The following is a 57,671-nucleotide window of genomic DNA, read 5'->3' as shown; positions in this document are numbered from 1 at the left end:
GCTCGCTGGCTTCTCGAACGAGTTCGGGCTTTGCGGCGCGGGCGGCCGCTGCGGACTCGGCGAATTCCCCGAGGTCACGAGCGATTTTCGCAAATCCGCTCACACCCGGTTCATCCAGACGCGCCAGCACGCCGCTCGCAAAGAAGTGCGTGCCGTCCTTGCGCTGATGCCAGCGCTCCTCCTCGGTGCGCCCATTCAGTCGGGCCTCCGCGAATTCGCGCCGGGCAACGTTATTGACACGGTCCTCCTCGGTTGAAAGGATATCGGCGGACTGCCCGATCATTTCCGCTTCCGTGTACCCGAAGATCCGCTTCGCACCGGCATTCCAGCTCGTGATGAGGCCGTCGTCGTCGAACGTGATGATCGCGTAGTCCTTGGTGCCCTCGGCCACGATACGCATGCGCCGTTCGCCTTCGCGCAGCCGGTCTTCCGCGTGACGACGGTCCGTGATGTCGACGAACGACAGCACCGCGCCGTCGATACGATCTTCCGTCGTCCGGTAGGGAACGAAGCGCGCGAGATACCAGCGCCCATCGTTGCTCTTCAGCTCCCGCTCGATCACGCGCAGCGAATCGAACGCCTCCGCTGCATCGTCGGCGAGCTTCGGGTATTCGAGCCGATGCGTGATATCCAGCAACGATCGGCCGATATCGGAAGGAATGATGCTGAAGACATCGGTCGCACGCGGCGTGTAACGCTTGATGCAGATATTGCGATCGACGAAGATCGTGCCGATGTCGTTCGCGGCAATCAGGTTGTGCAAGTCGTCGTTGATCTTGCCGGTTTCCTCCACCTTCGATTTCAGCTCGGCATTGACGGTGGTCAATTCCTCGTTGATCGACTGAAGCTCTTCCTTGCTGGTTTCGAGCTCCTCTGTCGCCGAACGCAGTTCTTCATTGATGGCCTGAAGTTCTTCGTTGGAGGCCTTCAGCTCTTCCGTCGACGTTTCCGACTGCTCGATGGTCGACTGAAGCTGCTCTTTCGTGCGCTGCAACTCGCGCTCGAGCTGGTCGATGATCGGGTCTTTTTGCGCGTCGGCCGTCGACGTTTCCGATCCGCTCATGCTGTCTTCGACTTCATCGAACAACACCAGCACGAAATCCGCATTGGCCTCGGGATCGTGCACGGGACGCGCCGTCATGTTGACGAAATACGAACGTGCCTCGCGCTCTATCCTCACACGTCGCGCTTCCACACTGCGATTCGTGTGCAACGCCTGGTAGATCGCGGTGCGCAGTTCGAGCCGCAGCTCGGGGCGCACCACCGCGATGATGTTGTGAGACGGTTCGCCCCCCGAGTACTGCAGGAAGCGCCCTGCGCGGTCGGACAAGTGAACGATTTCGGAATCGCGGCTGACGAGCACGCTGGGCGGTGCATGTTGCTCGACGAGACGCTGATGCAAGTCGCCAAAGGAGAGGCGGCGGCGTCCCGGCGGCTGCACCGTCGAAACGATCGGCCGTGCGCTCAGGGTGCTGGAAATCGACGCCGGCACGAGCGTATCGCCGCGCACCGCCACGTTCGCACGGTAGATGCGGTTGCGCTTGTCGATGACGGTGAACATTGAACTGACGCTGTCGGCCGATTCGGAGCTGCCGAGAAACAGCACGCCGCCCGGACGCAGCGCGAAATGAAACATCTTCAGAATTTCAATCTGGGCTTCCCGATCCAGATAAATCAGCAAGTTACGGCAGCAAATCAGATCGAGCCGCGAGAACGGTGGATCGCTCAACACGTTGTGATGCGCAAACAGCATGTGCTCGCGCAGTTCTTTCTTGACCCGATAGTGCGCGGTATCTCTTGTAAAGAACTGGCGTACGCGGCCCGGCGTCACGTCGGCGAGAATCGAATCGGGATAGAGGCCGGCACGCGCGAAGGAGATTGCCCGCTCGTCGATATCGGTCGCGAAGACCTGGAACGAATTGCCCTCGGGCGACTTCAGCGATCGATCCTGCAGCAGCATCGCCAGCGAATAGGCTTCTTCGCCGGTGGCGCATCCGACCGACCATACGCGGACGGTCCTGCTCGTCTCGCCCATCGAAGATGCCGGGCAGGACATCCCGCTCCAGCACGTCGAACGCCTCCTTGTCGCGGAAGAAGTTCGTGACGCTGATCAGCATGTCCTGCAGCAGCGCCTGGGTTTCCTCCGGGTGCAGGTGGAGGTGGTCGCGGTACGCCTGCAGATCGGTGATGCCGTTGACCTGCATGCGGCGCTCGATCCGTCGCAGAACGGTCGCCCGCTTGTAATGACGAAAATCGTGCGCGGTGCGCGTGCGCAGGATGATCATGATCTCGCGCAGCGCCCGTTCTGCCGCCTCGTTGCCCAGATCGTAGAGGTGTTCCTCGTTTTCGACCGCCGGCAGATGTATTTCCTTTGCAGTCAGCCACAGGTCCATTAGCCGCTGCGGCATCTCCGCCGCGGTGGCCACGAAGTCGACCATGCCGGTGGCAATCGCGCTGCACGGCATGCTGTCGTATTCCGCCTCCGCCGGGTCCTGGGCAAGCGTGATGCCGCCCATCTCCTTGACTCTCGACAGTCCGACGGACCCGTCCGAGCCGGCGCCGGACAGCACGATTCCGATTGCGCGTTCGCGGTGGGCTTCAGCCAGTGTCCGGAAAAACAGATCGATCGCGGCCTTGCGCCCCCCTTCTTCAGGCTGATTGGGGGCGACGCGCAAATAGTCGTCGACCATCGTCAGCGCGAGCGACGGTGCGATCAGATAGACGTGATCCGGCTGAATGGGCGTGGCGCTCGTCACCTGGAGCACGGGCATGCTGGTTGCCTTCTGCAGCAGCGAAGCCATGTTGCTTTCGTGATCGGGCGCCAAATGCACGACCACGACAAACGCCATCGACGTGTGCGCCGGCAGCGCTTCGAAAAATTCAAGGAGCGCACTCAACCCGCCCGCCGATGCGCCGACACCGACGATCGGATGATTTGCCTGGCTCGGGAGAGTGTGACCGCGTCTTTTCGACATCGCTACTGATCCTTCGGAAGAATAGGTATTCGCGGCCAGGGTCAGGCAGGCTCCTGGCCCGCTTGCACCAAGATGCACAGTAAACTTCCATTATCCTTCGAGAAGCAGCGACTGCAAGATTTTTGCCGCATGCCGCCATGCCGCGCGCCCCGGGCCGCCGCCCGCCTCTTCCCCCTGCCGCGACGCAGGGTCGCCGCACCGCCCCGCCGAGTATTTTTTTTCCGCGGTACGCCCAACACATCGATCGTCATACATCTCACATAACCGAAACTGCTGCGCAGACAGTTGCCGAAACTGAATCTCCGATGCGCGGGATATCGCAACGAAAATCGGTCATGAATGTGCCTGATGGAAACGTATCCATTGGATTCGGGCTTCGCACATCCACGTCGTTGGCGACAACAGGGAGCACGCGCAGTTTTCGCGCCGCACGCTCAGTGCGCAATCTCGCCGACCATTGGGTCGCGACAAGGTGCCGGCCCCGCCGCGTCTCTACTGGTCCGCTATCGACAACGCGAAGGCGTCGCATTCTCACGCTCGAACGTATCCACGAGCGAGAAATCGCTCTTGCCTGCAGTCGGCGCGGCTGTCCGTAATGCTCAACATACGGACATGTTTACGTCGTGTACTGGCGACCGTCCCTAGCCTATGCTACGTACGGTCTCATCCCGGCTCGGACGAGCCCCCTTACAGGGAAATCGCGATGGTTGTTCAAAGGCTTTCGATTCGTGCTGACTTCGGCAAGCTGAAGGTCATCGCGGTCTGGCAATGCCTCGCAAAAAGCGGAATGAAAGTGTGTCGTTGGAGAATTGAAGTCGATCGGACGACCCGCATGGAATCGATGACGGTCGACGTTATCGGCGCCCATCCGATGCGCATCGCCGACCTCGCCGCCATGCTCGGCGACCCGCATCTCGAAATGCGAGTCGCGCCGTTTCATTTGACGGTGATCGCGAATCCCGGAGCCGAGCCTGCTTCGGGGACGGGCGGCGCACGCGACGCGGCCGGTCCATTCGCACGCGTACGCTCAGGTCCGCGGCTGACGCTGGCCGGAGATGTCACGGATCACGTCACGTGCTCCAGGCGAAAATGATCGCGCCAAAGCGCGAGACGTAGTCCCGGTTTGCGGTCGTCACGACCGACACTCAGTGGATCGGTAAACACGCCTATTTCAAATTCCAGGAGACAAAAATGCTGAGCCCTCACGAATTGGCGGCGCTCATGCTGATCAAGTCGTCGCCAGACCAGATCGACATGGAACGCGAGGAACTCGATACGCTGCTCGAGCAGCAACTCGTCATACTCGAGCGGCTCGCTTCCGGCGTGCGGCGTCCCTCGGTGACGGATGACGGCGAATTACTGCTTCGTGCAGTGATGCGGGCACATTGACAGCCTTCGCTGACCGACCGGGTCATGGCGGCCGGGCGCGACAGGCGAAAAGCCGTGACGTGGCCAACGTCCGCGCGCCGAGCAGGTGAACATCCACGGTAGTTCATTCAATTCAGGAGATTGTTGATCATGCAAACCCATGAATTGGTTTCCGGCGCGCAGCGCGCCAATCTCGACACTTTTTTCGATCTGGCCGGCACGATGGTCGATGGTGTCGGGAAACTGGCTGAACTCAACGCGCGCTTCACGCGGTCGACGCTGAAGAGCGCGCTGGAGATCGGACAGAACGCGATCGTCAAGCCGCAAGACTGGTTGGCGATCCAGAGTGCGACCGTCGCGCCGATGGCCGAGAACGTTCAGTCCTACAGCAGCGAGTTCTGGGGAATCGTGTCGTCCGCTCAGACGTCGATGCTCAAGGCCGCGCAGGAGCGAAGCGACACGTATGTTCGTCGTGTCCAGACCTTCGTGGAAAACGCGACGAAACACGCGCCGAGCGGCTCCGAGGCGGCTGTGGCTGCCTTGAACTCCGCGATCGATGCCGCCAACGAGTTTTATCTGACGCTAGGGAAAACCGGGCAGCAGGCGGTCGAAGTCGCGCAAAGCACCGTCGATGTGGCGGCGGCCGCGGTGTCGAAGAGCGCCAGGCGCGCGATCGAGCAGGAGCAGCGCGCGGCGAAACGATAATTTGGCCGGCAGTGCCGCAGCCTGTCGCCGCACATCACTCGACCAAGCGGACATTTTCCATCGCGGACCACGCCCGGATCGACTGTGCATTTGCGGGCATCTGCGGAGCTTCACGCGCGCTCGTCGGCGTCGGATTCGATCGAGCGTGCCTGTTCGACTTGTCGATTGTTCCGGTCGAAGAACCACGATCGTCCAACTGCTTTTCCCACTCGGCGAGTGCGAAATCGTCCTGCGGACGGCTCTCCGACTGCAACGCCCGACGCACGGCTTCCGTATCGTCGAAGCCGGCATTCCCGAGCCATCGCACCTCCCTCTTGCCCTCGAACATCAGCCTGTCGGGCCGCGAAACCGGCGGCTCGTGCTTCCAAACCTGAAAACGGTCCCTCGCCGTATCGAATCCACCGCCGCGAACGTTGACTTCGTAGTGGACCGGATGTGTCGGTTCCGGCCAAGTCGTAGCGCCCTCCTGCATTGTCGACGCCGCCGTTGCGGGCATTGCACGGCGTTGCCATGTCGCGGCCCGCAGGCTCGCTCCCCCGCCCGGCCGCGGCGCTGGCGTCGTGATGTGACGGGAGGGGCTGCCGCAAGCGGCATAGCCACGCCGCCGCGGGAACGTCCGTTGCGCTGGCGAACGCGTGCCCCGAAGGGGCATCCGACACGACCAAACCCCACCACGCCGGCGACGACGCGTTGACCCTGGGCCGGCGCGCCGTACATTCGACGCCGCCGCAGGCGTATCACGGCGGCACGCATGCGTATCGTTCTGAGCAGCATGTCGACGATGCGCGACGCGTCCCGCCGATTTGGAAACTCACCCGCGCGAAACGCTGCCCGACAGAGTCGACATTCGCGCCAGCCAGTAGGATCACCATGAACACCACCGACCACCACAGAACCCGCATCATTCGCAAGGAACGTGAAACTGCGCGCGGCCCTGGCCCCGACTTCATGGCCGCCAGTACGCTCGAAGGCGACAAAGTGCTCACCGCGGACGGCGACTACGCCGGCAGGATCAAGGCGATCATGCTCGATGTCGGCTCCGGTCGAGTCGCCTATGCGGTGCTGTCGAGCGGCGGCCTGCTCGGGATTGGCGACAAGCTGCTCGCAATTCCATGGGACGAGCTCACGCTTGACGCTGCACACAAGTGCTTCGTGTTGTCGGTATCAATCGAACAGGTTCGCAGCGCACCGGGATTCGACAAGGACCACTGGCCGGCTCTGGTCGATCCGCAATGGGCGGGACCGATCCGCGACTACTACAGCAGCGTGCCTCACTGGAGCGTCGATGACGAGTTCGGGGCCGATATGCCTGAAGACGAGCTGGCGCCGAATGTTCCTGGGCACGACGGACGCCAGTGCTGACACGCGGCGGTTGCATCGTCGCAGGAGAGCAGCATGGAAACGTGCGCCGTCATCTGGGCCGGATCGTGAGCTGGTCGTGGGCGTGCTGCACGCCATCGACCTGCTTCACCGTATTGACGGCGAGCATGCGCTGCTGCAGGTCCGGCACACTGCCCGTCAGCACGACGTCGCCGTGGCGCGTCTTCACGTGGATATCGCCTGACGACAGGTTCACCTTGCCCACGCGTTGCCATCCAGACAACAACCGTTTGATCTAAAACCGATGTCTATTGGGGCAGTTCGCAAGACCGCATGCGGTCGAGATCGCTCTCATCGGAAAACTGAATGGAAATCAAGGCCACCCTGAAACATACGTCGTCTGCCGCGTTTCCAGTCAGCGTCCGCTTACCGCGTTTCGCTCCGGTGCATCGTCGCCCCCACGGCATTGCGCAGGACCTCCGCGAGTTGCTCGTTCTCATCGATGCGGGCCTGCTCGATTGCAACGTCCTCGGCGTTGCCGCTCTGTCGGGCCCTTTTCTGGCGCTCGAGCGCAAAGATCATTCGTTCGTGAACCGCCCGGATCGCCGCCCATATCGTGTCTTCCGCTTTCTGCGCCTGCGCGTTCTCCAGCGAAAGCACGGAGAACGCGTGCCCGGTATGGCACCGATAGCGCAACGGGCGATCGTCGCTCATGCGCCACAACACGCCGTGGCAACTGGGGCATGTGAGCGCGGAGCGTTCGCCGATCGCATCAAGAAGCTGTGGCGTCACGAGGCCGCGCTCCGCAAGCCGGGCCTCTTCGTCCAGATCGCGCAACTCTGCCATCTTGTCCTTCTCCTCCACAGGTGCACCGTAGACCGCTGCATGAATGGTCCGCGGCAGCTCATCGGCCCGGGCGATCGCATCGGCGCCCGCCGCGGCAAGCGCGCTGCGCGGCATGGAAGGCGCGTCGCATTCATCGGGGTCCTGAACGATCCCGTAGCCGTCGCGGGCCCGGATCGCGGCCAGTCCGGCTGCGCCGTCGTCCAGATCGCCGCTGAGCACCACGCCGACCACCCCGGCGCCGTATTCACGTGCCGCCGATCGAAACAGCGGATCGGCGGCCGGACGGGTGTAGTTTTCGGCAGCGGTATCGAGCAACAAGAAGATCCCGCCGCGTAGGATCATGTGCCGATCCGGCGGCGCGATGTAAATCCTTCCCTGCTGGGGGCGTTCCCCATGCATCGCCTGGCTTGCCAGCAAGGGACCCCATCGCGTCAGCAGCTCCGGCAGGATCGTCCGATGCCGGCCAATGTGCTGCACGATGCAAATCGGCACCGGGAGATCCGCGGCCACACCCGCGACCAGCGTCCTGAGCACCGCGAGGCCACCGCGTGACGAGGCGATGACAACAATGTCTCGGTGGTTCATGGCACCTCCCATGCGGATGGTGCAGCAAGATTGGTGCCCGATACGGGATGCCGCCGAATGAACCACGTACGAGCAGGCGGTACGAAGCGCCGACCGACGCTCGAATAGACGACCTCGACGCGCGGGGACGAATGCATGCAGATGGACGACAGCGGACCGTCGTCCGCTGCTATCCCGTCACACGCGAATTGGACTGGCGCGCGACCTCACTGAAGGTCGGTCAATGCGGCAAGCAGCATCCCGAAATCCAGCGGTTTGGCGAGATGCGCATCGAATCCGGCGTCTGCGGCAGCGTCGACGTCGTCCTGCCGGTTACGGCCGGTCAACGCGACGACCTTCAGGTTCGCCCACCGGGGGTCGGCCTTGACCCGGCGAAGCAACTCGTAGCCGTCCATGTCCGGTAGCCCGATGTCGGACACGATCGCGTCGATCGGTGTCGTCGGCAGGATCTCGAGCGCCGAGGCGGCGGTTTCGGCGATGCTGACCACCGCGCCCGCCAACTCCAGCAGCGCAGTGAGCGACAGCGCCGTCTCCTGGTCATCCTCGACGAGCAGCACGCGCAGGCCGGCGATGCTCCGCTCCGACACGTCACCGCCGGTGGCGGACACCGCGCGCTCGTCCGCCGCGGCCGGCAGCCATACCGTCATCCGCGTGCCTTGCCCCTGACCATCGGAAGCCGCCGAAATCCGGCCGCCGTGCATCTCGACGAGTTGCCGCACGAGCGCCAGACCGATGCCGAGGCCACCGCGAGCCCTGTCGCGCGGGGCCTGCCGAAACATGTCGAATACATGCGGAAGCATCTCGCGATCGATGCCCTGGCCGTTGTCGACGACGTCGACACGCAGCATCCGCCCTTCGTGCGTCAACTGCACCACGATCTGCCCATGCGGCGGCGTGAACTTCAGCGCGTTGGACATCAGGTTCCAGAATATCTGCTCGCATCTCACCGGATCGGCGAGCGCGATGGCCGGACCGGCCGGCAACGCCGTTTTCAGAACCAGCCCGCGCGCGTGCGCGTCGGCCTCGCACGTATCCGCGATCGTGCGCAAGATGGCCGTCAGGTCGACCCGCGATACGTCGAGCGCCAGCTTTCCGGTCTGGATGCGCGACAGGTCGAGCAGGTCGTCGATGATCTGTGCCTGCGCGCGTACGGCCTGGCGGATCGAATCGGCCGCCTCGCGCACGGCGGGAATGTCGCGCGTCTCGGGAAGGCGCGGCAGCATCTCCGACTTGACGCCGATCAGATTGAGCGGATGTCGCAGCTCGTGCGACAGCACCGCGATGAACTCGTCCTTCAGCTGGTTCGAGCTCAGGGCCTGCTCGCGTGCGGCCTGTTCCCGCGCGAGCGCTTCCCGGTTCGCATCCTCGCTCTGCTTGCGCGACGTCAGATCGCGAACGATCTTCGCGAACCCGCTGAACGAGGTGTCCGAAATCGGCGTGACGACGCCGCTGCAGAAGATGCGGCGCCCGTCCTTGGTACGGTGCCAGCGCTCGTCGTCCGCGCGCCCTTCCCGGGTCGCGATGTCGCGCTCGCGCGCCGGCACGAGCGCCTGCCGGTCGTTCGGTTCGTAGATCAGCTCCACGTCCTGACCGATCATCTCGTCCTCCGTATAGCCGAAGATGCGTTCGGCGCCGGCATTCCAGCTGACGATCGATCCGTTGTTGTCCTGGATGATGATCGCGTAGTCCTTGGTCGACTGCGCGACCAGCCGCAGGCGTTGCTCGCCCGCGCGTGCCGCTTCTTCCGCGTGATGCCGGTCGGTGATGTCGATGAGCGTAATGACGGCGCCGTCGATGTGATCGTCCGCGGTGCGATAAGGCAACAGCCGCATCAGGTACCACCGTCCCGTCTCGCTCTCGATTTCGCGTTCGATCAGGCGCAGCGACTGGAACGACTGGCGGACATCGTCCGCGAGCGTCGGATATCGCAGCGCGTGCGTAATATGGAACAGCGACCGGCCGAGGTCCGTATCGATCAGGTTGAAGATCGCCGTCGCGTTCGGCGTGAAGCGCTTGACGCGGATTTCCTTGTCGACGAAGACGGTGGCGATTTCGCTCGACGCGATGATGTTGTGAAGGTCGTCGTTCGCCTTTGCGGTGTCCTCGATGCGCGCCTGCATTTCGGCGTTCGCCGTGGTCAGCTCTTCGTTGACCGACTGCAGTTCTTCCTTGCTGCTTTCGAGCTCCTCGCTCGTCGAGCGCAGTTCCTCGTTGATCGCCTGCAGCTCCTCGTTCGACGCCTTCAGCTCCTCGACCGACGTTTCATACTGCTCGATGATCGTCGCCAGTTGCTCGCGGCTGTGCTGCAACTCCTGTTCGAGCTGCGCGAGCACCGGATCCTGTCCGCTCGCTTCCGCCTGATCCTCCTCGGTCATGCGGCCGGCCACCTCGTCGAACACGATCAGCAGGAATTCCGAATTGGCGACCTTGTCGTGAAACGGCCTGACCGTCATGTTGATCCACGACACGCGGGCCTCGTGCGTCCACTTGACGCGCCGCGCCTCGACGCTCGTGCCCGTTTGCAGCGCGCGGAAAATGGCCGTGCGCAAGTCGAGCCGCAGGTCCGGCAGCACCAGCGTCATGATGTTGCTGGACAGCTCCCCGCCGACATGCCGCAGGAATCGCCCGGCGTTGTCCGACAGGTGAACCACGTTGGATTCCTTGTCGATGATGACGCTCGGTGGTGAATAGGTTTCCAGCGCCCGCTGATGAAGCTCCGAATAGGAGAAGTTGCGCTGGGCCGGGCTGGCCGGAACCCGCATCGGCGGTTGAGGCGCGGAGCGCTCGTCCCCGCCGGATTCGACCTGGAAAAGCGGCGGGAAGCCGGTGACCGGTTTCGCGCGATGCGTGACGACGCGCGCCTGGTAGATCCGCCGCTTCTTGTCGACGACCGTAAACAGATCGTCGGCTGCGTCGGCCGATTCCGCGGTGCCGAGGAACAGATAGCCGTTCGGACGCAACGCGAAATGAAACAACTCGAGGATCTGCCGCTGCACCGCGCGCTCCAGGTAGATCAGTACGTTGCGGCACGAGATCAGGTCGAGGTGCGAGAACGGCGGATCGCGCAGCAGGCTGTGGGCGGCGAACAGGATGCGCTCGCGCACGGCCTTGGCAATCACGTAGTGCGCGCCCTCGCGCGTGAAGTAGCGCTGCAGCAGCGGCGCGGGCACGTCCGTCGCGATCGACAGCGGGTAGGAGCCCGTGCGTGCGCGGACGATCGCGGCTTCGTCGATATCGGTCGCAAATACCTGGATCGCCTGGCTCGACATCGACGCCTCGCGTGCCCGCGCGAGCAGCAGCGAGATCGAGTACGCCTCTTCCCCGGTCGCGCATCCGGCCACCCAGACCCGGACCTGCTCCTCGGCGGAGTCCGGCGCGAACAACTGGGCGATCACCTCGCGTTCGAGGAAGTCGAAGGCCTCGCGATCGCGGAAAAACTGGGTCACGCCGATCAGCATGTCGGCCAGCAGCGCGTTGGCCTCGTCCGGGGCGGTCCGCAGGAAGTCGCGGTACGCGAGCATGTCGCGCTGGCCGTTCACCTGCATGCGCCGCTCGATACGTCGCAGCACCGTCGCCCGCTTGTACAGCCTGAAATCGTGGCCGGTGCGTACCCGCAGGTGCATCAGGATGTCCGACAGCGCCCGTTCGGGATCATTGGCGCCGGGCCGATCGCCGATTTGCTGCATCTGCGTGAGTTCGAGGGTCTGTTGCTCGATGCGCCGCGCATTCGCCCAGAGGTCCAGCAATTTTTGCGGCATCTCGGCTGCCGGCAGCACGATATCGACGCGCGCCGTCGAGATCGCATGCTGCGGCATCTCCGCGTACTCCGCATCGTCCGGCGTCTGGGCGAGCGTGATGCCGCCCGCCTCCTTGATACGGCTCAAGCCCGCCGCGCCGTCCGAGCCGGTACCGGACAGCACGATGCCGATCGCGCGCGAGTCGTGAGCGTCCGCCAGCGTCCGGAAAAAGTGGTCGATCGAGAGCGCGGCACCTTCGGCGGAGCTCAGCGGGCTACAGCGAAGGCAACCGTCGGACATCTCCAGCTGCATGCCGGGCGCGATCACATAGATATGGTTTTTTTCGATCGCTACCGTGGTCGTGACCTGATGCACCGGCATACCCGTCGTGTGCTGCAGGACGTTGTCCATATGGCTGACTTGTGCCGGTGCCAAATGGACGATGACCACGAACGCCATGTCCATGCCCGTCGGCGCGCTCTCGAAGAAGGTCTGCAAGGCCGTCGTGCCGCCAGCGGATGCCCCGATGCCCACAACCGGAAACGGCAGATCGCTCTTCACCGTGGTGGACGAGTGTGGCTGCTCCTGATGGGTCGGCTCTTGCCGTGACAGTGATTTTCTCCTGATGCTGTAGCTGGACGTCGCCTGTCGGGCGCCAATCGTTGGGGCGTCACATGGATCGGGGCGCAGTTCCGCAACGGGCCGGGCCTGTTCGTGGCCATGCACTCTATCAGGTTGGCAGCCGGCTATCGGGAGCGCGCTCGAAGGCGACCGCACGGGCTCGCGATATCGACCGGTGAAGCCGGTTTTGTCCAAGCGCCTGATGGAAATTCGGCAGCCGATTCGTGCTCGCGAGACCTTGCACGGGCGCTCGTGCGTATTGTACGCGGCGATCGAGCCATGAGCCGGCACCCTGGCCCCGAATTCATTCGCCGGTCGTTCCGTTGCGCCGCTGCGCCGCGATACGCTATTGCCGACAGGCGCACCGGCCCGCGCATGGGCATGCGTCTCGATTCGCATCGCGGGAACGTCGAGGCGCCTCCCGTGCTCGAGCGCGCTGCCCATGCCGCCGTACCGCTCGCTGACCGCCGGGTTCTTTGCCTTGTCGAGCAACGCTCTGTGAACAGAATGCGCCTGCGCTTGAAAACAAGCGCTAGAAATTGCGTGCCACGCCGACCATGAACATGTCCTGATCCTTGTCGTTGCCGGTTGCGACGCGATTGAAGCGCAAGCTCGCCGCCCAATCGGGCGTGACCTGATACGTCACCTGTGCGCTGAGCAACGCGTTGAGCCTCGTTGTGCTCGAGGCCTCGTCCCGATCACGCGACAGGTACGGACCTACGCCTGCCGAAAGCGTCCATTTGCTCCTGATCGGCGCGACGTACCAGATTTGCGCTGCCACGCCTCTGCGGCCGGCGACGCCGTTGTTGCCCTCGTAGATGAAGCTCGCCGAATAGGCCCACGCATTGCCGAGCGGCCGCTTGACTTCGACCATGTAGCCCTTTTCGATCGGCACTTGCGGACGGTTCGTCTGCGACGTCCCGGCCCACACGCCGACCTGCGTCTTGCCGTCCGAAAACGCCGGTCCCGGATCGCCGCCAAAATCCGAGCCGATGCCGAAGAGCACCGCGTCGGAGTTGAATCCGCCGATCATCTGCACGTGGTTGTACTGCACTTTGAGGAAGAAGCGGTCGGGAACGACGTAATACCGCACCGCTGCAGACGCACGCACCCCCCATCGCTTGTCGTTGCGCGGCTGATTGTCGACGTGTGTCGTGTCCATGCTGAAATACGGCCCGGCCGACAATTCGAGCGCGAAGCGATTGCCGAGCGGCCAACGAAACGAACCCAGCGCGGCGAAGCCATCGCGGTGGTGATTCAGCGGATGGCCCTCGTTCAGATACGCGAGATAGACGGAGAAGTAGTCGTTCAGGACGTCGCCGAAGCCGACTTCGTACGCACGCCAATGCATGTCGCCACCCTCGGTCGCGCGTCCGTCGCCATACACCGCATAGACGTCGATCTTTCTTTCCGCTGGCTTGAAGCCGGCCGGCGAGCTCGCAGGATTGTCCTCGGCGTGCGCGTGGCCCGCGCCTGCCAGAATGACCAGACCGGCGATCGAGCTGGTGACGACGAAGCGCGCATAGTTGCGACGGCACTGTCCCATTTGGACTCTCCCTGACCTTGGTAACCGCGACCTGGTTCGACACAACGCCATTTGTCGCATCGCCCTTGATGCCGGGCGCTTGAGCATCGGTTCTCCTGCCTGCAGACGATCAAATGAAATCTCCGCCTCGCAGTAGCCACCGTGCAGCGCAGATTTACCCGGTTGCTCGTGATGAAGCAATATCGCTCCGTCTTGCAACGAACAATAGGTGTTTGCCTCCTGCAATACCTGCCGTTTCGCAAAGGCAGGACCGCCCAACAGTACGCGCGTGGAAATCATATCGATATTCGGTCCGATCCCGATGCGTTCGGCGCGCGTTTCCACGCTATCCATTGTGACGATCAGGATGCCCCGTCAACCGTTGCCGATCCGGAACACCTTCGCTTAACGCCGGCCAAGCAACACGGCGACGTTGCGCTCGGCCAATGCGGCGATCGTGCGCGACGGATTCAGCCCGAGCGCACGCGGGATCGTCGCACCGTCCATCACGTAGAGCCCGTCGTAACCGAATACTTTTCCGTCCGCGTTTACCACGCCATCCGCGTGCGTGAGCCCCATGTTGCAACCACCGAGCGGATGCGGGGTGATCAGCCTGTGGAAGTCGCTCCACGTCGGAGGGACGAAGGGTTCGCCGCCCGTGGCGGCCGACAGGCGCCGGTGCGTGTCGACCATCGCATCGACCACCGCCTGCGATCGCGTGTACGACCAGTCGAGCCGCAACACGCGACGCCACGGCGCAAACCAGCAGCGACCGAGACGCATGCGCCCGTCTCCCGGATCGATCGCCTGGCCGAACCAGGGCATCATGTTCTCGACCGGGTCGTCGCAATCGAAATGGCGCGCGAAGGCTCGCCAGAACGTGCGCATCGCCCTGCCGTGCGAACGCTGCAGGTGGCGGCGCACGAAATCATGCGCAAGATTGGGCACGCCGCCATCCTCGACGAACAAGGGCTGACCTTCGTCGGCAGCCCCGTCGAGCAGGTCGATCGCGGCGGAAATGGTGACGCCGTGCGACGGCGAGATCTTCCGGCTGCCGTAGAAGGCCGGCGTCACGAAGTCGCCGTTGAAGGCCCAGCCCCAGCCGAGCCGCGGCGACAGATTCGGCAGCGTGCGATGCGCGTCGCGACAGCGCAGCAGCAGCTCGGTGCTGCCGATCGATCCGGCGCTGACGATCACCCTGGTCGCCGTGACGGATCCGGGCATGAAACTGCCCGCGGCCGGATCGATGACGTTGAAATGCACGCGCCATCCCTGGCCGAGCGGCTCGAGCTTGTGCACGACGTGCAGCGGCAGGATCGTTGCGCCATGGCGCTCGGCCACGGCCAGATAGTTGAGATCGAGCGTGTTCTTCGCCGACACCTGGCATCCGATGTCGCAATTGCCGCAGTGTACGCACGTGCCTTGCGATACCCCGTGCACGTTGACGTGCCTGACGGAATGCCGGTCGTCGCGCGCGTCGGGCAAGGACGGATCGTAAGTCGACGAAAACGACACGGCGAGCGGCAACTTGCGATACCGATCGCCCCAGCCGCAGGCGTCGGCCGCATCGCGCAACAAGCGGGTGCGTTCGCTGATCTGGTTGTCGGGCACCTCCTGGACCGACAGCATCCAGCCCACGCGCTGGTAATAAGGCTCGAGCGCCTCGTACGTGATCTCCGGCGGCCAGCCATGCTCGAAGGCGTCGGGTTTGGCCTCGACCGAGACGTTGGCGTAGATCAGCGACCCGCCGCCGACGCCCGCGGCAGTCACCACCGACATGTCGGAAAAAACACGCAGGTCGGCCCAGCCGTGGAAGCGTTGCGGGTTCTGCTGGTTCCAGAGCCACGGGTCGGTCTCGTCGCGCGGATACGTTTTCGGCGTCCAGCGCCGGCCACGCTCCAGCACCAGCACCCTCCATCCCGCTTCCGCGAGGCGGCAGGCCGCCACCGCGCCACCGAAGCCACTGCCGACCACGACGACATCGTATTCAAGCGCGCTCATGACGACGATCTCCTGACGCAGGTGCGCCACGGTTCCGATACGGACGACCCGCAGCATCCGCGGATTTCCGACGGCATCGCGAGGCCGGACGGAGCGAAGCCGATGCGGGCAGCCAGGCCGCCTTCGTGTTGGATGACGCGAAACAGTTGCCCGGCAAATTGTTTGGCAACACCCGACATCGTCTTTCCTCGAGCTTGCCCGGCGCACGCGGCGAATTATCGGAGGCTGGATGAAATGTCCTTTTTTTTCAGTTGGTTAAGCGCCAATCGCGCAGGCATGATGCGGGCTGGCACGCCCCATGCATTTGTAGCTGCGAGCGCAACGAAAACGTGCTCTCTTCCAAAACCGCAGCAAACTTAGGAGATTTATCATGTCCGCACTGATGATCAGCGACCTGTCCCGCGCCCACGAACTCAGCCGCAAGGAAATGGCTTCCGTCCGCGGTGGTAGCGTGTTCCAGAACTACGGAATCAACAACATCGCAACCGGCGGCGGCTTCTCGTTCGCGAGCCCCAATACCATCACGGCCCCGGTCACCCAGGTCGATGCATCGACCCACCTGGATCTCACCAGCGTGACCAACTCGATCAACAACCTCGGCGGCCTGGTCGTCGGCAAGCTGGGCCTCTAAGCCGCGCCGGATGTCCGCTCAGCGGCAACCGTGTCCGACAGCGTCGACCGAAACGCTCCAGCCCGCCGCGGGGTTGTCCCGCGGCGTTCAAAGCCCGCCAGGCCGTGTTCCTGGCGGGCTTCCTGCATGACAAAAACGAAGCCGGCATGAACGGGCAGACGGGCCGACGCACCGTCGGCAGCACCGCCCGCGTCCATCAGCGGCCGGGCTGATCCCGCCGCGCCTTCGACCTCCCTTCCCTGCACGCGGATCCGCTTCGCCTCGTCGAGGCGGATGGCGCCGCGGCGCCAGTCATGGTGCCGCGTGGTCGCATCGATGCCCCGTTGGCCGTCGGCGCGGCATCCCCGATGCGTTGCGCCATTCCGGATGGTACGCGTTAAATTCAGTGATCCGAAGTACTTCGTGACGATCGTTGCGTCAATACCGGTTGCCGTCGACCGCCGGCGCAGCATCGCGTCAATGGCTTTCGTGCGCGGGCGCGCACACGCTGCGGCTGCCCGTCGATGCCTTCGACGCGAATCGCAAGCGCCACGTCCCGTTCCTGTTGGCCGGGATAGAACAGCAGACGCGGAAACCGTCTGGAAGAACCCGACACCACCGTGCTCCGATCTTGCCCGGCGAACCCGGTGAAATGGCGTCGAGCCAATTGAATTGCGTTTGTTTTCATGAGGTTGGATGTGTTTCCCGCGCGCACGAGCAGAGCCTGGCACGCGCCGTGCATTGGTAGCTGCGAGCGCAACGAAACGTGCTCTTTCCAAACCGCAGCACACTCAAGGAGATTGACCATGTCCGCACTGATGATCAACGATCTGTCCCACGCCCACGAACTCAGCCGCAAGGAAATGGCTTCCGTCAGCGGGGGTAGCGTGTTCCAGAACGCAGGTATCAACAACATCGTGACCGGCGGCGGATTCTCGTTCGCCAGCGCCAATACCATCACGGCGCCGGTGACGCAGGTCGATGCATCGACCCACCAGGATCTCACCAGCGTGACCAACTCGATCAACAACCTCGGCGGCCAGGTCATCGCGAAGCTGGGCTTGTAAGTTTCGGCGATGCTTGCTTGCAGTCGCAGCAGTGTTTCGATTGAGTCGTACCGAAGTTCCTCAGCCCGCCGCGGGTTCGTCCCGCGGCGTTTCAAGCCCGCCAGGTCCCGCTGGCGGGCTTCTTTGCATGGTCGAAAGCGCAACCGGCCTTCATGCCGCATCCACTGCCGCGCAGCGGACTGCGTCGCGCCATCCGAGATCGAGCCCCGCACGCGCGTAACTCCGTGCCAACACGGCTCTGCTGCGCTCGTAGCTGTCTGTCACCCAGTCGCAGTACAGCGCGGCCAGCACGCTTGCCCGACCGGGATGACGCGAAACGTCGACGGCCATTGCACCCGCGCGCAGGCCGGAAGCGATGGCGAAACGCAAACCGTCTCCTGTCGCGGGGTCGAGATAACCCGCCGCATCGCCGCACACGATATAGCCCGGGCCCGCGGTCCGGCGCACGCACTGCCAGCGTCTGCCCTCGCGCCACACCGGTCCGACGGGTGTCGTGTCCGCCGGCCACGCGATCTCGCCATCGCGCAGCGTCGATAGCGACGTCCAGATCCGGAACGTGGACGTCGCCCTCATCCACAGCCAGCCGCCGCGCGCGATGTTCCAGTATGTGCCGGGGTGCGTGCCTGGCCCGCGCGCGTAGCCGCGGCGAAGCCAGAACAGCGAAGAGTCGGTCGTCACCTCGAGCCGCATCGCGCGACGCAGCCACCCGTTGACGCCGGTTGCATCGATCACGGTGCTTGCGCCGACATCGCCGTCGCCGTGCGTGATGCCCATGACCGCGCCGTGTTCGACACGCGCGAGAAGCCCGCCGGCGGGCGCACGTGAATAGCGAACGCCGGCAGCCAGCGCTTCGGCACGCAGGCCGTCGTCGAGCCGGCTGCGGATGACCGCACGTCCCCGCTGCGCATCGGCCACATCATCGAGCCATGTATGCGGTTGCCGGGCGAGACTCGGCGCCAGTCGATCGAGCAGCGCGAGCGCGGCGCCGGACACGCATTCCGGCGCCGCCCGCGAACGCCCGTGGCCCAGCATCCACACGTTGCCGCCCGCTCTTGCTGCCGCGATCGCGGCAGCGCATCCGGCAGGCCCGTCGCCGACCACGAGCACGTCGATCGCATTCATCGCGGTTCCCTTCAGTAAAGCCCGAGCGCGTCCGGCCCCGGTGCGCAGCGCAGCACGGGGCCGATCACGCGGGCCTCGGTTGCATCGCAACGGATCGCCTCATCGTAGCGCACGCGCAGCCGTCCCGGCATGTGCTGCGCCGGCGTCGCATCGGCAGCAGGCAGAACGAAAAGAAGGCGATAGCGCGCGGCAACGCCCGGCGCGTCCGCAGCGTCGGCTTCGCGAAGTGCCCGCGCGGATACCAGCCACAGCTTCGTATGCGACGGCGTTTGCCCGTGGTCGCATGCGGCGACGGCATGGCGCAATGCACCGATGCGCCGGACCAGCTCGGCCGAATCGACATGCTCGAACGCGCCGTACAGCATCTCGCCGTGCAGCGCGTTGGCGACGTAGTCCGAGCGTTCGATGTCCGCGTAATCCACGCTGCCGTCGGGCGTCAGGTACGGGCCGTATTCACCGTCCCATCCGCGCCGCGTGTTCGACTCGTCGCCGCGCGTGACCAGCGGATGACATGGATGCAGGCCGAGTTCATGGTCGAGCATCGGGATCGCGGTCGGCGCGTCGCTCCGGTTGAAGGTTCTGGACGCATCAGGGCTCACGGCGGGCCAGAAGCTGTTGGAGGCCGCGCACAGCTTGATATCTTCGGCGAACGGGCTGCCCAGCCCGAAGGTGGCAAGGAAGATGCCGCGCCGGTTGCCCGCATAGGTGACATCCCAGCCGGGCGCAAACACGCCCGAAGACGCGTCCGACAGAAACGAGGTCATGCGCGGCATCTGCACTTCCCGGTCCCGCCGCCGCGCCGAGCGTGCCGCCCGGCTGAACGCGACGGCGACCGTCTCGTCACGCGGCGAAAACGCCTGCGTATGGCTGAACGGATCGATGTGATGGGGATTGGCCGGCAGGCGCTCGGCGCTGAGCGATATCGGCGAGCCGCTCCTGAACTGCGACTTCGGATCGATCCGACGGTCCTTGAACCAGCGCTGCAATTCCGCCTGGTCGGCATACGGGTAGAAGTCCGGCGCGGCAACGACCGAATAGGCCGGGTGTACCGCGTGTCCCGCCAGTTCGGCGATACGGATCGTCACGACGCCTTCGCTGCAGTGATCCAGAAACAGCTGCGCGCGATAGCCGCCTTTGCCGACTTCCCCGAGGAATGCCTGTCGGTCGACGGGATGCGCGCGCATATCCGTGCAGGAGCCGTCCTCATGCGCCTTGTGCCGGATGTTGATGAACTCCGGTGCATTGCGCGGTTCGGGAAATCGAAGCCAGGCGGGCGCGAAATGCGGAAAATAGTGCTGCCGCACGTCGTCGACGGCGGCCAGCACCAGCTTCCACAGATTCGTGATGATTCTCATCGTCGTGAAGCGCCGGTTGGCGAGCGGGGCCAGCCGCCATCGAGCCGGCACGCCGAAGCCGTGCACGCCGAAGTTGGCGGCGTTCACCGGCTCGATCAGCGGCCGCGCGGCCGGGATCAGGAGCACGGCCGCGCCCGAACGCTTCAGTGCGACTGCCGGGGTGCTCGCGCCGGCAGGCGGTGCCGTGCCGGCGTCCTCGGAGCAGATCGCATACGGTGCGCCGCCCAGATCGCCGGATGGCGACGGCCGCACGCCCCAGCGCGCCTCGACGGCCCGCTTCAGCTTCTCACCGCGATGGCAGTGGCCATATTGCAACGTCAACCGGCGTCCGGGCAGGCATTCATCGGGAAACAGCTTGCGCACCGGTTCGATGAAGGTGCGCCGATCGTCGCCCGCTTGCCTGCCCTCGATCAGCGCGAGCGTGCGGGGGCCGGCGACCCGGCGCACGAGAAACGCGCCATAGCGCGCCGGCATCGCGCGGACATGCTCGATCCCGTCCGGCACGTGCGGCACGAAGCTGCGGGTCTGCTCGTCGTAGCTTGCGTCGACGTCGCCGTTGCGCGCAATGCCGAGTCGCGAAAACACGAGGTCCGCATGCTGCTGATGTCCGGTACGGCGCGCGGGCCGGTACTGGTAAGCCAGCACCGCGACGTCCAGCGTCTGCCAGTCGGGCGGCAACGGCGCCAGCGAATCGATGTAGTTCTCCAGCAAGTCGATTGCCTCGAGGCGCACGCCCGCATCCGGCGCCGGGCACGTGGACAGTGCGAGCATGTGATAGACCAGGCTGCGTGCCGGGTCGCCGGGCTCGATCGCCCGCGTGGTGTCCGGGCAGAGATCGTGAATGCGCGGATCGTCCCAGTCGATCGGCAGCGGCCGGCTCAGTCGCTTCGCCGTCTCCTCGGGCGTGCCCGAATCGGACAGGTCGAGACCGTGACGTTCGAACGCTGCTCGCCATGGCGCCGGCAACCCGAGCAGCAACGCGTGAACCTCATCGACGAGCATCGACGGCCTCCGGCGGTGGTGCGTTCGAAGCGGCCGGCTCGATGCGCTTCGCGTCCGGGAACCCCACGCATGTCGATCCGGTCGCTGCAGGCCGCGTCTTCAGCGCTTGTTTCAAACGAACCTCACATTCAGGTTCTCGGTTGCCGAGATCAGTGACTAATATAGGTGATTGCAGCTGCAATGAAATGTCGGATTGTGTTCGAAACATTGAATGCCGGAGGCGCGTGGCGTGATTCGCCGGCGGCGCCGTGACTCGATCAACACATGTCGGCGGCCACCTCATGTTGACGCGCAGAACCTTCGTGCTGGGCAGTGCGGGCGTGGCGGGCACGCTGGTGATCGGCTGGGCGTGGTGGCGCCGCGACGACCGGCTGGCCATACCCGCGCAGCTGGCGATGTCGCGCGTCGATGTGCCGCTGAACGGCTGGGTGATGATCAGTTCCGCTAACGACGTGACGATCGTCATGAGCAAATCCGAAATGGGCCAGGGGATACATACCGGCGCGGCCATGTTGCTGGCCGAAGAGCTGGATGCGGACTGGTCGCGCGTGCGCATCGTCATGTCCCCGCTCGACACGATCTACAAGGACCGCGAATCACTGGCCGACGGCCTGCCGTTTCGTCCCGATGACGACAGCCTCCTCGCGCGCGGCGCGGCGGCCGTGGTGCGCCACGGCGCACGCTATCTGGGTTCGATGGTGACGGGCGGATCGACGAGCATGATCGATCTGTGGGGGCCCATGCGCGAAGCGGGCGCCACGGCCCGCACCATGTTGCGCAGCGCCGCGGCGCAGCTTTGGCAGGTGCCCGTCGCCGAATGCGAGACGAAAGCCGGCGCGGTGCTGCATCGGTCGGGGCGCTCGGCGACGTACGGCGAACTTGTCGAGCGCGCGCGGGACGTGCCGCGCCCGGCACATGTCGCTCTGAAGGACCCGAAGACGTTCACGCTGGTCGGAAAACGGCTGGGCCGCATCGAGGCGCACGCGAAGCTCGACGGCAGCGCGCGCTATGGCATCGACGTGCTTCCGGACAAGCTCCTGTATGCGAGCGTCACGATGTGCCCGACACTCGGGGGAACGGCGCTGGCGGTCGACCGGTCCAGGGTCGGCGGCCTGAAGGGCGTGACCGGTGTCTTCACGATCGCGCCATACCACGGCGGAACGGGAGGCGTTGCCGTCATTGCCGACAATCCCTTCATCGCCATGCGGACGTTGTGCGGGTTGCCGGTCACATGGGATCACGGGCCGGCTGCGGGCGTGAATACCGCGGACGTCCGCGCGGCGTTGACGCGCGCCCTCGACGGCGACGACGGGCGCCACGTGTTCTACGCCGCCGGCGATGCCGATGCGGCGCTGGGCCACGCGAAGCCGTTCGTCGCGCAGTACGAAGTGCCGTACCTGGCTCACGGGCCGCTGGAACCGATGAATTGCACGGTGCGGGTCGACGACGACGCGGCAACGATCTGGTGCGGCACGCAGGTTCCGATGGTGGCACGCCGGGCAGTCGCGGCGCTGCTGGGCCTGGACGAAGACAAGGTGGTCGTGAACCAGCAATTGATCGGCGGGGCCTTCGGCAGGCGGCTCGAAGTCGACTTCATCACGCAGGCGGCCGCCATCGCGCTTCATGCGAAGGGGCGACCCGTCCAGACGATCTGGTCGCGCCCGCAGGACATGACGCACGACTTCTACCGCCCGGCCTGCGTGGCGAGATACAGCGGCGCCGTCGATGCGAGCGGCAGGCTGGTTGCCTGGAAAGGCGTGTCGGCGAGCCAGTCGATCAGCGCGCAGGCGATGCCGCGCACCTTCGGCATGCCGGGCCTCGCCGCGAAATGGCTGCCCGACGCCACCACGGCGGAAGGCGCATTCGACCTGCCCTATGAATGCGCGAACATTCTCGTCCAGCACAATACGGTGACGCTCCCGGTTCCGGTTGGCTATTGGCGCTCCGTCGGACACTCGCATCAGGCATTCTTCGTCGAGAGCTTCATCGACGAGATGGCGGCGCTGGCTCGCAAGGACCCGATCCAGTTTCGGCTCGACATGCTGAAGCAGCCGGCGCACCAGCGCCACGTGGCCGTGTTGCGGGCGCTCGTCGCGCTATCCGGCTGGCGTTCGCCGCTGGCGTGGCGCGACGAGACCGGCGCGCGGCGCGCACGCGGCGTCGCGATGCACGAATCGTTCGGCAGCGTGGTCGCGCAAGTCGCCGAAGTCCGGCAGGACGGTGACGGCTTTCGCGTGACGCGCGTGTTCTGCGTGATCGACTGCGGGCTGGCCGTGAATCCGAACCTGGTCGAGCAGCAGATGGAGAGCGGGATCATCTTCGGATTGTCGGCCGCGCTCGAGCAGGCGATCACGATCGAGAACGGGCAAGTCGCGCAGCAGTATTTCGACAGCTATCCGCTGGTCAACATGGAGACTTGCCCCGAGATCGTCACGCAAGTCCTGGCCGGCGGGACCGAGCCGCACGGCGTCGGCGAAGCGGGCACGCCGCCGATCGCGGCGGCCGTGGCGAATGCGCTGTATGCGCTCACGGGTGTGCGTCATCGCACCCTGCCGCTCATCAAGCCGAGCCCGCCCGGGCAAGGAGACGACCGATGGTGTCAGTCCGTATCAACGGGGAAACCGCTGACCTCGATACCGAGCCCGACACGCCGCTGCTCTGGGTGATTCGGTGCGAACGGAAGCTGACCGGCACGAAGTTCGGCTGCGGTGTCGGCGTCTGCGGTGCGTGCACGGTGCTCCTGAACGATCAGGCCGTGCCCGCCTGCCAGCTGCCGGTCGGTACGCTGAACGGCGCGCGCATCACCACCATCGAAGGGCTGGACGGCGTCGAAGCGCGGGCGCTGAAGAACGCGTGGATTGCCGTCGACGTCGTGCAATGCGGCTATTGCCAGAGCGCCCAGCTGATTGCCGCCACCGCGCTGCTGATGCGCTGCCCTCGCCCCGACGACCACCAGATCGACGAAGCCATGAAGAACGTCGCATGCCGGTGCGGCACGTTTCCCCGCATCCGCCGCGCCATTCACCAGGCGGCGCAAGCGCTGGGCCGCTGACCGGCGCACCGGCCGCTCAGTGGCCGTTGGCATGCGTCGTGATCTGGATGAAATCGGCGGCAATGCGCCCCTCGCCGTATTTGGCCTCGAACAGCTTCAATTGCCGCTCGATTGCCGCGAGATAGGCGGCGCGCGGCTCGGATGAAGGCCGTAACCCGTCGAACAGCGGCGCGGGCGTGACGAGGAGCACGATCATCTCGGTGCCGAACGGCGGCCCGATCACCCACTCGCCCATGCTGCCGATCGTCGCGGTGTAATTCGGCGGCGCCTGGTTGTCGCGTTCGCGGCTGCTCGGCACGAGATGCACGACGCTCCCGTTCAGCACGTAGTAATCGACGTTCACATACGACTCGTAAGCGGGTGTCGTGATGTCGATGACCAGCGGGCTGCCTTCCGCGAGATGCGCGTCCGGCGCTCGCGTACGGAGCGACGCGGCGTGTGACGATGCCTGATTCGATCGCCAGTACGGGGCCAGCGCGCTCACGACCTCGCAATCGCGGGCGTCGACGGGACGCACGTCGAGCCTGGCTGCCTGCCCGCCCGCCAGACCGCCGAGTGCGCTGCGCACGCGGCCGATGCCGACACCGGCTTCCGTATAACCGCGCACCTGCAGCACGCGATCCTGCACCGATGCAACCAGCGCCGAACACGGTACGCGCGCCAGCGCAGCCGTCACGGCCGCCAGCGAGATCGCCGGTGCGGGCGTCGGTGCCGGTGCTGCCGGCGGCGGCGCGCTGGCAGCAGCGGGCACGGCGTTCGCGGCGGCCGCGGGCGCGCTGCCGGCACCGGCGCTCGCCGTCGCGCCATTCCCGCCGCCCGCAGTCGCGTGCGCAACCGTATCCGTTGCGGAGCGCCCGTCACCGCTGCGCGAAAGCGCCTGGTAGCCGTACCAGAGCACGGCGACCGCCGCCGCCGTGCAAGCGCCCACGGCCACCCCCACACGTACGCCCGATGCCCGGGCGGGTTGCTTGAGCACGCCCATGCCTTCCAGGAACTGGTTGACGCTGGGCGTGCGCGCCGCGCGGTCGAACGACAACGCGGCGCTCAAGGTTCGCCATTGCGTGCGATCGAGACCGGGGTGACGCTCGGGCCGCAAGTGGTCGTGACGCGCCTGGGTGGCCGACAGCCGATTGAACGGATGGTGCCCGGTCAGCAATTCATAGGTGACGCAGGCGAGCGCGTAGACGTCGTCGCGCGGATCCGGCTCGAGATGCTCGAACATCTCCGGGCTCGCATAGGCCGGCGTGATGCCGCCAAGGCTCGCCGGGTCGAACACGGTCACGTCGGGATCCTCGTCGCGGCGCTGGAATGCGCGTGCAATCCCGAAGTCGATCACCTTCACCTCACCGCGGTCGGTCAGGAACACGTTGGCGGGCTTGAAATCGCAGTGAACGAAGCCGCGCTCGTGCGCGTAGGCGAGCGCCTGGCCCATGCCGGCGATGATCGGCAACGCGGCATCGAGCGGCATGCCCTTGAAGTCCGGCGCGCGCAGCACCTTGCTGAGCGGCCGCCCCGACAGATACTCCATCGTCAGGTAGACGAGCGGACCGTCGCGATCGAAGTCGTAGACGGTGACGATGTTGCGATGGGCGAGCGTCTGCGCCTTGCGGGCCTCACGCTGAAGCGCGATCAGCGAGGTCGGCTGGCCGCGAAACTGCACATTGAGCACCTTGATCGCGATGTGCGGCTTGCGATCCGACGCCTCCAGCTTGCGCAGGTCGAGCGCCTTGTACACGGTACCCATGCCGCCGACGCCCAGGCACTCCTCCAGCACGAAGCGCCCGTTGAGCGTATCGCCGATGCCTTTCACGCGCTCGCCGTCGACGGACAGTGCGTCACCCGACGGCCCGGGCGCGATGCTCGGACGCGCGTCCGGCCGAAGCGGGCTCTCCTGGATCCGGGTCGCGTCGCCCGCGGATGCCGTTCTGTCGCGACACCGCTCGAGTCGTTTCAGCACTTCCGCATAGATATCGTCCGACAACGGCTGCGTGGTTTGCGTCTGCTCGAGCACTTCGCGCAACCGCGCGCAATCGACCTGATCGGTCGCCAGCACACGGTCGATCTCCGAGAAGAACGCTTCCTGCGACAGCGTCCCGCTCTGGAATGTCTGAATCAGCTGCGCAAAGCTCATCATTCGTATGCCGTCTACTCAGCTTCAGCTTGCCGACCCGCTTCGGCGTTCCGCGGCGCCGCCAGGGCAAGGACCGTCCACGACGTACCCGTGCAGCGCGACATGTCGTTGATGCACCGGACACCATCGAACCTGCGCACGCTGCCACGTCATCATCAGACGAATTCGGTTGCGCGCCGCACCGGCCGCAGGCCTTCTGACAGGACGTCTAACAAATCATACTAGTCTGCGGTCACGCCCTGTGCAATCGGTGCCGGAACTAGAATTCACGTCGATCGATCGCGAACCGGCTTCAGGTTTTCGCCGTCCACGCGCGCCCGCGCTGCCCGGTCGATTTTCCACCGCGCGCGGTCGTGCGGCGAACCTATACTGGACAGATTCCCGGTACGTCGGCACATCGCACGATGCTGCATGGCTGCCCCTCTTCCATCCGATTTCGCGGAGTCAACCATGGGCGTGCTCGTCATCAACGATCTTCCCGAAAGCGTCGACCTCGACCGCCAGGCGATGGCCGCCATCAGCGGTGGCGCGCGGGTCCGTGCGCATCAGACGATGCTCGCGCCGCAGCCTTTCCCCTATCTGCACACCGACGCCCGCGGGGCTGCACTGAAACATGCACCGGCGGCCGAAGCGGCGGCGTCCCCGGCGCGCCCGACCCTGTTGCGCTGACGGCACACCACCCGGCCGCGCACGCACGGTCAGGCCGCCTGCGACATCATCGCGGGCCGCCGATCGGCCGGCGGGAACACGCACCACGAGCCATCGTCGTGACGAAAGAAGAAGATCGCGATCGTGCCGGCCGGATGCACGGCCTCGACGCAGACGAAGCGCCGCCGTTGCGCCGGCAGGCGGCTGAAGCGCACGATGCGCGCCGGCACGCGCGCGCTTGGCGCGAGCCACTTGTCGACCTGCATGCGCAGCGAGGATTCGGTTCCGTTCATTTGAGCCCCCTGATGACGATGTCGAACGCGCCGGGACGTCGCTCATGCGGCGGCGATGGCGGCCGCGGCGCCTCGTCCGCCCGCGCGCCGCGCCGCGAGCAGCGCGCGGCAGACGGACAGCGCGAACCGGACGGCCGTCCGCGGATGCATGACGCAGGTGCGAACCTGCTCGCTGTGGCCCGTCCCTTCCACGCACCACGTGCAGAAGTGCTCGCAGTTGTTCGTGAGCAGGCGATAGCGGTTTTCGCCCAGACGCGAACGCGCGCGCAGCACCGCGGTGCGTCCCGCATAGGCGGCGTACGGATGCGGCACGACGCGCACCGCGTGACCGGCGGCGAAGCGTTCGAGCGAGACTTCCTCGATCGGGCCGCGATGCAGCGACGTGCACAGCCCCGCGTAGTGGACGACGCGCCCGTCGCCGACGTAGATGCCGTGATGGCTGTAGGCGCCGCGATCGGAAACCAGGTGCGCGCCGAGCGGCAGTGCGTCGACGCCGCCGGACAGCGAAGCTGCCTGCGCGCTTGCGTCCGCAATGCTGTTCACTGGTTGAAGGTCGCGTTCCATGACGGGCTCCGTCTGCAGGTTGGCGGCCGCCCGTGTTGCTCATGGGTCAGCCGGTTGCCAACTAACCTGCATCAAGCGTGCCACTCTTCGCGGCGCCCGCCGTGCAAGGCCTGGCGGGAAGCGCCCGGCGAACCGCGCACCGCGCTGTCGCCGCGCGGCCAACCATTGACCGGGGATTGTGTTGGTGCGACGGCATCAGTTGGCGCGCCCGACCGCCGTCTGCATGTGCCGGAGCACGTGTCGGTTTCGCAGCCACGTTCGTGGCCCCGACTGTTGGCTCGCGTACAACCATTGCGGGACGAGGCCGCGACGCACTAGGATGCAAGCAACGCGTGTCGATCGCGCCTTGCCTTGCCGCGCGTGGCGCCCGGGCGGATCGACGCCCGCGCCCGGGCCACGCACGCGGGTCGTGTCACGCATGGCACGAGGTTTGCACGTATCGGGTACCCGGTTCGTCGGCAAGCCCCATTCGGAGACGCATCATGACCACGCTCGCAATTACCGACCTTCGCATGCAGCGCGACATCGACCGCAAGACGATGTCGTTCATCCGCGGCGCAGGCGCGCCGTGGGTATTCGGCTGGATCCAGCCCTACACGCCGCCGGCGCCTGCGTTCGGGCCCGTCGTCAACCTCTATCAGACGTACAACACGTTCTACGCGAACCAGGTTCTCAACCAGATCCAGAACATCGACGTCGCGAACTCGGCGCCTGGCGCGAACATCGTGGTCGGGGTCGGCGCGGACGGCAGGAACCGGCTCGTCTAGCGCCGGTTTCAAGCCGGCCGGCAACGCGCGTTCACAAGCCCTGATCGGCATGAACCCGCCCTGAACGAAAAGGAATGGCGCGCCGTGAGCGCAGAACTGCAATGGACTTCGGCGTCACGCACCGACGTGGGCCGGGTTCGCGAGATCAACGAAGACGATTGCCTCGCGTTTCCGCACCGTGGCCTGTGGGCCGTTGCGGACGGCATGGGCGGACATTCGGCCGGCGACCTCGCGAGCCGGATGATCGTGCAGGCGCTGGATCGGCTGGCCGCCCCGGCCACGCTGGCGGACTTCATCGCGGCGGCGCGTACCGCGCTCGATGCCGTCAACGCGCAATTGCGCGAATCGGCCGCCCGGCGCGGCGTGCGCATGATCGGCAGCACGGTGGCGGTGCTGCTCGCGAGCGGCCGCCAATGCGGCTGGCTGTGGGCCGGCGACAGCCGGATTTACCTGTACCGCGACGCGCGCCTGACGCAGCTCACGCTCGATCACAGCCACGTCGCGGAACTGCAGGCGCAGGGCCACCTGAGCGCACAGCAGGCGCGCCATCACCCGTCGCAGCACGTGATCACGCGCGCGGTCGGCGCCGCCGAGCAGCTGCATCTCGACGAACGACGCATCGACGTATGCGACGGCGACATGTTTCTGCTGTGCAGCGACGGCCTGAGCAACGAGCTCGACGAAGCCGACATCTCGGCCGCCCTCGCCTGCGGCGATTGCGCGCGCGCAACGGACGAGCTCGTCGCCCTCGCGTTGCGCGCGGGCGGCCGGGACAACGTCACCGCGGTCGTGATCCGCGCGTCCGATCCCGATGCGTCGGACCGGACGCTCGCCAATCCTTCCGTGCAACGCTGAACGATCGCGCGACGCCTACGCGTCCTTGTCGGGCGTCACGGGGTCCTGATGACGGAACGCTTTCGAACGGATGCCGTGCTTCTTGAGCAGCATCTGCAGGTGCGACCGGTTCATCTCGCAACGGCGCGCCAGTTCGGCCACGGTGCCGCCGGTCTCCTGCAACCCGCGTTCGAGAAACGCACGCTCCGCCTCGTCGCTTGCCGCACGCTTCGCGTCGCTGAGCGACATCGGCCTGCCCGACGCGCCGTCGTCGGTCGCGCGAACGGCGGCCGCCCCGGTTTTCGGCCGGATGTCCTCGGGCAGGTGCTCGATATCCGCGACCTCGCCGGCCAGGCACGACAGACGGTAGACGAGGTTGCGCAGTTCGCGGATGTTGCCCGGATACGCGTACGTCAGCAGGAAGTCGCGCAGCTTCGGCGTCGTCTTGAGTGGCCTGCGCTTCAGTGCCCCTGCCGCCTCGTCGCCGAAGTAGGCGAGCAAGAGCGGGATTTCGTCGCGACGCTCGCGCAGCGCGGGCAAGGTCAGATGAATGACGCTCAGGCGATAGAACAGGTCCTCGCGAAAGAGCCCCTGCTCGCTCAACTGCCGCAAGTTCTTGTTGGTGGCCGCGACGATGCGCGTGTCGACGCTGATCGGCTCGTCCGAGCCGACCCGCTGGATCTCGTGCGATTCCAGCACGCGCAGCAGCTTGACCTGGCCCGACAGCGGCAATTCGCCGATTTCGTCGAGGAAGATCGTGCCGGTGTGCGCGCTCTCGAACTTGCCCTTGCGATCGTTCGACGCGCCGGTGAACGCGCCGCGCCGGTGCCCGAACAGCTCGGATTCGAGCAGGTTGTCGGGAATCGCGCCGCAGTTCACCGAGATGTAGGGCCGGTCGGCGCGCGCCCCGTTCGCGTGGATGACTTTCGCCATCAGTTCCTTGCCGGTACCGCTCTCGCCGTCGATCAGCACCGGCAGATCGGTCGGCGCGGCCTTCTCGGCGATTTCGAGCGCGGCGAGCAGCTTCGGGTTGTCGCCGAAAATGCCCTCGAAGATGAAGCTGCGCTCGATCAGCGCCTGCCGCCGTCGTTGCACGGCGGGCGCGGGCGCCTCCGGCGCGTCGGCCGAATCGGCTGCGTCGGGCGCCTGCGGCGCGGCCACGGCGGCCTCGACGAAGCGCTCCTTGCGCGACATCTGCATGACTTCGTCGCGCAGCACGTTTGCCTGATTGAGCAGCTTCTCGATGTCGACACGCTCGAGCTTGGGCGCCCAGCGCAGCATCGAGCGCAGGATCTCGATCTTCTCGAGCAGGCCGGCATACGAGACCGCGGAGTTGCCGAATCCGTGCGGGTCGAAGAGTTTCATGATGCGCCCAGCTGTTTCTGCACGAGCTGGTAATACATGCCCTGAAGGGCGACCAGCTCGTCGTGCGAGCCCTGTTCGACGATCGCGCCTTCGTACAGCACGAGGATCTTGTCGGCCCGCATGATGGTGCTGAGCCGGTGCGCGATGATCACCGCCGTGCGCCCTTGCAGGATCTCGTGCATGTTCGCGAGGATGTTGCTCTCCGACTGCGTGTCGAGCGACGACGTCGCCTCGTCGAACACGAGCAGGCGCGGGTCGTGATACAGCGCGCGCGCGATGCAGAGCCGCTGGATCTGGCCGCCCGACAGGCCCACGCCGCGCTCGCCCACCACCTGCTCGTAGCCGAGCGGCAATTTGCTGATGAAGGCATGCGCGTCGGCCATCCGGGCGACCTCCTCCATGCGGCGCCAGTCGGGGCTCGTGTCGCCGCAGGCGATGTTCTCGGCAATCGAGCCGGAAAACACCAGGTTGGACTGCATCACATAGCCGATCTGCTGGCGGTAGTACGCCTTGTCGATCGCGCTCATGTCGTATCCGTCGACCACGATCTTGCCGTCCGTGGGCGCATAGAATCCCACCAGCAGCTTCGCCAGCGTGGTCTTCCCCGAACCGCTGCGCCCGACGATGGCCACCATCTCGCCGCGCTTGATCGTGCAGTTGATGTTCTCGAGCACGTAAGGCGTTTCGTTGCCGCCGTAGCGGAAATACACGCCCTCGAAGCCGATGTCGCCCTGCAGGTCGGGCAGCAGCACGCGCGAGGCCAGTCCGGACGGCTGCTGTTCGGGTTCGATGTCGAGGACGTCGCCGAGCCGTTCCATTGCCACCGCCGCGTCGTTCATCAGGCTCCACATGCCGACGAGTCCCATCAGCGGCGCCAGCACGCTGCCCATGAACGCATTGAAGGCGATCAGTTGCCCGATGCTGAGTTCATGGGCGAGCACGAGGTTCGCGCCGACCCACAGGATCACGATGGTGGTCGCCGCATTCAGCAGCTGGCTGCCCAGCGCCACCAGGATGTTGAATGCCTGCGCGCGGTACTGGACGTCGAGCGCCTTCGCATACTTGCGCTCCCACTTCAGCCGCACCGAGCGCTCGATGCCCATGCCCTTCACGGTCTCGACGCCGCCGAGCGTCTCCATCAGCAGCGACTTCGCATCGGTGGACGCGGCGAACACCTCGCGCGCATAGCCTTTCAGCTTCGGCGTCGCGAGCGCCGTGAGCGCCATGATCGGGATCACGAACGCGATCAGCACCAGCGTCATCTTCACGTTGTAGAGGAACATGATCGTGAAGTAGATGAAGATCATCAGCAGATTGAGCGCGGTGGTCACGGTGGACTCCGTCAGGAACGCACGGATCGTCTGGTTCTCCTGGAAGCGCGCGAACACGTCCCCGCTCTTGCGGCGCGCGAAGAACGAATACGGCAGCGACATCGTGTGTTTGTAGAACTGCGACATCATCGCGAAGTCGAGGCTGCGCACCATGAAGTTGGAGAGATGCGCGCGGATCGTGGTCATCAATTGCGTGAACACGTGCGAAACGACGAGCCCGGCGATCAGCAGATGCAGCAGGCTCACGTTCTGGTGCACGACGACCCCGTCGAGGATGTTCTGGATGATGAGCGGCGGTATGACGCCCAGCATCTGGATCACGAACGTCGCGAGGAACAGGTGCGCGAGGATCTTCCGGTAAGGGCGCAGATAGCCGATGAAGCGCACCCAGGGCGAGCGTGACTCGACCGGCGCCGCGGCCGGCCCGCTCGCGGTAAACAGCAGGCAGGTGCCGCTCCAGCCGCGCTCGAACGCCTCGACGCTCAGCTTCCTGAAGCCGAGCGCCGGATCGGCGATCCGCACCCACGACTTCGACACGCCGTACACGACGACGTAGTGGTAGCCCTCCCAGTGCACGATGAACGGCAGGTCGAACCCGAGCAGCGCCTCGTACGTGCACTGCACGCCGCGCGTCGCGAAGCCGACCGCCTCGCCGGTGCGCGCGAGGCTGTCGAGCGTCGCGCCCTGGGTCGTCACGTTCGCCAGATCGCGCAGCTTGCCGAGCGTCATCGCGACGCCGTAGTGACGGCAGATCATCGCGAGGCACGCGGCCCCGCAATCCATTTCCTCCGCCTGCTCGACCAGCACGAAACGCTTGATCATGCGCTCGCCGAACGCGGCGTCGGCGCCGATGTCGATCTGCAGCGGATGGCGGCGCCGTTCGGCGAGCTTCTTCTGCCGCTGCAGCTCCTGGTCGACGAAGCGGATGCGCTCCTCGAGCACCTCGCGCAATTTCGGGTTGCGCTCGAGCATGAAGTGCACGGTCTTTTCCGGAATGACGAGCAGGCGCGTATCGGTGACGGCGGTGACGGTCGCCGCCTGCTCCTGCCGCAGCAGGCACGCGCGCTCGCCGAAGATCTCGCCCGCGCCGAGCGTCGCGAGCGGATAGTCGTTGCCGTCCTCGCGGCACGAGACGCTGACCTCGCCCTGGCGCACGACGTACAGCCGCAGGTCGCCGCCCGGGCCCTGCCGGACGATCTCCTTGCCGGCCGGCACGCGCTTCACGCCGACGCTCGACACGTATTCCTCGAGCTCGGCGCGCGTCAGCTTGCCGCGCAGGTCGAACAGCCGCGTCACGAAACCGCCGGCCGAGCTGATCGCGACATAGCTCGTCACGAACGCCTGCGCGGCCGGGTTGTCGCGCACGATCGGCTCGATCGCGCTGCGCGGGATGCACAGCACCTCGGTCTTCGTCGACGCGCGCACCGACACCTCGTGCCAGTACTCGCGCAGCATCGCCATTTCACCGAACACCTCGCGTTCCTTGCGCACGCCGACGCTGGTTTCCTTGCCGCGCTCGTCGGCGATCAGGCGCACGGACCCGCTGCGCAGCACATACAGGCCCTCGGCGAGGTCGCCGCGATTGCAGACGGTGTCGCCGAACCCATAGGTGCGCACCTGCGCATGGGCGGCCATGCGATCGAGTTCGTCGTGCGAGAAGAGCGACAGCGGCTCCACCGACGCGAGAAACGCCGCGAGCGACGGGGTGCTGGCCGGGGCGGGGGCTTGTGCGTCCATCGATGCGGTTCTCCGTGATCAGCGTGCCTCGATGATGTGTTCCTGCGCGCGCTCGGCGAGCCACTCCTCGCGCAGCAGGCGGCGCACCTCCGACGCGACGTCGGCGTCGAGCGCGGCCGGGTGTTTCGCGGTCACCGAGAAGATCTCGAAGAACGCGCCGTCCGGCGCCGCGAACGGCCCGAGCAGGTCGCCCACGTGCGCGTTGAACACCTTGGCCTCGATATCCGTCTTCAGCGAGCCGCGCAGCACCTTGCCGATCACGCCGCCGCGCTCGCTCGTGTCGGCGATCGAATGCTCGCGCGCCATGTCGCCGAAGCAGCTCGGGTCGTCCTCGAGGATCGCCATCATCTCGCGCGCCTTGCCTTCCGAATCGAGCACGATGTGGCTGACCTCGATGCTGTCGAACTTCGGCGAATTGAGCTTGAAGTACGCGTCGACGGCCGCATCGCTGCACACCGTGTCGAGCGTCTTTTCCTGGTACAGCGTATCGGTGATGAATCGCTCGAACTCGTCGAGACTGACGCCGAACACGTCCAGGTAGCGGTTCATGTCCGCGGCGCGGTGCAGCCCGCGCACGCGGCGAAACTGGTCGGCACGCTCCTGGATTTCTTCCGGCGTGACCTGCATGCCCATCTTCCTTGCCGCGATCACCGTCAGCCGGTCGCGAACCTGCTGTTCGACGAGGCCCTCGAACTGCCCGCTGAGCTTCAGCACGCGGATGAAGTCGTCGGTGCCGATCACCTCGTCGTCGATACGCACTATTGCCGTCATCTCGTTCCCCTTGATCCCTGTCAGCGGCGGTTCGCCCTGATGCGCCGCCGGTGCCTCGCCTCACCGCTTGCCTGCGTCCCACTACGCCGTGGCGGCGCCCGTCAGCCCGCGATCTGCCTGAACGGGTCCAGCGCGAACCCGATCAGGCGGCGCTCGCGCACCACGATTTCCGCCGTGGCCGTCATGCCGTAGCGCAGCGGGTAGGTCGTGCCGGCAATCGTGTACGCGTTGCGCACGAGCGCCACCCGGCCCTCGTAGACGGGTTCCTTCGTCTGCGCCTGCGGCTTCGTCGCCGGCGAAATGTATTCGAGCGTGCCGTCGATCACGCCGTAGCGCTGATACGGAAACGCATTGAACTTGAGCTTCACGGGCAGGCCCTCGTGAAGGAACGCGCGGTCCTGCTCCGCGATCGCGACCTTCACCACCGGCCGCGCATCCGACGGCGCGATGCTGCCGAGCGGCGTGTTGGCGAGGATCTTGTCGCCGGGCTGCGTCGTGGTCACATCGGTGATCACGCCGGATACAGGCGCCAGCACGAGCAGGAAATTGTCCTTGTCGATGTTCTCGAAGCGGATCCGCGCGGCGGCATCCGCGGCGAGGCGCGCCGTCTGCACCTGCAGACGCAGCTTCTCTTCGGTGTTCGCGATGTCGCGCACGGTCGCGTCGTACTGGATGCGCAGCCCGGCGAGCGTCTCGCCGCTGCCTTCGAGTTGCGCCTTCGCCTGCGCGAACTCGTGGCTCTGCTGCGCCTCGAGCTGCGTGAGCCGCGCCTGCGCGACGCGGTAGCTGTCCTGGGCCTGCAGGTAGGCGCTGCGCTTCTGTTCCACCTGGCTCTGCGACACGCCACCGCCGCCCGGCAGCGCGAACAGGCGCGCGTACTTGTCCTGTTCGTCCTTCGCGAGATCGAGTGCGTGGCGGGCGTTGTCGATATTGCTGCGCGCTTCGTCGATCTGCGCGTGCTGCGACTGCGCGAGCTTGCTGGTGCCTTCGGCAATGCGGTTCTGGTGCAGGTGCTCCTCGACCTCGATCTGTTGCTTCAGTGCGTCGGCCTTGCGCTCCATCAGCTGCTTCTTGTCCGGAAACTGCTTCCATTCGCGCTCCGCGTCGTCGAGCTTGAGGCGCGCATCGAGCGCGTTGGTCGCCGCCTCGATCGCGCCGCGCGCGTTGATCCGGCCGATCACGTCGTTCTTTTCGACCGGCTGGCCTTCGGCGATGTAGATGTCCACCAGCTCGCCGTCGACGGGCGCGTAGATGCGGCGCACCTCGGACTCCGGCGCGAGCGCGCCCGGCGCAGTCACGATGACGTCGGCGCGGCCGACGAACGACCACAGCAGCGCGCACACGACGAGCCCGACCATCGCGATGATGGTCGCCTGCGTGAGCCGCCACGGCCGCGCCGTCAGGATCGCGATCCCTTCGACGCTGTGATCCTCCAGCGCCTCGCCCAGCGAGCGTGGCGGCTCCGGCGGCGGCGCCTGGCGCGCGCGCTTGAGCAGACTATCGAGCTTCACTGCGCCCTCCCGACGAAGCGAGCCGCTCCAGCGTCGCGACATGGGCGGCGAATTGCGGCGTCGCGAAGCGGAACTGCCTGAGGCGATCCAGTACGGCCGGCCCGTGGCCGGCCCGCGCGTCGCTCTCGAACTGCAGGTACTGCTGCAGGTCGGCCCGCACCGCGTCGAGACCGCCGAGGCGCGGATAGCGCTGCTCGTCGTCGGCGAGCAGCGCCGGGAGACCGTCGAGGCGGTCGTCGTCGAGCGCCGACGCGATCGCGCGCTGCAGCCGCTCGAGCGCGGCCACGTAGACGGAGTTGTCGCTTTGCAGCCGGCGCAGCTGACTGAGCGCGTCGGCATACAGCACGCCGAACGCGGGAACGTATGACGAAATCCGGTCGAGCAGCCGCTGATGCGCACCCGGGTCGTCGTTCCAGCGGCCGGTCAGCGCCTTGATCGGCGCTTCGTCGCGATAGATGCGGATCGGCGCTTCCGCCCCGCCGCGCCCGGCGACGAACGCCTGCAGCTCGCCGATCCACGCGACTTCGTCGACGAGCGGGCGCGCGTCGGCGTTGTGGCGCGCCAGCGTGCGCATGTCCTGCACGACGGCACGGGCGCGGTCGAAGGCGCGCGCGTTTATCGCGGCGATCCAGTCCGGCACTTTCGACCGGACGAGCGCCTCGGTGCCCAGCGCGACGAACGCCGGGTCGTCGGGATGGCTGGCCAGATGGCGGTCGGCGAGTTGCGCCGCCTGTGCGGCGTCGCCGCGCGCCAGCAGCGCGTGCATCTCGCGCAGCGACGCGTCCTGGAAATACAGCGTCGCGACCAGCAGGCCGACCGCCGCGAGCAGTGCGCCGCTCCACCCGCCGAGCCGGCGCAGGTTGACGTGCCCGCTGCCGCCGAACGCCTCGCTCAGCTCCGACAGGAAGACTTCGATCCTGCCGCGCCGGCGGCGCGCGTCATGCGCGGTTTCGGCGGCGCCATGCGCGGCGTGCGGGTTGACCTCGTCGTCCGGCTGAACGGCCGGCACCGTGCAGAAGATGTCGAGGAACGAATGCGCGGTATCGACGAAGGTGGTCCGGTCGGGGTCCGCGACGGCCGCATGCGCGGCGGCGCCGGGCGACGATGCGGCCGTCACGGTGGAGTCCGGCGCCGGCTCGCGCTGCACCCCGACGCGATAGACGAAATGATCGCCGCCGAACGCGAGCAGCGCGCCGTCGCCGAGCGGCACCGCATGCTCGTCGAGGCGCCGGCCGTCGACGAACGTGCCGTTCGTGCTGCCGAGGTCTTCCACGAAGACCTCGCCGTCCTGCACGTAGATGTGCGCATGACGCCGCGACAGATAGTTGACCTGATGCGGATACGCGTTCCGGTAGCAGGCGAACGTGTCGTCGGTCTTGCTCACGAGGAACGGGAAGGCGGTAATGATGACCGGTTGCAGGCCGAGATCGCCGCGCTCCGGCGCCAGCGTGACGACGGCCGGCCGCGCCGCCCGATGCGTCGCGCGCGGCACGAACGCGGCGCGGTACGCGAGCGCGCCGGCGAAGCGCAGTTCGTCGCCGTCGCGCAGCAGGTGCGGCTTGTCGCCGACCTCGACGCCGTTGACCGCCGTACCGTTCTTGCTGCCGAGATCGGCGACGTAGGCCGCGCTGCCTTCGAAGAAGATGCGCGCATGGCGGCGCGACAGGTCGGCCACCAGTTCGGGCCTGGCGGACGCGAACGGCGTGTTGGTCCGCCCGACGGCGAACAGCGCGTGGTCGATCCGGATCTCGCTCAGCTCCGGATGCGAAACCGGCTTGAGCACGATGTCGAACTGCCGGTCGAGCGCGGCGTGTTTCTCGGCAATCGAAGCGGCGTCTGGAACCATGATTCGGCCAACGATCGACATGCGCCCGCCAATGGAGACGCGGCGCAGGCAACGCGACGCGCTTGCGAACCACCTGAGTGAAGCCGCACCGCCAACGCACGTGGCGGCACGATCGTGAAAAAAGTTTAGGCGACGGATGGCGGTAGTCAATCGGCTGGCGCCGATCGCGCGGCTGCGCAGGGCTGGCGTGTTCATTGCAGCGCGTGGCCGGCCGGCTCGCTGCCTGCATTCGAGATTTCGACCGCGCGCCAGCCGCCGCCGATCGCCTTGTAGAGCGTGACCGTGTCGCTCAGAATCTGCTGATGATTGGCGAGCAGCGCGAGTTCCGCGGATGCCACCGAACGCTCCGATTCGAGCACCTCGAGTTGCGAGACGAGCCCTTCCTTGAGCTGCGCCTCGACCTGCGCTGCGACGGTGCGCAGACGCGCGCTCTGCTGCTGAAGCTGTATGCGCTGCTGCTTGTGCGCGTCGAGATCGACGAGTGCATTTTCCACCTCCTTGAACGCGGTAAACACGGTCTGCCGGTACTGCTGCTCGGCGACCTTGGTCTGCGCCTCGGTCGTCTTGATGTGCGCGCGCACGCCCGGGTCGAACATCGGCAGGTTGATGCTCGGCAGGAAGCTGAACGTGAAGGCCTTGAAGAGATCCGACAGCGCGAACGCCGCGGTGCCGCCACGCCCGGTCAGGCTGATCGACGGCAGCTGCGCCAGCTTCGCCGCGCCCACTTCGTCATACGATTCGAGCACGCGATACTGCGCGGCGACGACATCCGGCCGGCGCGCCAGCAGTTGCGCGGGCAGCCCCATCGGCACGTCCGGCAGCTTGACGCGCTGCCGGAGATGGCCGGCAGGCATCCTGAATTCGCCGGCCGGCACGCCGAGCAGCGTCGCGAGCGCGTTCTCGGCCGTGTCGCGCGAGCGGTGCAGTTCGATCAGTTCGTTCGCCAGCCCGTTGATCTCCGCGCTCTGCCGCAGCACTTCGGTCTGCGGCGCGATGCCGTTCGCCAGCATCGACTGGTAGATCGCGAGGATCTTCCGGTTCTTGTCGAGCGTGCGCTGTTCCTGCTCGATCTGGTCGTCGAACTGGAGGATCCGGAAATACGTACTCGACACGTCGGCGACGAGCGTCAGGTAGCCGGCGCGCCAGTCGGCTTCGGTCGCGCGGTATTCGGCCTTCTGCGCCTGCACGCCTTTCTCGACCTTGCCCCAGATGTCGATCTCCCAGTTCACCTGGCTGCCGAGGTTGTAGGACTTCGACAGCGTCTGATGCGTGTTCTTCTCGAAGTCCACGCCCGCGCCGAGATCGGCGCTCGGCAGCGCGCCCGCCTGGACTTCGCCGACCTGCGCACCGGCCACGCCGATGCGCGCCGCCAGCACCTTGATATCGACGTTGCCCGCGATGGCCTTGTCGATGAGCGCGTCGAGCGTCGGATCGTCGAAGCTCTTCCACCACTCGGCGTTGACCGCGTCCGACGCGGATACCGGCCCGTGCGCATGCGCCCAGGTGGTCTTTGCCGGCATCTCGGGGCGCTGGTAGACGGGCACGTTCAGGTCCATGCAGCCGGACAGCAACGCCGCGCATGCGCCGGCGGAACCGGCGATGCGGGCCAGCGAACGCATGAGGCCGCGGCAGTTGCGCGTGGCAGTCGGCGACAGGCAGGTGTTCACGATCGACTCCTTGGGCGGAACGCGGCGACGATGCGGGATCGGCGGAAGTGTTGGTGTCGATGCTGCAGCGTGGCACGCTCGCGTCTCATCTCGCATGGGGCGTGCCAGCCGCTCGCGAGGGCGGCGGCAATCGTGCCGGCAGGCTTGCCGGCGCGGGTCCGGGTCACGAAGACGGGAATTGGAGCGACGTGTGCGCGGCACCCGGATCAACGGTGCGTGATGGGGCGTCGCAGACAGTTCGGGCTCGGGATGTCGGGTGTGCGCCGACACTTGGCGCATCGGCGGCCGCACCGCCGTCCGGCGCCCGCCCGCTCACCTGCTCGCGTGAGCGCGAGCGCGCGTACGTCGGCGATCGCCGATCGGCGTGCGCGACGTCACTTCACGTAGATCGTGATTTTCTTCGAGTAGACGGGGGGATTGTGCGGCACGTGGTTGGCGTCGCCCATCAGGAGCTGCAGCGTGTGCTTGCCCGGCGGAAGCTCCAGCGTTGTCTCGGTCTCGCCCGCGCCGAAATGCAGGTGATTGCGGTCGGACGGAATCGGCTGGTCCATCGGCGGCAGGTCCGTATCGACCAGCAGGTGATGGTGGCCCGTGTTCGGAAACTGCACGTGCGACGGCGCGACACCCATGTCGCGCAAGCCGAACCACACGCGGAACGGACGTCCGGCCGGCATCACCTGGCCATCGTTGGGCCAGCCGATGTAGACGACGGCCTTCGGGGGATGCGTGCCGGTCTCTGCGGTCGCCGCCCCCGTCCATAGCAGCGTCACGGCAACGGCGAAGAGGATGAGCTTGTTCATGGCGGCAATTCCCGGTTCGGGCGGCAGGCGCGGCATGGCGCGCTACTTGACCGTGATCGTGATCTTCTTCGAGTACACCGGCGGATCGTGCGGCACGTGGTCGTGGTCGCCCATCAGCAGCTGCAGCGTGTGCTTGCCGGGTGGCAGCTCGATGCGCGCCTCGGTTTGACCGGCACCGTAATGGAGGTGATTCCGGTCCGACGGTATCGGCTGGTCCAGCGGCGGCAGATCGGTATCGATGAGCAGATGATGGTGGCCCACGTTGGGCCGCTCGATGCCTTTCGGGCAGATGCCCATGTTGCGCAGGCCCATGCGCACCCAGAACTTGCCGCCCGTGATCGTTGCGCCGTCGGACGGCCAGATGATGTAGGCCTCGGCGCCGGGCGGCGAAGTCGTACGCCCGGCGGCGAACGCGATCCTCGGCGCCAGGACGGTGGCGGCCAAAGCCAACAAGGTAGCCCTTCTTCGCATCGTGTTGCTCCTCGCGTGGATGGCGGCGCGCGGCGTCGGACAGTGGAGCGTGTCTAACAGCTTAGGACGTAATCGACAGGAAGGCACATAACGATGTTCCAGGGTAACGGGCCGGCCGCGATGCGCGGATCCGTATGTCCGTTTTTTGCAAGACCCGCGGGTGGATCCGGTGATCGCCGCCAGGCGCACGTGCTATCTTGAATGTGTCCCGGCCGCGCCCGTGCCTGCCGCAAGCCGGCATTGCGCTCGCCGCGACCGAACACCCGGCAATGGCTGCGCTCCGCCTTCGGCATCGGGTCCGACGGCGCACCCTGGGGGGCTCAACATGTGGCGAATACTCCTGCCCGCATGCCTGCTTGCGTCGATCTCGGTGGCATCGAGCACGTGCTCCGGCGAGGACATGCATGTTTTTCCCGCACCGCCGTCGGCGTCCGCGCGCGCCCCGTCAGCCGAACCGCGGCGCGTCGCGCTCGTGATCGGCAACGGCGCCTATCGCGATCATCCGCTCGCCAATCCCGTCCATGACGCCGATGCAATGAGCGACGCGCTGCGCGCGCTCGGCTTCGACGTCATCACGTTGCGCAACGCAACCCGGCAGCAGATGCTCGACGGGCTTGCCGCGTTCGAACGCCACGGCGCGGCCGGCGGCACCGGGCTGGTCTATTTCGCGGGCCACGGCGCCAGCGTCGGCGGAGCGACATGGCTCGCGCCGGTCGATGCCGACGTCGGCGCGCCGGCCAGCCTGTCGCGAACGGGTATCGACCTGCAAACCGTGTTCGATGCGACGTCGCGGCCGCGCGGCGACCGGATTGATCTGATCATTCTGGATTCCTGTCTGATCGCGCCTCCCGGTGCCGGCCACGTGGCGGCCCCCGAGCCGCCGCCGCATACGCTCGTCGCATACGCGGCAGCGCCGGGCGCAGGTGCGGCCGACGGTACGGCGCACGGCGTCTACACGGCAGCGCTGCTGCAGACGCTCGCGGTGCCGGGGCTCGGGATCGCACAGGTCTTCGACCGTGCCGGCGCGATGGTCGAACGCGCCACCGGGCATCGGCAGACGCCGTGGATGGCGTCGTCCCTGTCCGGTGCGGCAGCGACGTTGGCGTTCACCGGGGCGCGTCGCGCTGGAACCGGCGACGCGCATGCCGGCGTCGGCACGGCGCAACGATCCGACGTGCTGGCGGACGTCGGCGTCGTGGCGCTCGATAGCCGCGGCGTGATGCCGAAAGACAGCGCCGAACAGTACGAAATCACCTTCTGGGAGTCGATCAAGGACAGCAAGGAGGCGGGCGACTACGAAGCCTATCTGAAGACCTACCCGAACGGCCGCTTCGCGCAGTTGGCGCAGGCTCGTCTCGCGCGACTGCGCGCGGCCGCGCCCAAGGCGCCAGCGGCGTCCGCGCCCGCGCAGACGGCGAGCGCCGCGCCGGCCCCCGCCGCCGTTTCGGCTCCGGCTCCGGCTCCGGCTCCGGCGCCGGCGCAGCCCGCGCACACGTCCGGCTCGACGCCGAAAGCGCCGCCGCCCGCTGCCGCGGCGGCCCCGCCGGCACCGCCGCAGAAAGGCGGCGCGACGACCGCCAATGAAATCCACGATTGCCCTGCCTGCCCCGCCATGCTGGCGGTCAGTCCGGGGGCTTTCACGATGGGCAGCAATTCGGGCGATCCGTCGGAAAAACCTGCGCATCGCGTGACGCTCGATCACGCCTTTGCGCTGGCGAAGTACGGCGTGACCGTTGCGCAGTGGAACGCGTGCCGCGATGCAGGCGCCTGCCCGCGCCTGCCCAACGACAGCAACACGGCGGCGAACGCGCCGGTGCGCGACCTGAGTTGGGACGATGCGCAACTGTACGTCAAGTGGCTGTCGAAAATCAGCGGCAAGTCTTACCGGCTGCCGACCGAGGCCGAATGGGAATTCGCGGCCCGTGGCGGCACCGCGACGCGCTACTGGTGGGGCAACGAGATGCGCCCGGGCAACGCCAACTGCAAGGACTGCGGTCAGCCTTGGCATGCCGACGCACCGGACAACGTCGGCTCGTTCGCGGCCAATCCGCTCGGCTTCTACGACATGGGCGGCAGCGTATGGGAATGGGTCAGCGACTGCTGGCACAACTCGTACAGGAATGCGCCTGCCGACGGCCGCTCATGGGACGAGCCGAATTGCCAGGTCCGCGTCATCCGCGGCGGCTCGTGGCGGGATGGTGCAGGCTACATGCCCGTTTCGACACGCTTCAAGTACGACAGCAGCGTACGTTATTCGGCAAACGGGTTTCGTGTGGCGCGGGACTTGAAGTAGGCGGATCTCGGTTCGAGAACGGCCGGCCGCCGCGTGCCGGTCATGCAGATCGATTCGGCCGCCCGGGTTCACGAATCGGCGTGCGAGGAACCGATCCGAAACACCGAGACAGTCGCCTCCAGCTGCCCCGCCTGCTCCCTCAGCGACAGCGCGGCCGCCGACGCCTGCTGAACCAGCGCCGCGTTCTGCTGAGTGACCTGATCCATTTGTGTCACCGCCTGATTCACCTGTTCGATGCCCCTGGACTGCTCGTCGGACGCGGCGGCAATCTCGCCCATCAGCACCTGCACCCGTTGCACCGACGTCAGGATCTCCGACATCGTCCCGGTCGCGCGATCGACCTGTCGCGCACCGGTCTCGACGCGTCTCAGCGAATCCGTAATGAGTTCCTTGATCTCCCGCGACGCCGTGGCGCTGCGCTGGGCGAGCGAGCGCACTTCGCCTGCGACGACCGCGAATCCGCGCCCCTGCTCGCCAGCCCGCGCTGCTTCGACCGCCGCATTCAGCGACAGGATGTTGGTCTGGAATGCAATGCCTTCGATGACGGAGATGATTTCGGCGATCTTGCCAGACGCTTCCGACAGGCCGCGCATCGTGTTCACGACTTCCTGCGCCGCCTGATTGCCCTCTTCGGTCAGCTGCGCCGCGCCTTGCACCACCTGATTCGCCTGCTTCGCGTTCTCGGCATTCTGGCGAACCGTCGAAGTCAGTTGTTCCATCGAGGCGGCCGTTTCTTCCAGCGACGCGGCCTGCTCTTCGGTCCGTTGCGACAGGTCCATGTTGCCGGCCGTGATCTCGCGCGCGGCCGTCTCGATCGAGTGCGCGCCATCCTGCACCACGCGAATCGTCTGCAGCAGCTTGTGTTGCATCGCCTGCAGGCCGGTCATCAGTTGCCCCATCTCGTCGGTCGAATGGACGTCGATCCGCGTCGTCAGGTCGCCGCCGGCAATCGAGCTGAAATGATCGAGTGCGTGCGCGAGCGGCGCACCGATCGCGCGCTGAAGCGACCACCACGTGAGTACGGCTGCGCCGAGCGTGACCAGAATGCCGGCGATCGCGATCCCGACGAACCAGTGGAAACGCGCCTGCGCGGCATCGAACGTCACGCGCGAGGCCGTCATCTGGATCCGGCCGAGCGCGTCCATCGCGTCGGAGACGTCGATGAACAGCGACGGCGGAATGTGCCGCCAGACGTCGGGGATTTTCGCGGGATCGTGCGCGGCAATGGCGCTGAACATCGGTTCGAGGCCGTTCTCGACGAGCGCGTTGAACTTCGTGTTCGCGTCGGCCGCGAGGCGTGCTTCTTCCGGGCCGGAGAGCCGCAGCGCGCGATACGCGTCCCACGCCTTTTTCGACGCGGCGAGCAGTTCACGGGACGACGCGGTTTCCTGCGGCACGTCGGGGCCGTCCGGATCGAGCGCGATGCGATACAGCCATAGACGGGTTCTCGACAGCGCGACATTCGCTTGCCCCAGCGCCTCCGATGATGCGAGCCGTTCGGAATAAAGCGTCCTCACGTCGTCGTTGCTGATCGCCACGCCAATCACACCGATGATGCCGCCGATGACGAGCAGTACGCCGAGAAAACCCATCGCCAGCGCCAGCCGGGCGCGAATGCTGAAATTCCTGATCATGATGAGGGAAGCGTTGAGCACGAAGCCGTTGCATGCGACGCATGCGTGTCAAGCCGATCGAAGGCGGCACGTGCGAGACCGATGCCTCGATAACGACCTGAGCGGCGCGTGAATTAGTGCGAAATCGACAAGGAACGCTTCCGGAAACGATGCGTTATGCGCAGAATTTCGGCGTGGTAGGTGAATCGCCGCCCGTCCGGCGTGTGCGGCCGCTTCGTCTGCGAACCGTCGTGAATGAAGCCCCCACCGGCCGCCTGCGAAACCCGCCGCATGGCTTCATGCGAAACCGTGCCGTCACGCCATGCGTACTATCTCGTCGCGCGTCACGAGATGACCGAGGCGCCGCTCGTGACCGCGTTCACGGCGTGGCTGCGCGCGCGCGTCGCGTGATGCGCGCACGTGTTTGCGACGAGGCGGGAAGTCAGGAAACGAGACTCGCGAAATCGTCCCACACCATCACGATGTTCCGCGATCGCCAGATCGGCCCCGCATCGACGTACTCGCCGGCCAGCCGGCCGTTCAACGACGCGTAAAAGGCGATCGCGGCGTCGTTTCCCTTGACGACGCTCAACGCCGCGCCCCGGTACCGCATCGTTTGCAGATGCGTTGCGAGCCGGGCGAGCAGCGTGCGGCCGATGCCGCGACGCTTGAACCCGGGATCGACGGAACTTGATCTCGCCACGGCCGCCGAAGATCGGCTCCGACGGCGCGCCGGCCGCGCCGATGCCGACGATCGTGCCGTCGGTTTCCGCCACGAGCACCAATTGGTCGCGCTCGTTCGACGCCAGCTTTTCCCGCCATGTCCTGCCGCGATGGCGCTCGTCGAGGACGGCGTGCGCCTGCGCCGGCGCGAGATCGCGATAGGTATGCCGCCAGACCTTGACGTGAAAATCGGCGATCGCCTGCGCATCGTCGAGGTGGGCAGACCTGACGGATATTACGGACATGGAAGACTCTCTCGGCTGGCTTGGCACACGCAGGCGCGGCGCACGAGCCGGATTGTCGACGATCGGGGCGACTGTGTCAGCACCCCGCGGGCGTCGCGAATCAGCGCGCAACCGCTTCCGTGTTCCGGACGCTGCCCAGAAACCGCGTCAGCTCCACCGTCTGCGGCCGCTCGAAAATCTCTTCGGCCGTCCCGCTCTCCCACACCCTGCCCTGATGCATGAACACGATCCGGTCGCTCACCGCACGCGCGAAGTTCATCTCGTGCGTGACCATGATCAACGTCATGTCCTCGCGCGCAAGCTGCGCGACGACGCCCAGCACCTCGCCGACGAGCTCGGGATCGAGCGCGGACGTGATTTCGTCGCACAGCAGCACGCTCGGCTTCATCGCGAGCGCACGCGCGATCGCGACGCGTTGCTGCTGGCCGCCCGACAGTTGTTCCGGAAACGCGTCGAACTTGTCGCCGAGGCCGACGCGCTCGAGCATCAGTTCCGCGATCGCGCGCGCCTGCTGGCGATGCGACTTTTTCACGACCGACTGCGCGAGCATCACGTTCTGCCCGGCGCTCAGGTGCGGAAACAGGTTGTACTGCTGGAACACCATGCCGACCTTCAGCCGCAGCGCACGCAGGTCCGCGTGCCGCGCATCGACGCGTTCGCCGTCGATCGAGATCGTGCCCGCGTCGATGCTCTCGAGTCCGTTGAGCGTGCGCAGCAGCGTGCTCTTGCCCGAGCCGCTGCGGCCGATGATCGAGACGACCTGCCCGCGCTCGACGGAGAAATCGATGCCCTTGAGCACATGATGGGTGCCGAAGTTCTTTTCGAGACCACGGGTTTCAACGAGCGGCATGCCATCTCCTTTGCAACGTGCGCGCATAACGGGTAAGCGGATAACAGAGCGCGAAATAGATCAGCGCGACGAGGCCGTACACGACGAACGGCCGGAACGTCGCGTTCGAGATCGCGATGCCGACCTTCGTCAGCTCGGTGAAGCCGATGATCGACACCAGCGCCGTATCCTTCACGGCCTGCACGCCGAAGCCGACCGTCGGTGCGATCGCGATGCGCGCGGCCTGCGGCAGGATCACGTGACGCAACTGCTCGACGTAGCTCATGGCCAGGCTCGCCGACGCCTCCCACTGCCCTTTCGGCACCGCCTCGACGCAGCCGCGCCAGATTTCGGCGAGATACGCGCTGGTGAAGAACGTGAGCCCCGCGGTGGCCGCGATCCACGGCGGCACGTCGAGCCCGACGAGCGGCAGGCCGAAGAACACGATGAACAGTTGCATCAGCAACGGCGTGCCCTGGAATATCTCGATGTACAGCTTCGCGACGCCGCGCAGCAGCGTCGAGCTCGACACGCGCATCACGAGCAGCCCGAGGCCGACGAGGCCGCCGGACAGGAACGACACGATCGACAGCACGATCGTCCAGCGGGCCGCGAGCAGCAGGTTCGCGAGAATCTGCCCGAACGTGAAGTCGATCATCGCGCACCTCGCACACGGCGGGAGAACAGGCGGCGCCCCATCGAGCCCAGCGTGGCACGCAGCAGCAGCGCCATCGCCAGATACGCGAGCGCGATGACGATGTACGTCTCGAACGCACGGAAGTTGCGCGACTGAATGTAGCCGGCCGCATAGGTCAAGTCGGCCACCGAGATCTGCGACACGACCGCCGAGCCGAGCATCGTGATCACGATCTGGCTCGACAGCGCCGGAAACACCTTGGCGAGCGCCTGCGGCAGCACGACGTGGCGCAGCATCTGCGCGCGCGACATCGCAAGCGCGGACGCCGCCTCCAGATGCCCTTTCGGGACGGCGGCGACGCCCGCGCGCACGATCTCGACCGAATACGCGCCGAGATTGAGCGTCATCGCGAGGATCGCGGCCGTGTATTCGTCGATGTGCACGCCGAGCGCGGGCAAGCCGAAGAAGATGAAGAACAGCTGGACGACGAACGGCGTGTTGCGGATCGCCTCGACGTACGCGCCGATCAGCGGGCGCAGCCGCACGGCCGCGCGCGCGTCGGCGCTGTACGCGGCCGCGCCGAGCACGCCGAGCGCCACGCCGAGCACGGTCGCGACCGCAGTGAGCGCGAGCGTGATCGCCGCGCCGCTCGCGAACACGCCGGCGTATTCGGCGAGCTCGCCGAATTGAAGCTGGTAGCTCATGACGATTGAGTAAAGTCGGGTTCGGACAACGACACCCGCCGCGCCGGCGATGCCGGCCGCGGCGATGTATCAGGCGACACTGCGATTCGTCACAGTCCGGCCGGCAACGGCTGGCCGAGCCACTTCTTCGACATCGCGCCCAGCGTGCCGTCCTGCTTCGCATGGGCGATCGTGTCGTCGATCTTCGCGAGCAGGCGCGGTTCGTTCTTGTTGACGCCGACGAAGCACGGCGAATTCTTGATCACGAACTTGACCTCGGGCCGGCGCGGCGGATTCTTCGCGAGAATCGCCGCCGCGACGATGTTGCCGGCCGCGATCAGTTGCACCTGCCCCGACAGGAACGCCTGGATCGTCGCGTTGTTGTCCTCGAAGCGCTTGATCGTCGCGTTCGGCGCGAGCTGCGACAGGGCGATCTCCTCGAGCGCGCCGCGGGTGGCGCCGACCGTCTTGCCGTTCAGGTCGGCGGGCGCGCTCACCTTCACGTCGGCCGGCCCGAACACACCCTGGAAATACGGTGCGTACGCGCTCGAGAAGTCGATGACCTTCTCGCGCTCCGGTGTCCTGCCGAGCGACGAGATCACCATGTCGACCTTGTTGGTCGTCAGGTACGGAATCCGGTTCGCACTGTTTACGGGCACCAGCTTCAGCTTCACGCCGAGCGACTTGGCGAGGAGTTCGGCCATGTCGATGTCGTAGCCCTGCGGCTGCATGTCCGTGCCGACCGAGCCGAACGGCGGATAGTCTTCGGGCACCGCAACGCGCAGCGCGCCGTTTTTCGCGATGGTGTCGAGCGCGTCGGCATGCGCCGGCGCGGCAGCGAACAGCGCCATCACGGGGGCTGCGATCAGCGCAGCCAGCCAGGTGCGTCGGGGGAACGGTCGAGTCGTCGGGCTCACGGTGAATCTTCCTTGTCTGGTATGTCGTCGGGCAGCGCGCAACCGTTGCGCGGCCGCGGGTACTCCAGCAAAAACCGGGCCACCGCCGTGAAACGCTTGCCGTACCGGCACTCGACGGAAATTCCGGCGCACCGCATTCCCCATTTCGGTGCGTGGGCCGGCGCCGGCGCCAGCCGCTGCCCTCGCAGCGCGCGCCGGCGCACCAAATTACCTAACCGGTTCATTCCGCGAAGCGGGGCCGGTGCATGGGGCGCATGCCGGTTCCTGGGCATTGATCCGGGACGCCACGATCGGCGAATCGCAATCGGCACTGCGTCACGCGGCACGCTCCGGGGGCGCCATAAACCAGACGAATCGCCGGCCGTCGAACGTGCACCGCATCGCCGCCGCGACTGATCGAAGACGTCGACGTGACCGCATCCGGCCCTGGGGACCACGAAGACAAACGCGCTTGACGAAAGTCAAACCCGCGGAGACGACAGGTGCAAAAAATTGCGTATGCAGGATCGCCGATTGCCACCGGGAGACATTCATGAGCGCCAGCACTTCAACCTTCCAGGCGGCGCCCGCGCTCCAGCGGGTGCTGATCGCCATCGACGGTTCCACCGCATCCGATCAGGCATTGGCGTATGCCAGGGCGTTCGTTCCACCGAATGCATCGGTACGCATCGTCAGCGTTGCGGATAGTCCGCGCACACTCGTCCCGCGCGGAGCGAGATCGACGGCGTTTCTCGAATCGGCCCGCGACGAATTGCTGCGAGACGCATCCGACGTGCTGTCGCGCGCCCGAAGCGCAATGGCGCGCGACGACATCGCGGTCGATACGGAAGTCGTCGACCTGTCCACGCACGGCGGGGATATCGCGCATGCGCTGGCCGACAGTGCGCAAGCCTGGCAGGCCGAACTCGTGATCGTCGGGGCACGCCAGCATCACGGCCTGCGCGCGTGGATAGAAGGAACGGTTTCCGGCCCGCTCGGCACGCTCGTCGGTTGCCCGCTGCTCATGGTTCCGGAAGGTTTCGGGTCGGTGGCCGAGCGCCTGCCGCGGCGGATGCTGTTCGCCGTCGACGGAAGCCCGATTGCACTTCACGCATTGCGAACGGGATTGAAATTCTCGTGGCCCGACACCGAATTTCGGGCGATATACGTGCTCGATCGCGCCACGCAGCTGGGTGATTTCGTCCCCGTCGAGACGCTGGAAAAGGCGTTGCTTGGCGAAGGCAATCACGCACTGCAAAAAGCCATGGCCCTGCTCGACGGCATCCCCGCCGGGCGCTCGCAGTCGCAGCTGATCGAAACGAATCGAACGGGCGAAGACGTGCCTCACCTGATCGTGCACGACGCGATCGAATGGAATGCGGACTTGATCGTCATGGGTACCCACGGGCGGCGCGGCGCCACGCGCTGGCTGGTCGGCAGCGTGGCCGGACGCGTTGCGCGCATCACGAAAACGCCGGTCCTGCTCGTGAGTGCGCCGCGTGCATGACGCGCTTCGTCGTCACGCATCCGCTCCGACGGCGTGGAACAGTTCCTCCTCCTGAGCGCAATGCAGGCGTACGATCGCTTCCAGCCCGTACAGCAGGCGTTGTATCGCCTGCACCTGCATGGCGTTCGTCCCGTCGCCCGGCAGGTCCGCGACCATCTGCCGGAGCGATCGAACCATCCTGAAGATCTCCCGGTGCGCGCCGCTCATCGCCGCCAGCGGGTCCTCGCCACCGAGCAGCGGCGCGAGGCGCGCGTAGACGTCCCGATCGTCGGCGCGTTCGTGCGGCAGCAGCCGTTCGTCGAGCGAGTCGATCAGGCGGACGAGCTCGCCGGCGATGGCGGCCCCGGACAGGTGCGGCAGGCGATCCGCGAGATCCCTGATCTGGTCCAGCAACGGTGACAATGCCGTGTGCTCGCGCTTGAGTTGCTCGACGTCGACATCCGCGAGCCGGGCGTCCGTCGGCCTCGGGCGAACCAGCAACACGCGCAACGCATTGACGATGACGGCGACGTCGATGACTTCCTGAATCACCGCGCCGGCAATCGGCGGCAGGAATCCGGCCGCCGCAATCGTCATCGCGACGATCGACAGCGACATGCCGGTCACCACGCTCTCGAGCGCGATCCGGCGCGAGCGTCGGGCGATTCGCATCGCATCCACGAGCCGATCGAGCCGATCCACCAGCAGAACCACGTCGGCCGCCTCGGATGACGCGGCCGCGCCCCGCGCGCCCATCGCGATACCGACGTCGGCCGTCGCCAGCGCCGGCGCGTCGTTCACGCCGTCGCCGACCATGATCGTCACGCCTTCCTTGCGCGCGGCCTGGATGGCGGCGAGCTTGTCCGTCGGCGTCTGCTCGGCGCGCACGTCGGTGACGCCCAGCAACTCGCCGACGGCCTGGGCGATGTCGCGCCGGTCGCCGGTCAGCATGACGAGGCGCGCGACGCCTTCGCGTTTCAGCAGCCGCAGCGCCCGCGGCGTTTCCAGCCGCACCTGGTCGGCCATCTGGATCGCGCCGATCATGACACCGTCGACACCGACGAACACGGCAGTCCCGCCCTCGTTGCCGACCCGCTTCAGGAACGCGTCGCTCCACGGGGCGGCCGTCGAGCAGGCGCGGACATACCCGAACTTGCCGATCGCGACGGTCCGGCCGTCGACCCGGCCCGTCACGCCCTCGCCCGCCATTTCCACGACGACCGACGGCGGCGACAGCGTGATCCGGCGCTCCCGCGCGGCGACCGTCAGCGCATCCGAAATGACGTGCCCCGAAGCCTGGGCCAACGACGCGGCGAAATGCAGCACATCGTCCGTGCCGACGTCCGCGCCGCATTCGATCGCAACGATGCGGGCGCGCCCTCCCGTCAGCGTCCCGGTCTTGTCGAAGAACAGGATCGTCGCTTGCGCGAGTCGTTCCAGCGCGCCCCCGCCCTTGACCAGGATGCCGCGTTTCGAACAGCGCGACATGCCGGACACGATGGCGACCGGGACGGCGAGGATCAACGGACACGGCGTGGCCACGACGAGCACGGCGAGCGCGCGTGCGACATCCCCGGCCAGCAGCCAGGCGATGCCCGCGACGAGCAGCGAAGCGAGTACGAAGAACGCGGCATAGCGATCCGCGAGACGCACGGACGGGCTGCGCTCGCGCTGCGCGCGTGCGACCAGGCGGACGATACCGGCAAACGTGCTGTCACCCGCCGTCGTGCGGGCCACCATTTCGAACGGCGCGCCGGCGTTGACCACGCCGCTGCAGGCGCTTTCTCCGGAGCGTCGCCGCTGTGTGCTCGACTCGCCCGTCAACATGGATTCGTCGAGTTCCGCATCGTCGGTCAAGGTGCCGTCGACCGGCACGAATTCGCCGCTTCGCACGAGCAGCCTGTCACCGGGAACGAGCGTTTCCACGCCAACGGAACGCCACTCACCGTTCTCGAACCGGGTTGCCTGCCGAGGGGCACGGCCGAGCAGCGCGGTCATCTCGCGTTGCGCGCGGTCTTGCGCATACCGCTCCAGCGTCCGCCCGCTGGCCAGCATCAACGCAATGACCGCGGCGGTCAGCGTCTCGTCGAGCGCGATCGCCAGGCCGATCGCCAGCCATGCGAGCACATCGATGCCGGCTTGCCGTCTCGCCACGGCCCTGGCAAGCGATACCGTCAACGCGAGCAGGACCGGCAGTGCACCGAGCAGCCAGACGACGCGCGCGAACGAAGGCAGGCCGAACGCAACGCACACGCCTCCTGCGGCGAGCGTGACCGCCGCCAGAACCAGCAACACGAGATCGATCGACCAGCGGATTCGCGACATGACGATTGTTCCGATCGCCGCGCATGGCGGCGTTCGCCGCATCCGGTTCCGGTTGTGGACGGCGTGGCACCAGTCTAGGAAACGCCGCGGCTCGGCCGTTGACATGGGTCAGCACGACGCGCCTCCCGCGACATGCCGGCGCGGCGCGCGGCTTGACGTGAATCAAGCCGTCAGCCACTTTCCTCAGCAAAATTGAATCGTGAAACCGGATGGCCCGGAGTCGATATCGTGCTGACGCTGGCGGTACTCTTTCTGCTGATTCTGCTGCTGAATCTCATGCCGGCATTCGCCCCGCCCACCTGGATGGCGATGTCGTGGGTCGGGTTCAACCTGCCGGACGGCAATCCGTTCATCTTTGCCGTCGTGGCGGCCGGCGCGGCCACGACCGGCCGCGTGATCCTGGCGACCTTCGCACGATCGCTCGTCCGCTCCCGCTGGATACGCGAATCGGATCGCGAGAATATCGACGTCGCCACGCGCTGGCTGCGAAAGCACCGAACGCTCACCGCCGGCGCGTTCTTCTTCTATGCATTGAGCCCGCTTCCGTCGAACTATCTGTTCATCGCGTACGGACTGTCCGGGTTGCCGCTCAGAATCATCGCGGCGGCCTTCTTCATCGGCCGCGCAACCACCTATGCGATCTGGGCGCATCTCGGCCGGTTCGCGTCGACCCGGCTGGACCTGGAATCCGAACTCGAAGGCACTTATCTCGGCGGATACTTCGTCGTCACGCAACTGGTGTTGCTCGGCCTCGTATTCGTGTTGATGAAGCTCGACTGGCGCGCGCTCGTCAACGAACGTCGGTTGACGTTCCGGCGCGGCCATCATCCGCGCAGCTCCGATTGACGTTCGCGTATGCGGCGCCCAGGCCGGGCACGTCGGCTGCCCGGGCCTGTCTGCCCGCCGCGAATGCCTGCCATGACTTCAGCGACGCTTTCCCGCTTGCGCGGATCGACGTGCGTCATCACGTCCGGATTCGGTGTGTCCGGTGGCGAACGCGCGATCCCGGTCGCGATCGCCCGCTTCCGGAACGTCCGGCCGCCCGGCGAACGCGTGCCGTCTGACCGGCGGCGTACATGATCGATCAGCGCGCGGCCGCACCGGATCCATCGGCTGCATCGGCAGGCGGCCACGAAACGGCCACGCGCAGTCCACCGAACGCGGGCGATCGATCCACCTGGATGTCGGCCTCATGCGCGGCTGCGATTCGCCGCACGATCGACCAGCCGAGGCCGCTCCCGCCCGGCCGGGTTCCCGCCGGCCGAAAGAACCGTTCGCCCAGCCTGCGCAGATCGGCGTCGCCGATGCCCGGGCCGCTGTCCTCGACCCGCAGCACGGTGCGCCGGTCTCGTTGGCCGACGGAAACGGTGATGCGCGCCAGCGGCGGGCTGTAGCGAATCGCGTTGTCGACCAGATTGCGCACCATCGCCGCAAGCAAGGCCTCGCTGCCGGCGACGATACATGGCGATGGCGCATCGAACTCCAGCTTCTGCTGCTTCCCGATCGACTGTGGCGCGGCCTCCGCGACCACCGCTTTCGCCAGGACCGAAACATCGACCGGTGCGCGCTCCGCCAGTGCGCCCGCGTCGAGACGGGAAAGCAGCAGGAGCTGGTCGACCAGACGCGCCGCGCGGTCGCACCCTTCGAGCACGCCCCGCAACGCGTGCTGGCGCCGCTCGTCATGGCGCTCCGCCAATGCAACCTGCGCCTGCGCCTTGATGGCCGCGATCGGCGTGCGCAACTCGTGCGCGGCATCGGCGGTGAATCGGCGCTCCGCGTCCATCACGGCACGAATCCGCTCGAACAGGCCGTTCAGCGCATCCAGCATCGGCCGCATCTCGAGCGGCGTCCGGTCCAGCCGGATCGTGTCGAGCGCCTGCGGATTGCGCTTCGCCAGCGTTCGCCCGAAATCGCGCAGCGGTGCCGTGCCGAGACGAACCGCCCAGCCGATGGCCAGCACCAGCAACGGCAACGCAGCCGCCATCGGCCAGAATGCGCTGCGCATGACGGCGCCCAGGATCGCCTTGCGTGATTCGATTCGTTCGCCCACGAATACCTGAACGTCGCCGCGCACGCCGTGCACGACGAATACCCGCCATGCATTCCCGTCGATCACGACGGTCCAGAATCCGGAGGCCCGATCGCGCGCGGTCAGCTCGGGCGCCACCATCGGCCGCGACGGCGCGTTTTCGGAATGCAGGCCGAGCCGGCCTTCATGAAACACCTGAAAGGCGACACGGGGGCCGTATGGATGAAGGATCGGCGCGTCGATCGCATGGTCGTCGTCATCCGGCCCGCGCGCCTGTTGCGCGACGAGCAGTGCCGCCGCCTGCGCGAGGTGGCCGTCGAGCAGCCGGTCGATCTCGCGCCGCGCATCGAGCCAGGTCAGCAGCAGCGTCGACAGCCAGACAGCCAGGACCACGGCCGGCACGAGCGTCAGCAGCCGGCCGTGCAGCGAGCGCGCGGGCAACAAGGCTTTCATGCAGCGTCCCGCATGAGCACGTAACCGACGCCGCGAACCGTCCGGATCAGCTCGCTGCCGAGCTTCGCACGCAGGCGATGGATGTGCACCTCGACGGCGTTGCTTTCCACCTCCTGCCCCCAGCTGTACAGATACTGCTCGATCTGCTCGCGCGACAGGACCCGGCCGGCATTCAGCATCAGGATGTGCAGCAGGTCGAACTCGCGTGTGGACAGCGCAACGGCCACGCCGGCGCGGCGGGCGGTTCGCGACGCGGGCTCCAGCTCGACGTCCCGCGCCTGGAGCCGCTCCGCCGGCCGGCCGTGGGCACGCCGGACCAGCGCTCTCAGGCGCGCGCCGAGTTCGTACAGGTCGACGGGCTTGACCACGTAGTCGTCGGCGCCCCCGTCGAGCGCCCTGATGCGGTCGGGCACGGCATCGCGCGCGGTCAGGATCAGGATCGGCAACGCTATGCCGTCGCGACGAATGCGCTGCAGGACGTCCATGCCGTCCACGAGCGGCAACCCGAGATCGAGGACCGCCGCGGCATGCGCATGCGCGCGCAGTTCGCGCTGGGCCGCGTCGCCGTCGCGTACCCAGTCGACCCGGAACCCTTGCTGGCGCAATCCGGCACGGATCCCGTCACCGAGCAGGACATCGTCTTCCACGAGCAGGATGCGCACGATCGAGCACTCCGCCTGCGGCCGTCAATCGTCGTCCCGGCCCGCCCCGTGGGCGGGGCGGCCGGTGTCCGTCGCGACGGGCCGGCCGGCTTGCACGGGCTGCGGCGCCGCGTGCCATTGCGTCCACCACCAGCCGAGCACCGCCGCCGTCATGACGACGGCAATCCCCCACCCGGCACGCCGGATGCCGTCGATCGGCGCACCGCGCTTGTAGCCCGTCACCATCGCCCGGGCCAGATTCTCCCGATGCACGACGCTGCTGACGAGTACGGCAGCGACGTGTACCGCAACGAGCGCGAGCATCGCGTTCGCCGCGCCTTCATGAAGATCGCCGAACGATGCGCCGCTGCCGGTGTACGCCGCCCAGCCGGCGACTCCGGTGACGACCGTCATCGCCAGCATGGCGACGATCGCGACCGCGCCGGCCGGATTGTGGCCGACATGGTGTTCCGGCCGGCCTTTCGCCAGGCTCAGCGCGTAGCGGAAAACGGCCGCCGGCGAACGGACGAACGACGAGAACCGCGCATGACGCGTGCCGGCCACGCCCCATACGACGCGAAACGCGACGAGCGCCAGCATCGTGTAACCGAACGCGACGTGCATCAGCCGCCACCGCTCGCTCTCTGCGGTCAGCCACGCGCCGGCAAAGGCGACGGCCGTCAGCCAGTGGAATACGCGCAGCGGAGCGTCCCAGACCAGTATCCGCGCGGGACGCGAGCGCTCCGGTTCATCGTGTGCCGGGGATGCGGACGAATCGTTCATCGAAATTTCCTTTGTCTGCCTGCGTATGACATGCGGCGCAATTCGACGGCCGCTTCACGGCGGGGCTGCGCCACACGGACGCGGGAACCTCGTCGTGCGTGGCGGCGAACCATGCCGACCGGGTAATCCGGTCTTCCGGCGGACGGCGCGCCGCGGCACCCGTCGCCGCGTGTGCCGTCAGCCAGGTTTCCAGTTGCGCGATGGTCGCCGGGTCCAGCGTCGCATCGGTGCCGAAGTGGCGATCGAGACCGTTCACGATGCGGCGCCACGACTCGGCGGGCAGCGCCCCGGGCGGATAGGCGACATGGCAGGTCGCGCACTCCTGCTGGTACCTGGGCAGCAACGGAGTCGCGACGCTCCGCATCTCGTCTTCCGCCAGTGCCGCGCGCGGCAGCAGCGACGTAATCAGCATCGCGAGCAGGCTTGCCCGCACGTGTCGCAGCGGGGCGATCCTGCCCGGAACAGTGGTCGAGTCGACGTGGTTCATGATCGTTCGCCGTCAGGGTTTCAGGCTCATGAGCCAGCTCAGGACATCCGCCTTCTCGGCTGCCGAGCATTCGCGCCCGACGACGTCCTTGCAGTTTCTGCGGAACCATTTTTCGGTCCGCGCCTCGTCCGTGAACCGCGCGGGATTGAACGCGGGCGCGAGCGGCTCGATGGTCTTGCCGGTGACGACGTGCCGGCCCGGGCCGGTCGGCGTGCTTCCGTGACAAGTCGCGCAACTCCAGTCGCGCCCATGCCGGGACGTGAAGAACTGCTGTCCCCGCGATGGCGCGGCGCTCGTGCCGGCCTGCGCCGCATAGCCGTCCAGCAGCCGGGCAGGCGTTTCGGCATGGGCGCAAGCCACGACGGCGAACAGCATCGATACGGCAAGGCGCGGGTGACACAGCGTGCGAACGCAACGGGATATCCGCATCGTGATTCTCCTGGGCGATGCGTTCATGTTCGGGCCGGCTCCTTACCGCATTCTTAAGGTTCGGACGCGCGGCTGCCGGCGTGCCATTGCATCAGCGCGACGACATGTGAAGCGACCATGAATCGACCGTGGAGACATCGCGCTCGCGATCAGGATCCCGCCGCCGGCTCGTTCACGCTTGACTCAAATCAAGCCTGTCGGGAAAGCAGGATGCATCGGACCGGTGAATCGGGCGCCCGTCGGCGCGCGGCACGGACTCAGTACAGTAAGAACGCCGCCCGTTCGCGCGCGAACGCGGCATTTTGCGCATCGACGACACGTTCGATCTCGTCGGGCGAGCGCCCCGCCTCCAGCATGTCCGCCACCTCGCGCGAGCCGATCGATGCACGGATCGCATCGATCCGGAACTGCGCCGGATAACGCCGGTGCAGCGCCAGCGCGAGTGCCAGCCCGATCTCGCCTGGCCGTGTCGCGCCGGGCGGCCGTTCGATG

General features: G+C 66.6%; 47 protein-coding genes and 3 pseudogenes (2 of these 50 cut by a window edge). 15 read left to right on the top strand and 35 right to left on the bottom strand.

Features of this window, described 5'->3' with window-relative positions; all coding sequences use genetic code 11:
* Positions 1-2,975 (bottom strand): annotated as a pseudogene (locus DID99_RS05465) (CheR family methyltransferase); it reaches 1,109 nt to the left of the window's first position.
* Positions 2,976-3,678: 703 nt separating this feature from the next.
* On the opposite strand from DID99_RS05465, the gene DID99_RS05460 reads away from it, so the two are divergent.
* The 3 genes from DID99_RS05460 (at position 3,679) to DID99_RS05450 (ending at position 5,048) form a co-directional block, all read left to right on the top strand.
* Positions 3,679-4,068 (top strand): hypothetical protein, encoded by a 390-nt coding sequence (locus tag DID99_RS05460; protein ID WP_124666253.1) that lies wholly within the window; start codon positions 3,679-3,681, stop codon positions 4,066-4,068.
* A 98-nt stretch (positions 4,069-4,166) separates the two neighbouring features.
* The gene (locus tag DID99_RS05455; protein ID WP_044848675.1) at positions 4,167-4,364 is read left to right on the top strand and encodes a hypothetical protein; all 198 of its coding nucleotides are present in this window, start codon (positions 4,167-4,169) and stop codon (positions 4,362-4,364) included.
* 129 nt (positions 4,365-4,493) lie between these two features.
* Positions 4,494-5,048: a phasin family protein gene (locus DID99_RS05450; RefSeq protein ID WP_124666252.1), complete on the top strand. Its 555-nt coding sequence runs from the start codon at positions 4,494-4,496 to the stop codon at positions 5,046-5,048.
* 34 nt (positions 5,049-5,082) lie between these two features.
* Here the strand turns inward: DID99_RS05450 and DID99_RS38445 are convergent, their stop codons facing one another.
* Positions 5,083-5,376: a hypothetical protein gene (locus tag DID99_RS38445; protein WP_409362691.1), complete on the bottom strand. Its 294-nt coding sequence runs from the start codon at positions 5,374-5,376 to the stop codon at positions 5,083-5,085.
* Positions 5,377-5,918: 542 nt separating this feature from the next.
* Here DID99_RS38445 and DID99_RS05440 point away from each other — a divergent pair.
* Positions 5,919-6,410, top strand: coding sequence for a PRC-barrel domain-containing protein (locus DID99_RS05440; RefSeq protein WP_124666251.1), 492 nt, complete (start codon positions 5,919-5,921; stop codon positions 6,408-6,410).
* A gap of 49 nt (positions 6,411-6,459) precedes the next feature.
* Here the strand turns inward: DID99_RS05440 and DID99_RS05435 are convergent.
* From DID99_RS05435 to DID99_RS05410, 5 genes and pseudogenes are all read right to left on the bottom strand, one after another.
* A pseudogene (locus DID99_RS05435) lies at positions 6,460-6,633 on the bottom strand (BON domain-containing protein); the annotation flags it as partial.
* 161 nt (positions 6,634-6,794) lie between these two features.
* Positions 6,795-7,799, bottom strand: coding sequence for a chemotaxis protein CheB (locus tag DID99_RS05430; RefSeq protein WP_124666249.1), 1,005 nt, complete (start codon positions 7,797-7,799; stop codon positions 6,795-6,797).
* A gap of 206 nt (positions 7,800-8,005) precedes the next feature.
* Positions 8,006-12,148, bottom strand: a complete 4,143-nt coding sequence (locus DID99_RS05425) for a CheR family methyltransferase (protein ID WP_124666269.1) — start codon at positions 12,146-12,148, stop codon at positions 8,006-8,008.
* Positions 12,149-12,689: 541 nt separating this feature from the next.
* Positions 12,690-13,703: a hypothetical protein gene (locus tag DID99_RS05420; protein WP_124528811.1), complete on the bottom strand. Its 1,014-nt coding sequence runs from the start codon at positions 13,701-13,703 to the stop codon at positions 12,690-12,692.
* A 384-nt stretch (positions 13,704-14,087) separates the two neighbouring features.
* Entirely contained in the window at positions 14,088-15,683 is a 1,596-nt protein-coding gene (locus DID99_RS05410; RefSeq protein WP_124666268.1) for a GMC oxidoreductase, read from the bottom strand.
* Between the two features lie 370 nt (positions 15,684-16,053).
* Here DID99_RS05410 and DID99_RS05405 point away from each other — a divergent pair, with 370 nt between their 5' ends.
* A complete protein-coding gene (locus DID99_RS05405) occupies positions 16,054-16,314 on the top strand; it encodes a hypothetical protein (RefSeq protein WP_044848681.1) in 261 nt (86 codons plus the stop codon).
* Here the strand turns inward: DID99_RS05405 and DID99_RS05400 are convergent.
* On the bottom strand, positions 16,311-16,766 hold the full coding sequence (locus DID99_RS05400; RefSeq protein ID WP_124666248.1) for a hypothetical protein: 456 nt from the start codon (positions 16,764-16,766) through the stop codon (positions 16,311-16,313). The genes DID99_RS05405 and DID99_RS05400 overlap by 4 nt on opposite strands.
* A gap of 333 nt (positions 16,767-17,099) precedes the next feature.
* On the opposite strand from DID99_RS05400, the gene DID99_RS05395 reads away from it, so the two are divergent.
* Complete coding sequence (locus tag DID99_RS05395; protein WP_044848682.1) at positions 17,100-17,360, top strand: hypothetical protein; 261 nt, start codon at positions 17,100-17,102, stop codon at positions 17,358-17,360.
* A 150-nt stretch (positions 17,361-17,510) separates the two neighbouring features.
* Here the strand turns inward: DID99_RS05395 and DID99_RS05390 are convergent, their stop codons facing one another.
* Genes DID99_RS05390 through DID99_RS37760 form a run of 3 tightly spaced genes read right to left on the bottom strand, consistent with a single transcriptional unit; the run spans position 17,511 to position 21,305 of the window.
* Positions 17,511-18,467, bottom strand: coding sequence for an NAD(P)/FAD-dependent oxidoreductase (locus DID99_RS05390; protein WP_185733731.1), 957 nt, complete (start codon positions 18,465-18,467; stop codon positions 17,511-17,513).
* 26 nt (positions 18,468-18,493) lie between these two features.
* Entirely contained in the window at positions 18,494-20,839 is a 2,346-nt protein-coding gene (locus DID99_RS05385) for a hypothetical protein (protein WP_124666246.1), read from the bottom strand.
* Positions 20,826-21,305 carry a hypothetical protein gene (locus DID99_RS37760; protein ID WP_260444551.1) on the bottom strand — a complete coding sequence of 160 codons (480 nt, stop codon included), beginning with the start codon at positions 21,303-21,305 and terminating at the stop codon, positions 20,826-20,828. The genes DID99_RS05385 and DID99_RS37760 overlap by 14 nt, the downstream gene beginning before the upstream one ends.
* Here DID99_RS37760 and DID99_RS05380 point away from each other — a divergent pair.
* Positions 21,250-23,505: a molybdopterin cofactor-binding domain-containing protein gene (locus DID99_RS05380; RefSeq protein ID WP_260444550.1), complete on the top strand. Its 2,256-nt coding sequence runs from the start codon at positions 21,250-21,252 to the stop codon at positions 23,503-23,505. The genes DID99_RS37760 and DID99_RS05380 overlap by 56 nt on opposite strands.
* A complete protein-coding gene (locus tag DID99_RS05375) occupies positions 23,433-23,891 on the top strand; it encodes a (2Fe-2S)-binding protein (protein WP_124666244.1) in 459 nt (152 codons plus the stop codon). Before DID99_RS05380 ends, DID99_RS05375 begins: the two co-directional genes overlap by 73 nt.
* A 16-nt stretch (positions 23,892-23,907) precedes the next feature.
* On the opposite strand, the gene DID99_RS05370 is transcribed toward DID99_RS05375, so the two are convergent.
* Positions 23,908-26,025 (bottom strand): serine/threonine protein kinase, encoded by a 2,118-nt coding sequence (locus DID99_RS05370; RefSeq protein WP_124666243.1) that lies wholly within the window; start codon positions 26,023-26,025, stop codon positions 23,908-23,910.
* 447 nt (positions 26,026-26,472) lie between these two features.
* Here DID99_RS05370 and DID99_RS05365 point away from each other — a divergent pair, with 447 nt between their 5' ends.
* The gene (locus DID99_RS05365) at positions 26,473-26,691 is read left to right on the top strand and encodes a hypothetical protein (protein ID WP_124645719.1); all 219 of its coding nucleotides are present in this window, start codon (positions 26,473-26,475) and stop codon (positions 26,689-26,691) included.
* A 29-nt stretch (positions 26,692-26,720) separates the two neighbouring features.
* On the opposite strand, the gene DID99_RS05360 is transcribed toward DID99_RS05365, so the two are convergent.
* Positions 26,721-26,963, bottom strand: a complete 243-nt coding sequence (locus tag DID99_RS05360) for a hypothetical protein (protein ID WP_044846567.1) — start codon at positions 26,961-26,963, stop codon at positions 26,721-26,723.
* A 42-nt stretch (positions 26,964-27,005) separates the two neighbouring features.
* On the bottom strand, positions 27,006-27,527 hold the full coding sequence (locus DID99_RS05355; RefSeq protein WP_124519830.1) for a lecithin retinol acyltransferase family protein: 522 nt from the start codon (positions 27,525-27,527) through the stop codon (positions 27,006-27,008).
* 482 nt (positions 27,528-28,009) lie between these two features.
* Between DID99_RS05355 and DID99_RS05350 the strand changes: the two genes are divergently transcribed.
* Positions 28,010-28,294: a hypothetical protein gene (locus DID99_RS05350; RefSeq protein ID WP_124666242.1), complete on the top strand. Its 285-nt coding sequence runs from the start codon at positions 28,010-28,012 to the stop codon at positions 28,292-28,294.
* An 84-nt stretch (positions 28,295-28,378) separates the two neighbouring features.
* Positions 28,379-29,149 carry a PP2C family serine/threonine-protein phosphatase gene (locus DID99_RS05345; RefSeq protein ID WP_124666241.1) on the top strand — a complete coding sequence of 257 codons (771 nt, stop codon included), beginning with the start codon at positions 28,379-28,381 and terminating at the stop codon, positions 29,147-29,149.
* Positions 29,150-29,164: 15 nt separating this feature from the next.
* Here DID99_RS05345 and DID99_RS05340 read toward each other — a convergent pair whose 3' ends face one another.
* The 8 genes from DID99_RS05340 to DID99_RS05305 form a co-directional block, all read right to left on the bottom strand.
* Positions 29,165-30,493 (bottom strand): sigma-54-dependent Fis family transcriptional regulator, encoded by a 1,329-nt coding sequence (locus DID99_RS05340; protein ID WP_124645725.1) that lies wholly within the window; start codon positions 30,491-30,493, stop codon positions 29,165-29,167.
* Positions 30,490-33,561, bottom strand: a complete 3,072-nt coding sequence (locus DID99_RS05335) for a peptidase domain-containing ABC transporter (protein WP_124666240.1) — start codon at positions 33,559-33,561, stop codon at positions 30,490-30,492. Before DID99_RS05335 ends, DID99_RS05340 begins: the two co-directional genes overlap by 4 nt.
* Positions 33,562-33,579: 18 nt before the next feature.
* Entirely contained in the window at positions 33,580-34,332 is a 753-nt protein-coding gene (locus tag DID99_RS05330; RefSeq protein ID WP_044846561.1) for a peptidylprolyl isomerase, read from the bottom strand.
* 101 nt (positions 34,333-34,433) lie between these two features.
* Complete coding sequence (locus DID99_RS05325) at positions 34,434-35,843, bottom strand: HlyD family secretion protein (RefSeq protein ID WP_082088613.1); 1,410 nt, start codon at positions 35,841-35,843, stop codon at positions 34,434-34,436.
* Positions 35,830-37,689: an FHA domain-containing protein gene (locus tag DID99_RS05320; RefSeq protein WP_124666239.1), complete on the bottom strand. Its 1,860-nt coding sequence runs from the start codon at positions 37,687-37,689 to the stop codon at positions 35,830-35,832. Before DID99_RS05320 ends, DID99_RS05325 begins: the two co-directional genes overlap by 14 nt.
* Positions 37,690-37,880: 191 nt before the next feature.
* Positions 37,881-39,308: an efflux transporter outer membrane subunit gene (locus tag DID99_RS05315; protein WP_124570437.1), complete on the bottom strand. Its 1,428-nt coding sequence runs from the start codon at positions 39,306-39,308 to the stop codon at positions 37,881-37,883.
* 422 nt (positions 39,309-39,730) lie between these two features.
* Entirely contained in the window at positions 39,731-40,156 is a 426-nt protein-coding gene (locus tag DID99_RS05310) for a DUF4399 domain-containing protein (protein WP_124485920.1), read from the bottom strand.
* A 42-nt stretch (positions 40,157-40,198) separates the two neighbouring features.
* Positions 40,199-40,627 (bottom strand): DUF4399 domain-containing protein, encoded by a 429-nt coding sequence (locus DID99_RS05305; protein ID WP_124485919.1) that lies wholly within the window; start codon positions 40,625-40,627, stop codon positions 40,199-40,201.
* A 325-nt stretch (positions 40,628-40,952) separates the two neighbouring features.
* Between DID99_RS05305 and DID99_RS38440 the strand changes: the two are divergent.
* Together DID99_RS38440 and DID99_RS38435 are read left to right on the top strand one after the other, a co-directional pair.
* Positions 40,953-41,651, top strand: a pseudogene (locus DID99_RS38440) (caspase domain-containing protein); the annotation flags it as partial.
* A gap of 3 nt (positions 41,652-41,654) precedes the next feature.
* On the top strand, positions 41,655-42,920 hold the full coding sequence (locus tag DID99_RS38435; RefSeq protein WP_409362692.1) for a formylglycine-generating enzyme family protein: 1,266 nt from the start codon (positions 41,655-41,657) through the stop codon (positions 42,918-42,920).
* Between the two features lie 68 nt (positions 42,921-42,988).
* Here DID99_RS38435 and DID99_RS05295 read toward each other — a convergent pair whose 3' ends face one another.
* From DID99_RS05295 to DID99_RS05265, 6 genes are all read right to left on the bottom strand, one after another.
* A complete protein-coding gene (locus DID99_RS05295) occupies positions 42,989-44,554 on the bottom strand; it encodes a methyl-accepting chemotaxis protein (RefSeq protein ID WP_124666238.1) in 1,566 nt (521 codons plus the stop codon).
* Between the two features lie 421 nt (positions 44,555-44,975).
* Positions 44,976-45,464, bottom strand: coding sequence for a GNAT family N-acetyltransferase (locus DID99_RS05285; RefSeq protein ID WP_260444547.1), 489 nt, complete (start codon positions 45,462-45,464; stop codon positions 44,976-44,978).
* Positions 45,465-45,601: 137 nt separating this feature from the next.
* Complete coding sequence (locus DID99_RS05280; RefSeq protein ID WP_044846549.1) at positions 45,602-46,351, bottom strand: amino acid ABC transporter ATP-binding protein; 750 nt, start codon at positions 46,349-46,351, stop codon at positions 45,602-45,604.
* Positions 46,338-46,988, bottom strand: coding sequence for an amino acid ABC transporter permease (locus tag DID99_RS05275; RefSeq protein ID WP_124519822.1), 651 nt, complete (start codon positions 46,986-46,988; stop codon positions 46,338-46,340). Before DID99_RS05275 ends, DID99_RS05280 begins: the two co-directional genes overlap by 14 nt.
* A complete protein-coding gene (locus tag DID99_RS05270; protein WP_124528522.1) occupies positions 46,985-47,671 on the bottom strand; it encodes an amino acid ABC transporter permease in 687 nt (228 codons plus the stop codon). The genes DID99_RS05275 and DID99_RS05270 overlap by 4 nt, the downstream gene beginning before the upstream one ends.
* Positions 47,672-47,760: 89 nt before the next feature.
* Positions 47,761-48,567: a transporter substrate-binding domain-containing protein gene (locus DID99_RS05265; RefSeq protein ID WP_044846546.1), complete on the bottom strand. Its 807-nt coding sequence runs from the start codon at positions 48,565-48,567 to the stop codon at positions 47,761-47,763.
* A 532-nt stretch (positions 48,568-49,099) separates the two neighbouring features.
* On the opposite strand from DID99_RS05265, the gene DID99_RS05260 reads away from it, so the two are divergent.
* Positions 49,100-50,053 carry a universal stress protein gene (locus DID99_RS05260; RefSeq protein WP_124666237.1) on the top strand — a complete coding sequence of 318 codons (954 nt, stop codon included), beginning with the start codon at positions 49,100-49,102 and terminating at the stop codon, positions 50,051-50,053.
* 12 nt (positions 50,054-50,065) lie between these two features.
* Here DID99_RS05260 and DID99_RS05255 read toward each other — a convergent pair whose 3' ends face one another.
* Positions 50,066-52,357: a heavy metal translocating P-type ATPase gene (locus DID99_RS05255; protein ID WP_124666236.1), complete on the bottom strand. Its 2,292-nt coding sequence runs from the start codon at positions 52,355-52,357 to the stop codon at positions 50,066-50,068.
* Positions 52,358-52,585: 228 nt separating this feature from the next.
* On the opposite strand from DID99_RS05255, the gene DID99_RS05245 reads away from it, so the two are divergent.
* Entirely contained in the window at positions 52,586-53,203 is a 618-nt protein-coding gene (locus tag DID99_RS05245) for a VTT domain-containing protein (RefSeq protein WP_124485907.1), read from the top strand.
* Positions 53,204-53,441: 238 nt separating this feature from the next.
* Here the strand turns inward: DID99_RS05245 and DID99_RS05240 are convergent, their stop codons facing one another.
* The 6 genes from DID99_RS05240 to DID99_RS05215 all read right to left on the bottom strand — a co-directional run.
* Positions 53,442-54,839 carry an ATP-binding protein gene (locus DID99_RS05240; protein WP_124666234.1) on the bottom strand — a complete coding sequence of 466 codons (1,398 nt, stop codon included), beginning with the start codon at positions 54,837-54,839 and terminating at the stop codon, positions 53,442-53,444.
* A complete protein-coding gene (locus tag DID99_RS05235; RefSeq protein ID WP_124485905.1) occupies positions 54,836-55,501 on the bottom strand; it encodes a response regulator in 666 nt (221 codons plus the stop codon). The genes DID99_RS05240 and DID99_RS05235 overlap by 4 nt, the downstream gene beginning before the upstream one ends.
* Before the next feature lie 24 nt (positions 55,502-55,525).
* Complete coding sequence (locus tag DID99_RS05230; RefSeq protein ID WP_124666233.1) at positions 55,526-56,263, bottom strand: cytochrome b/b6 domain-containing protein; 738 nt, start codon at positions 56,261-56,263, stop codon at positions 55,526-55,528.
* Positions 56,229-56,750, bottom strand: a complete 522-nt coding sequence (locus tag DID99_RS05225; protein ID WP_124666232.1) for a diheme cytochrome c — start codon at positions 56,748-56,750, stop codon at positions 56,229-56,231. The genes DID99_RS05230 and DID99_RS05225 overlap by 35 nt, the downstream gene beginning before the upstream one ends.
* Positions 56,751-56,762: 12 nt before the next feature.
* Positions 56,763-57,125, bottom strand: a complete 363-nt coding sequence (locus tag DID99_RS05220; RefSeq protein ID WP_260426165.1) for a DUF1924 domain-containing protein — start codon at positions 57,123-57,125, stop codon at positions 56,763-56,765.
* Positions 57,126-57,436: 311 nt separating this feature from the next.
* Positions 57,437-57,671: the 3' portion of a serine hydrolase gene (locus tag DID99_RS05215; protein WP_124666231.1), read on the bottom strand. Its footprint extends 2,144 nt past the window's final position; 235 of the gene's 2,379 nt are visible here — the last part of the coding sequence; its start codon lies beyond the right edge, outside the window — the gene reads right to left on this strand; its stop codon occupies positions 57,437-57,439.

The sequence above is a fragment of the Burkholderia sp. Bp8986 genome, from assembly GCF_003854225.1.
Taxonomy (GTDB): Bacteria; Pseudomonadota; Gammaproteobacteria; order Burkholderiales; family Burkholderiaceae; genus Burkholderia.
This window is presented reverse-complemented; position numbering and strand designations above follow the sequence as displayed.

Bases quoted from the DNA above. Each gene is read 5' to 3' on its own strand.
- DID99_RS05365 (WP_124645719.1), top strand. From the start codon at position 26,473: ATGGGCGTGCTCGTCATCAACGATCTTCCCGAAAGCGTCGACCTCGAC.
- DID99_RS05350 (WP_124666242.1), top strand. From the start codon at position 28,010: ATGACCACGCTCGCAATTACCGACCTTCGCATGCAGCGCGACATCGAC.
- DID99_RS05355 (WP_124519830.1), bottom strand. From the start codon at position 27,527: ATGGAACGCGACCTTCAACCAGTGAACAGCATTGCGGACGCAAGCGCG.
- DID99_RS05460 (WP_124666253.1), top strand. From the start codon at position 3,679: ATGGTTGTTCAAAGGCTTTCGATTCGTGCTGACTTCGGCAAGCTGAAG.
- DID99_RS05255 (WP_124666236.1), bottom strand. From the start codon at position 52,357: ATGTCGCGAATCCGCTGGTCGATCGATCTCGTGTTGCTGGTTCTGGCG.
- DID99_RS05310 (WP_124485920.1), bottom strand. From the start codon at position 40,156: ATGAACAAGCTCATCCTCTTCGCCGTTGCCGTGACGCTGCTATGGACG.
- DID99_RS05370 (WP_124666243.1), bottom strand. From the start codon at position 26,025: ATGATGAGCTTTGCGCAGCTGATTCAGACATTCCAGAGCGGGACGCTG.
- DID99_RS05240 (WP_124666234.1), bottom strand. From the start codon at position 54,839: ATGAAAGCCTTGTTGCCCGCGCGCTCGCTGCACGGCCGGCTGCTGACG.
- DID99_RS38435 (WP_409362692.1), top strand. From the start codon at position 41,655: ATGGTCGAACGCGCCACCGGGCATCGGCAGACGCCGTGGATGGCGTCG.
- DID99_RS05450 (WP_124666252.1), top strand. From the start codon at position 4,494: ATGCAAACCCATGAATTGGTTTCCGGCGCGCAGCGCGCCAATCTCGAC.
- DID99_RS05335 (WP_124666240.1), bottom strand. From the start codon at position 33,561: ATGGACGCACAAGCCCCCGCCCCGGCCAGCACCCCGTCGCTCGCGGCG.
- DID99_RS05420 (WP_124528811.1), bottom strand. From the start codon at position 13,703: ATGGGACAGTGCCGTCGCAACTATGCGCGCTTCGTCGTCACCAGCTCG.
- DID99_RS05400 (WP_124666248.1), bottom strand. From the start codon at position 16,766: ATGCTGCGCCGGCGGTCGACGGCAACCGGTATTGACGCAACGATCGTC.
- DID99_RS05225 (WP_124666232.1), bottom strand. From the start codon at position 56,750: ATGAACCACGTCGACTCGACCACTGTTCCGGGCAGGATCGCCCCGCTG.
- DID99_RS05410 (WP_124666268.1), bottom strand. From the start codon at position 15,683: ATGAGCGCGCTTGAATACGATGTCGTCGTGGTCGGCAGTGGCTTCGGT.
- DID99_RS05455 (WP_044848675.1), top strand. From the start codon at position 4,167: ATGCTGAGCCCTCACGAATTGGCGGCGCTCATGCTGATCAAGTCGTCG.
- DID99_RS05405 (WP_044848681.1), top strand. From the start codon at position 16,054: ATGTCCGCACTGATGATCAGCGACCTGTCCCGCGCCCACGAACTCAGC.
- DID99_RS05330 (WP_044846561.1), bottom strand. From the start codon at position 34,332: ATGACGGCAATAGTGCGTATCGACGACGAGGTGATCGGCACCGACGAC.
- DID99_RS05285 (WP_260444547.1), bottom strand. From the start codon at position 45,464: ATGCGCAGGCGATCGCCGATTTTCACGTCAAGGTCTGGCGGCATACCT.
- DID99_RS05295 (WP_124666238.1), bottom strand. From the start codon at position 44,554: ATGATCAGGAATTTCAGCATTCGCGCCCGGCTGGCGCTGGCGATGGGT.
- DID99_RS05230 (WP_124666233.1), bottom strand. From the start codon at position 56,263: ATGAACGATTCGTCCGCATCCCCGGCACACGATGAACCGGAGCGCTCG.
- DID99_RS05440 (WP_124666251.1), top strand. From the start codon at position 5,919: ATGAACACCACCGACCACCACAGAACCCGCATCATTCGCAAGGAACGT.
- DID99_RS38445 (WP_409362691.1), bottom strand. From the start codon at position 5,376: ATGTTCGAGGGCAAGAGGGAGGTGCGATGGCTCGGGAATGCCGGCTTC.
- DID99_RS05280 (WP_044846549.1), bottom strand. From the start codon at position 46,351: ATGCCGCTCGTTGAAACCCGTGGTCTCGAAAAGAACTTCGGCACCCAT.
- DID99_RS05395 (WP_044848682.1), top strand. From the start codon at position 17,100: ATGTCCGCACTGATGATCAACGATCTGTCCCACGCCCACGAACTCAGC.
- DID99_RS05260 (WP_124666237.1), top strand. From the start codon at position 49,100: ATGAGCGCCAGCACTTCAACCTTCCAGGCGGCGCCCGCGCTCCAGCGG.
- DID99_RS05315 (WP_124570437.1), bottom strand. From the start codon at position 39,308: ATGCGTTCGCTGGCCCGCATCGCCGGTTCCGCCGGCGCATGCGCGGCG.
- DID99_RS05305 (WP_124485919.1), bottom strand. From the start codon at position 40,627: ATGCGAAGAAGGGCTACCTTGTTGGCTTTGGCCGCCACCGTCCTGGCG.
- DID99_RS05375 (WP_124666244.1), top strand. From the start codon at position 23,433: ATGGTGTCAGTCCGTATCAACGGGGAAACCGCTGACCTCGATACCGAG.
- DID99_RS05385 (WP_124666246.1), bottom strand. From the start codon at position 20,839: ATGCTCGTCGATGAGGTTCACGCGTTGCTGCTCGGGTTGCCGGCGCCA.
- DID99_RS05430 (WP_124666249.1), bottom strand. From the start codon at position 7,799: ATGAACCACCGAGACATTGTTGTCATCGCCTCGTCACGCGGTGGCCTC.
- DID99_RS05360 (WP_044846567.1), bottom strand. From the start codon at position 26,963: ATGAACGGAACCGAATCCTCGCTGCGCATGCAGGTCGACAAGTGGCTC.
- DID99_RS05320 (WP_124666239.1), bottom strand. From the start codon at position 37,689: ATGGTTCCAGACGCCGCTTCGATTGCCGAGAAACACGCCGCGCTCGAC.
- DID99_RS05275 (WP_124519822.1), bottom strand. From the start codon at position 46,988: ATGATCGACTTCACGTTCGGGCAGATTCTCGCGAACCTGCTGCTCGCG.
- DID99_RS05220 (WP_260426165.1), bottom strand. From the start codon at position 57,125: ATGCTGTTCGCCGTCGTGGCTTGCGCCCATGCCGAAACGCCTGCCCGG.
- DID99_RS05340 (WP_124645725.1), bottom strand. From the start codon at position 30,493: ATGAAACTCTTCGACCCGCACGGATTCGGCAACTCCGCGGTCTCGTAT.
- DID99_RS05270 (WP_124528522.1), bottom strand. From the start codon at position 47,671: ATGAGCTACCAGCTTCAATTCGGCGAGCTCGCCGAATACGCCGGCGTG.
- DID99_RS37760 (WP_260444551.1), bottom strand. From the start codon at position 21,305: ATGACGATCGTCACGTCGTTAGCGGAACTGATCATCACCCAGCCGTTC.